46 protein-coding genes, 1 tRNA gene and 4 pseudogenes are annotated in these 46,801 nt (G+C 70.0%); 21 read left to right on the top strand and 30 right to left on the bottom strand.

The window, feature by feature from the left end; translation table 11 throughout:
• Window positions 1–225 precede the first annotated feature (225 nt).
• The 5 genes from ispD to LJ221_RS04220 all read left to right on the top strand — a co-directional run bounded on the left by ispD (window position 226) and on the right by LJ221_RS04220 (window position 5,935).
• Entirely contained in the window at window positions 226–1,011 is a 786-nt protein-coding gene (gene ispD / locus LJ221_RS04200; protein WP_241713821.1) for a 2-C-methyl-D-erythritol 4-phosphate cytidylyltransferase, read from the top strand.
• Window positions 1,001–1,504 (top strand): 2-C-methyl-D-erythritol 2,4-cyclodiphosphate synthase, encoded by a 504-nt coding sequence (gene ispF / locus LJ221_RS04205; protein ID WP_241713822.1) that lies wholly within the window; start codon window positions 1,001–1,003, stop codon window positions 1,502–1,504. The genes ispD and ispF overlap by 11 nt, the downstream gene beginning before the upstream one ends.
• 100 nt (window positions 1,505–1,604) lie before the next feature.
• Window positions 1,605–3,017 carry a cysteine--tRNA ligase gene (cysS, locus tag LJ221_RS04210; protein WP_241713823.1) on the top strand — a complete coding sequence of 471 codons (1,413 nt, stop codon included), beginning with the start codon at window positions 1,605–1,607 and terminating at the stop codon, window positions 3,015–3,017.
• 102 nt (window positions 3,018–3,119) lie between these two features.
• A complete protein-coding gene (gene rlmB / locus LJ221_RS04215; RefSeq protein ID WP_241713824.1) occupies window positions 3,120–4,073 on the top strand; it encodes a 23S rRNA (guanosine(2251)-2'-O)-methyltransferase RlmB in 954 nt (317 codons plus the stop codon).
• Between the two features lie 107 nt (window positions 4,074–4,180).
• Window positions 4,181–5,935 carry a DoxX family protein gene (locus LJ221_RS04220; RefSeq protein ID WP_241713825.1) on the top strand — a complete coding sequence of 585 codons (1,755 nt, stop codon included), beginning with the start codon at window positions 4,181–4,183 and terminating at the stop codon, window positions 5,933–5,935.
• Window positions 5,936–6,005: 70 nt separating this feature from the next.
• Here LJ221_RS04220 and LJ221_RS04225 read toward each other — a convergent pair whose 3' ends face one another.
• The 3 genes from LJ221_RS04225 to LJ221_RS04235 all read right to left on the bottom strand — a co-directional run bounded on the left by LJ221_RS04225 (window position 6,006) and on the right by LJ221_RS04235 (window position 8,674).
• Window positions 6,006–6,749, bottom strand: coding sequence for a nucleotidyltransferase family protein (locus LJ221_RS04225; protein WP_241713826.1), 744 nt, complete (start codon window positions 6,747–6,749; stop codon window positions 6,006–6,008).
• Window positions 6,750–6,897: 148 nt separating this feature from the next.
• Entirely contained in the window at window positions 6,898–7,308 is a 411-nt protein-coding gene (locus tag LJ221_RS04230; RefSeq protein ID WP_241713827.1) for a hypothetical protein, read from the bottom strand.
• 268 nt (window positions 7,309–7,576) lie between these two features.
• Window positions 7,577–8,674, bottom strand: a complete 1,098-nt coding sequence (locus LJ221_RS04235; protein WP_241713828.1) for an ABC transporter ATP-binding protein — start codon at window positions 8,672–8,674, stop codon at window positions 7,577–7,579.
• A gap of 227 nt (window positions 8,675–8,901) precedes the next feature.
• Here LJ221_RS04235 and LJ221_RS04240 point away from each other — a divergent pair.
• Window positions 8,902–8,974, top strand: a tRNA-Thr gene (locus tag LJ221_RS04240).
• 50 nt (window positions 8,975–9,024) lie between these two features.
• On the opposite strand, the gene xerC is transcribed toward LJ221_RS04240, so the two are convergent.
• The gene (xerC, locus tag LJ221_RS04245) at window positions 9,025–10,722 is read right to left on the bottom strand and encodes a tyrosine recombinase XerC (RefSeq protein WP_241713831.1); all 1,698 of its coding nucleotides are present in this window, start codon (window positions 10,720–10,722) and stop codon (window positions 9,025–9,027) included.
• Entirely contained in the window at window positions 10,719–11,399 is a 681-nt protein-coding gene (locus LJ221_RS04250; protein ID WP_241713833.1) for a helix-turn-helix domain-containing protein, read from the bottom strand. The genes xerC and LJ221_RS04250 overlap by 4 nt, the downstream gene beginning before the upstream one ends.
• Window positions 11,400–11,494: 95 nt before the next feature.
• Between LJ221_RS04250 and LJ221_RS04255 the strand changes: the two genes are divergently transcribed.
• The 6 genes from LJ221_RS04255 (at window position 11,495) to LJ221_RS04280 (ending at window position 18,264) form a co-directional block, all read left to right on the top strand.
• Window positions 11,495–11,725, top strand: a complete 231-nt coding sequence (locus LJ221_RS04255) for a hypothetical protein (protein ID WP_241713835.1) — start codon at window positions 11,495–11,497, stop codon at window positions 11,723–11,725.
• Window positions 11,726–11,961: 236 nt separating this feature from the next.
• A complete protein-coding gene (locus LJ221_RS04260; protein ID WP_241713837.1) occupies window positions 11,962–13,275 on the top strand; it encodes a DUF3631 domain-containing protein in 1,314 nt (437 codons plus the stop codon).
• A gap of 561 nt (window positions 13,276–13,836) precedes the next feature.
• Entirely contained in the window at window positions 13,837–14,721 is an 885-nt protein-coding gene (locus tag LJ221_RS04265) for a DUF2637 domain-containing protein (protein WP_241713839.1), read from the top strand.
• Between the two features lie 242 nt (window positions 14,722–14,963).
• Window positions 14,964–15,641: a MobC family plasmid mobilization relaxosome protein gene (locus tag LJ221_RS23600; protein ID WP_308314716.1), complete on the top strand. Its 678-nt coding sequence runs from the start codon at window positions 14,964–14,966 to the stop codon at window positions 15,639–15,641.
• Window positions 15,642–15,645: 4 nt separating this feature from the next.
• The gene (locus tag LJ221_RS04275) at window positions 15,646–17,313 is read left to right on the top strand and encodes a relaxase/mobilization nuclease domain-containing protein (RefSeq protein WP_241713841.1); all 1,668 of its coding nucleotides are present in this window, start codon (window positions 15,646–15,648) and stop codon (window positions 17,311–17,313) included.
• A 93-nt stretch (window positions 17,314–17,406) separates the two neighbouring features.
• Entirely contained in the window at window positions 17,407–18,264 is an 858-nt protein-coding gene (locus LJ221_RS04280; RefSeq protein ID WP_241713843.1) for a hypothetical protein, read from the top strand.
• Here LJ221_RS04280 and LJ221_RS04285 read toward each other — a convergent pair.
• The 8 genes from LJ221_RS04285 to LJ221_RS04320 form a co-directional block, all read right to left on the bottom strand.
• The gene (locus LJ221_RS04285; RefSeq protein ID WP_241713845.1) at window positions 18,252–19,112 is read right to left on the bottom strand and encodes an aldo/keto reductase; all 861 of its coding nucleotides are present in this window, start codon (window positions 19,110–19,112) and stop codon (window positions 18,252–18,254) included. The genes LJ221_RS04280 and LJ221_RS04285 overlap by 13 nt on opposite strands.
• On the bottom strand, window positions 19,052–20,257 hold the full coding sequence (locus LJ221_RS04290; RefSeq protein WP_241713847.1) for a cupin domain-containing protein: 1,206 nt from the start codon (window positions 20,255–20,257) through the stop codon (window positions 19,052–19,054). Before LJ221_RS04290 ends, LJ221_RS04285 begins: the two co-directional genes overlap by 61 nt.
• Before the next feature lie 82 nt (window positions 20,258–20,339).
• Window positions 20,340–20,501 (bottom strand): hypothetical protein, encoded by a 162-nt coding sequence (locus tag LJ221_RS04295; protein WP_155071312.1) that lies wholly within the window; start codon window positions 20,499–20,501, stop codon window positions 20,340–20,342.
• 544 nt (window positions 20,502–21,045) lie between these two features.
• Window positions 21,046–21,633, bottom strand: a complete 588-nt coding sequence (locus tag LJ221_RS04300) for a class IV adenylate cyclase (RefSeq protein ID WP_241713849.1) — start codon at window positions 21,631–21,633, stop codon at window positions 21,046–21,048.
• Complete coding sequence (locus LJ221_RS04305; RefSeq protein ID WP_241713851.1) at window positions 21,630–22,307, bottom strand: bifunctional 2-polyprenyl-6-hydroxyphenol methylase/3-demethylubiquinol 3-O-methyltransferase UbiG; 678 nt, start codon at window positions 22,305–22,307, stop codon at window positions 21,630–21,632. Before LJ221_RS04305 ends, LJ221_RS04300 begins: the two co-directional genes overlap by 4 nt.
• Window positions 22,225–22,866, bottom strand: a complete 642-nt coding sequence (locus LJ221_RS04310) for a hypothetical protein (RefSeq protein WP_241713853.1) — start codon at window positions 22,864–22,866, stop codon at window positions 22,225–22,227. Before LJ221_RS04310 ends, LJ221_RS04305 begins: the two co-directional genes overlap by 83 nt.
• Entirely contained in the window at window positions 22,859–23,761 is a 903-nt protein-coding gene (locus tag LJ221_RS04315) for a radical SAM protein (RefSeq protein ID WP_241713854.1), read from the bottom strand. Before LJ221_RS04315 ends, LJ221_RS04310 begins: the two co-directional genes overlap by 8 nt.
• Before the next feature lie 107 nt (window positions 23,762–23,868).
• Entirely contained in the window at window positions 23,869–24,561 is a 693-nt protein-coding gene (locus tag LJ221_RS04320) for an HAD family hydrolase (RefSeq protein WP_241713855.1), read from the bottom strand.
• Between the two features lie 96 nt (window positions 24,562–24,657).
• Between LJ221_RS04320 and LJ221_RS04325 the strand changes: the two genes are divergently transcribed.
• Both LJ221_RS04325 and LJ221_RS04330 read left to right on the top strand, forming a co-directional pair.
• Entirely contained in the window at window positions 24,658–25,431 is a 774-nt protein-coding gene (locus LJ221_RS04325; RefSeq protein ID WP_241713856.1) for an XRE family transcriptional regulator, read from the top strand.
• Window positions 25,418–25,885, top strand: coding sequence for an NUDIX hydrolase (locus tag LJ221_RS04330; protein ID WP_241713857.1), 468 nt, complete (start codon window positions 25,418–25,420; stop codon window positions 25,883–25,885). Before LJ221_RS04325 ends, LJ221_RS04330 begins: the two co-directional genes overlap by 14 nt.
• On the opposite strand, the gene LJ221_RS04335 is transcribed toward LJ221_RS04330, so the two are convergent.
• Window positions 25,867–26,469, bottom strand: a complete 603-nt coding sequence (locus tag LJ221_RS04335) for an HD domain-containing protein (protein WP_241713858.1) — start codon at window positions 26,467–26,469, stop codon at window positions 25,867–25,869. The two genes, LJ221_RS04330 and LJ221_RS04335, sit on opposite strands and share 19 nt — an antisense overlap.
• Before the next feature lie 129 nt (window positions 26,470–26,598).
• Between LJ221_RS04335 and LJ221_RS04340 the strand changes: the two are divergent.
• Window positions 26,599–27,302: pseudogene (locus LJ221_RS04340) on the top strand (transposase family protein); the annotation flags it as partial.
• Window positions 27,303–27,332: 30 nt separating this feature from the next.
• Here LJ221_RS04340 and LJ221_RS04345 read toward each other — a convergent pair.
• Window positions 27,333–28,181, bottom strand: coding sequence for a hypothetical protein (locus LJ221_RS04345; protein WP_241713859.1), 849 nt, complete (start codon window positions 28,179–28,181; stop codon window positions 27,333–27,335).
• Window positions 28,182–28,352: 171 nt separating this feature from the next.
• On the opposite strand from LJ221_RS04345, the gene LJ221_RS04350 reads away from it, so the two are divergent.
• Entirely contained in the window at window positions 28,353–28,502 is a 150-nt protein-coding gene (locus LJ221_RS04350) for a hypothetical protein (RefSeq protein WP_241713860.1), read from the top strand.
• Window positions 28,503–28,647: 145 nt separating this feature from the next.
• On the opposite strand, the pseudogene LJ221_RS23880 reads toward LJ221_RS04350, so the two are convergent.
• Window positions 28,648–28,925: pseudogene (locus LJ221_RS23880) on the bottom strand (hypothetical protein); the annotation flags it as partial.
• Between the two features lie 137 nt (window positions 28,926–29,062).
• Between LJ221_RS23880 and LJ221_RS04355 the strand changes: the two are divergent.
• Window positions 29,063–29,509 (top strand): hypothetical protein, encoded by a 447-nt coding sequence (locus LJ221_RS04355; RefSeq protein ID WP_241713861.1) that lies wholly within the window; start codon window positions 29,063–29,065, stop codon window positions 29,507–29,509.
• Window positions 29,510–30,630: 1,121 nt separating this feature from the next.
• On the opposite strand, the gene LJ221_RS23380 is transcribed toward LJ221_RS04355, so the two are convergent.
• The gene (locus LJ221_RS23380; RefSeq protein ID WP_302851947.1) at window positions 30,631–30,753 is read right to left on the bottom strand and encodes a hypothetical protein; all 123 of its coding nucleotides are present in this window, start codon (window positions 30,751–30,753) and stop codon (window positions 30,631–30,633) included.
• Window positions 30,754–31,474: 721 nt separating this feature from the next.
• On the opposite strand from LJ221_RS23380, the gene LJ221_RS04360 reads away from it, so the two are divergent.
• Window positions 31,475–32,248 carry a transposase gene (locus LJ221_RS04360; RefSeq protein ID WP_241713863.1) on the top strand — a complete coding sequence of 258 codons (774 nt, stop codon included), beginning with the start codon at window positions 31,475–31,477 and terminating at the stop codon, window positions 32,246–32,248.
• A 516-nt stretch (window positions 32,249–32,764) separates the two neighbouring features.
• Here the strand turns inward: LJ221_RS04360 and LJ221_RS04365 are convergent.
• From LJ221_RS04365 to LJ221_RS04405, 9 genes and pseudogenes are all read right to left on the bottom strand, one after another.
• The gene (locus tag LJ221_RS04365) at window positions 32,765–34,480 is read right to left on the bottom strand and encodes an ADP-ribosylglycohydrolase family protein (RefSeq protein WP_241713865.1); all 1,716 of its coding nucleotides are present in this window, start codon (window positions 34,478–34,480) and stop codon (window positions 32,765–32,767) included.
• A gap of 4 nt (window positions 34,481–34,484) precedes the next feature.
• Window positions 34,485–35,186: a DarT ssDNA thymidine ADP-ribosyltransferase family protein gene (locus LJ221_RS04370; RefSeq protein ID WP_241713867.1), complete on the bottom strand. Its 702-nt coding sequence runs from the start codon at window positions 35,184–35,186 to the stop codon at window positions 34,485–34,487.
• The gene (locus LJ221_RS04375) at window positions 35,183–36,586 is read right to left on the bottom strand and encodes a UvrD-helicase domain-containing protein (protein ID WP_241713869.1); all 1,404 of its coding nucleotides are present in this window, start codon (window positions 36,584–36,586) and stop codon (window positions 35,183–35,185) included. Before LJ221_RS04375 ends, LJ221_RS04370 begins: the two co-directional genes overlap by 4 nt.
• Window positions 36,587–37,037: 451 nt before the next feature.
• Window positions 37,038–37,659: pseudogene (locus tag LJ221_RS04380) on the bottom strand (site-specific integrase); the annotation flags it as partial.
• Window positions 37,646–37,807, bottom strand: coding sequence for an ANTAR domain-containing protein (locus LJ221_RS04385; protein WP_241713872.1), 162 nt, complete (start codon window positions 37,805–37,807; stop codon window positions 37,646–37,648). The pseudogene LJ221_RS04380 and the gene LJ221_RS04385, both read right to left, overlap by 14 nt.
• Entirely contained in the window at window positions 37,768–38,217 is a 450-nt protein-coding gene (locus LJ221_RS04390; protein ID WP_241713874.1) for a PAS domain-containing protein, read from the bottom strand. The genes LJ221_RS04385 and LJ221_RS04390 overlap by 40 nt, the downstream gene beginning before the upstream one ends.
• 191 nt (window positions 38,218–38,408) lie before the next feature.
• Window positions 38,409–38,570, bottom strand: a complete 162-nt coding sequence (locus LJ221_RS04395; protein WP_241713876.1) for a hypothetical protein — start codon at window positions 38,568–38,570, stop codon at window positions 38,409–38,411.
• 51 nt (window positions 38,571–38,621) lie between these two features.
• Window positions 38,622–39,119 carry a hypothetical protein gene (locus LJ221_RS04400; protein WP_241713878.1) on the bottom strand — a complete coding sequence of 166 codons (498 nt, stop codon included), beginning with the start codon at window positions 39,117–39,119 and terminating at the stop codon, window positions 38,622–38,624.
• A gap of 260 nt (window positions 39,120–39,379) precedes the next feature.
• The gene (locus tag LJ221_RS04405) at window positions 39,380–39,955 is read right to left on the bottom strand and encodes a TerD family protein (RefSeq protein WP_241713880.1); all 576 of its coding nucleotides are present in this window, start codon (window positions 39,953–39,955) and stop codon (window positions 39,380–39,382) included.
• 201 nt (window positions 39,956–40,156) lie between these two features.
• Here LJ221_RS04405 and arfB point away from each other — a divergent pair, with 201 nt between their 5' ends.
• Window positions 40,157–40,594, top strand: coding sequence for an alternative ribosome rescue aminoacyl-tRNA hydrolase ArfB (gene arfB / locus LJ221_RS04410; protein ID WP_241713889.1), 438 nt, complete (start codon window positions 40,157–40,159; stop codon window positions 40,592–40,594).
• Window positions 40,595–40,620: 26 nt separating this feature from the next.
• Here arfB and LJ221_RS04415 read toward each other — a convergent pair whose 3' ends face one another.
• The 4 genes from LJ221_RS04415 to LJ221_RS04430 form a co-directional block, all read right to left on the bottom strand.
• Window positions 40,621–41,844 carry a S8 family serine peptidase gene (locus LJ221_RS04415; RefSeq protein WP_308314717.1) on the bottom strand — a complete coding sequence of 408 codons (1,224 nt, stop codon included), beginning with the start codon at window positions 41,842–41,844 and terminating at the stop codon, window positions 40,621–40,623.
• Window positions 41,845–41,866: 22 nt separating this feature from the next.
• Entirely contained in the window at window positions 41,867–43,153 is a 1,287-nt protein-coding gene (locus tag LJ221_RS04420) for a WXG100 family type VII secretion target (RefSeq protein ID WP_241713882.1), read from the bottom strand.
• Window positions 43,154–43,163: 10 nt separating this feature from the next.
• Window positions 43,164–43,622, bottom strand: coding sequence for a hypothetical protein (locus LJ221_RS04425; protein ID WP_241713884.1), 459 nt, complete (start codon window positions 43,620–43,622; stop codon window positions 43,164–43,166).
• A 150-nt stretch (window positions 43,623–43,772) separates the two neighbouring features.
• Entirely contained in the window at window positions 43,773–44,336 is a 564-nt protein-coding gene (locus tag LJ221_RS04430) for a flavin reductase family protein (RefSeq protein WP_241713885.1), read from the bottom strand.
• Between the two features lie 339 nt (window positions 44,337–44,675).
• Between LJ221_RS04430 and cdgB the strand changes: the two genes are divergently transcribed.
• Together cdgB and LJ221_RS04440 are read left to right on the top strand one after the other, a co-directional pair.
• A complete protein-coding gene (gene cdgB / locus LJ221_RS04435) occupies window positions 44,676–46,394 on the top strand; it encodes a diguanylate cyclase CdgB (RefSeq protein WP_241713886.1) in 1,719 nt (572 codons plus the stop codon).
• Between the two features lie 125 nt (window positions 46,395–46,519).
• A pseudogene (locus LJ221_RS04440) lies at window positions 46,520–46,801 on the top strand (carbohydrate-binding protein); the annotation flags it as partial.

A 46,801-nucleotide genomic window follows, 5' to 3' on the forward strand; every position in this document is an offset into this window, starting at 1 on the left:
GCGGAGATCCGGCCGGATTCTCCGCCCGTGACTGCCGGAATGCGGTTGTAGTGGGTCGTACGGGCCACCCGAGACGCTCGCCGCCCGACTGCCCGGTACTGGAACTGCCAGGTCCGGGCGGCTGCTCGACCGGTCGTCACGGAAGGGTCCGGTCGGGGCTTCGCACCCGGCACGCTGAGTGCCATACCCACTCCCATTGAGGAAACAAACCTGAACGGGCGACCAATGCCAGACGAAACCAGGCACGCAGAAGCGACGTGCGGCGCGCCGTCCCCCCGCACCGCGGCGGTCATCCCCGCCGCGGGCCGCGGCATACGGCTCGGCCGCGGCGCCCCCAAGGCGCTGCGCCCGCTCGGCGGCGCCCCGATGCTCGTCCACGCCGTCCGCGCGGTCGCCCGCGCCCGCACGGTCTCGCTCGTGGTCGTCGTGGCGCCGCCCGACGGCGCCGCGGCCGTCCGCACGCTCCTGGACGAGCACCCCCTGCCCCAGTCCGCCGGCGACACCGAGGTGATCGTCGTCACCGGCGGCGGAACGCGTCAGGAGTCGGTCGCCCGCGGGCTGGCGGCGCTGCCCGGCGACGTCGACACCGTCCTCGTCCACGACGCCGCCCGCCCGCTGGTCCCGGTGGAGACGGTGGAGGCCGTGGTCGCCGCCGTACGGGCCGGGGCGCCCGCCGTCGTCCCCGCGCTGCCCGTGGCCGACACCGTCAAGCGGATCGCGCCCGGCACTCCGGCCGGGGAGCCCGAACCGGTCGTGGCCACCCCCGAGCGGTCCCTGCTGCGCGCCGTGCAGACCCCCCAGGGTTTCGACCGGGCCATCCTCGCCAAGGCGCACGCGGACGCCCCGCGCGAGGGCGAGGGGGCCACCGACGACGCCGGGCTGGTCGAGCGGCTGGGCGTGCCCGTGGTGCTGGTGCCCGGCCACGAGGAGGCATTCAAGATCACCCGCCCCCTGGACCTCGTGCTCGCCGAGGCCGTACTCGCCCGCAGAAGGGTCACCGATGGCTTCTGAGCCCGTCTCCTCTCCGGCCCTGCCGCTGGTCGGCATCGGCACGGACGTGCACGCCTTCGAGGAGGGCCGCGAACTGTGGTGCGCCGGCCTGCTGTGGGAGGGGGAGACGCACGGCCTGGCCGGGCACTCCGACGGCGACGTCGCCGCGCACGCCGCCTGCGACGCCCTCTTCTCGGCGGCCGGACTCGGCGATCTGGGCGCCCACTTCGGCACCGGCCGTCCCGAGTGGTCCGGAGCCGCGGGCACCGCGCTGCTCGCCGAGGCCGCCCGGATCGTCCGGGCCGGAGGCTTCGAGATCGGCAATGTGGCGATTCAGGTGATCGGCGTACGACCCAAGATCGGCAAGCGTCGCGCGGAGGCGCGGAAGGCGCTCTCGGAAGCGGTCGGCGCGCCCGTTTCCGTCTCCGGCACCACCACCGACGGCCTGGGCCTGACCGGCCGCGCCGAGGGGCTGGCGGCCGTCGCCACGGCGCTGGTCGTCCGGCGCGGCTGAATCCGCGGCCGCGGTCGCCGGTCGAGGCCCGGCCGTGACCGGCGACCGCTCCGTGCCCGGTCCGCACCGACCCTCTCGCGTTTCCGACTACCCTTGACCCGTGACTCTTCGCCTGTACGACACCAGCGCCCGGCAGATCCGTGACTTCACCCCGCTCGCCCCGGGCCGCGTCTCGATCTACCTGTGTGGCGCGACCGTTCAGGCGGCCCCGCACATCGGTCACGTCCGGTCGGGGCTGAACTTCGACATCATGCGCCGCTGGCTCATCCATCGCGGTTACGACGTGACGTTCGTCCGCAACGTCACGGACATCGACGACAAGATCATCGCCAAGTCCGCGGAGCGGGGCCGCCCCTGGTGGGCGATCGGCTACGCCAACGAGCGCGCCTTCGACGACGCCTACACCGCGCTGGGCTGCCTGCCGCCCACCTACGAGCCGCGCGCCACCGGCCACATCCCCGAGATGGTCGAGATGATGCGTGAGCTCATCGACCGCGGCCACGCCTACGCCGCCGACGGCAACGTCTACTTCGACGTGCGCTCCTTCCCCGGCTACCTCTCCCTGTCCAACCAGGACCTGGACGACCTGCGCCAGCCCTCCGGCGAGGGCGAGACCGGCAAGCGCGACCCCCGCGACTTCGCGATGTGGAAGGCCGCCAGGCCCGGCGAGCCGAGCTGGGAGACGCCCTGGGGCCCCGGCCGCCCCGGCTGGCACCTGGAGTGCTCGGCGATGGCCCACAAGTACCTGGGCCGCGCCTTCGACATCCACGGCGGCGGCGTCGACCTCGTCTTCCCGCACCACGAGAACGAGATCGCCCAGTCCAGGGCCTACGGCGACGACTTCGCCGCCTACTGGCTGCACAACGCCTGGGTGACGATGAGCGGCGAGAAGATGAGCAAGTCGCTGGGCAACTCCGTGCTGGTCTCCGAGATGGTCCGGCAGTGGCGGCCCATCGTGCTCCGCTACTACCTGGGCACCCCGCACTACCGCTCGATGATCGAGTACAGCGAGGAGGCCCTGGGCGAGGCAGAGGCCGCCTTCGGCCGGATCGAGGGCTTCGTCCAGCGGGCCGTCGAGCGGGCCGGTTCCGTGGAACCGGCCGCCGAGGTGCCCGAGGAGTTCGCGGCGGCCATGGACGACGACTTCGGCGTCCCGCAGGCGCTCGCCGTCGTCCACACCACCGTCCGGCAGGGCAACGCCGCCCTTGCGGAGGACGACAAGGACGCGGTGGCCGGCGCCCTGGCCGACGTACGGGCGATGCTGGGCGTACTCGGCCTCGACCCGCTCGACGCGCACTGGGCCGGGGGCGACTCCGCCGGGCGGGGCGAGGAACTGGCCTCGGTCGTGGACGCCCTGGTCGGACTCGTCCTGGAGCAGCGCCAGGCGGCGCGTGCCCGCAGGGACTACGCGACCGCCGACGCCATCCGTGACCAGCTCCAGCGCTCCGGTCTGGTCATCGAGGACACACCGTCCGGGCCGCGCTGGGAACTGGGCTCGCGCGACGCCCGCTGAGCCCCGCCCCTCCGAACCCCGGAGCGCGACCGTGAACCATCCCGTCCGCCCGCCCGTTCCACCGATGTTCCACCGAGCAGCGAGAAGAGATGAGTGATCCCGATGGCCGGGAACAGCCAGCGCCCCAACCGCCGCACGTCCAACAAGAAGGGCGCGCAGATCGGCAGTGGCGGCAAGCGGCGCCGCGGCCTTGAGGGCAAGGGCCCCACGCCGCCCGCCGAGATGCGCAAGGGCCACGTCAAGAACCGCGTCGCGGGCGCCAAGGCCCGCCAGTCCGCCCGCCGCTCCCCGGCCCGGCGCGGCGGCAAGGGCACCTCCGAACTGGTCGTCGGCCGCAACCCGGTGGTCGAGGCGCTGCGCGAGGGCGTGCCCGCGAGCACGCTGTACGTGCAGCAGTTCATCGACAACGACGAGCGTGTGCGCGAGGCCCTCAAGCTCGCCGCTGACCGTGGTGGCATCCACCTGATGGAGGCCCCGCGCCCCGAGCTGGACCGGATGACGAACGGCCTCAACCACCAGGGCCTGGTCCTCCAGATCCCGCCCTACGAGTACGCCCACCCCGAGGACCTGTCCGCGGCCGCGTACGACGATGGCGAGGACCCGCTGATCGTCGCGCTCGACGGCGTCACCGACCCGCGCAACCTGGGTGCGGCGGTCCGCTCCGTCGCGGCCTTCGGCGGCCACGGCGTGGTCGTCCCCGAGCGCCGCGCGGCCGGCATGACCGCGGGCGCCTGGAAGACGTCGGCCGGCACCGCCGCCCGCACTCCGGTCGCGCGGGCCACCAACCTCACCCGCGCCCTGGAGGCGTACCGGAAGGAGGGCCTGTTCGTGGTCGGCCTCGCCGCCGACGGCGAGGCCGAGATCCAGGACGTGGCCGCGCTGGACGGTCCGCTGGTGATCGTCGTCGGCAGCGAGGGCAAGGGCCTGTCCCGGCTGGTCGGCGAGACCTGCGACATGCGGGTGCGCATCCCCATGCCGGGTGGGGCCGAGTCCCTCAACGCCGGTGTCGCCGCGGGCATCGCCCTCTACGAGGCCGCCCGCCGCCGACGCGTCTGACGTCTGCGCGTCCGGTGCCGCCGGTGCCGCGTCGGCCCGAACCTTGACGGGCCCCCGACAGATCGGGGCCGTCAAGCCAGTGTCCTATGTGTCCGTCACTCGGTTAGATGAGTGTGGACACCAGAACACCCCGCGGTTTCTTCGACGACGAGCCGGTGCTGAGCACGGTCAAGGTGCCCAGCGACCCGGCCGAGGTCGTCGTCAACCACGCCAGCTTCCGGGTGCGGCTCGCCTCGCCGCCGCCCCGCGGCCGCGTGCTGACCGGAGCCGGCGTGCCGACGGCGGCGCGCGGTGCCGTCCCGGTCCGCCGCCCGGCCTCCGGGCGGCGCGCGCCCGTGGTGTGGAGCGGCCGGACGGAACCCGGCGACGTACGGGCCACCCGGCTGCTCCAGGCGGTACGCCGTGCGAGCGCCGGGATGGACGGGGCCGACGGGGAGGAGACGGGCAACGCCACCACGCAGGTGCTGCCGCGCGTGGTGCCGCGCCCCGCGACGGGTCCGGACGGCGGCCCGCGCACCACGGTGATCCCCGCCCTCGACGACATCCCCGGCGGCGGTCCCAGGATCATCGCCCCCCGCACGCCCCGGCTGCCCGAGCGCCCGCTGCCCGCGGGGGTACGCCCAGCCGGGGGCGCGTACGGCGCACCGGGCGCCCCGCTCCGCCCCTTCGAGCCGTACGAGCCCGCCGCCCACGACCGGGACGGCGAGTACGACAACGGGTACGACGGTCACGACGGAGAGCCGGACGGCTACGACGGCTACGACGGCTACGACGGCTACGAGGAGGGGAGCCCGCGCGAGGAGGCCCGCCGTGCCCGGCACGGCTTCTACCCCGACCGCCGCATCAACCTCGGCGTCGTGCTGCTGCCTCTGCGGATCCTCCTCGGCTTCGTCTCTGTCTACGCCGGGATGGGCAAGCTCTGCGACCCGGTCTACTTCGACGGCGACGATCGCGGCTCCCTGGTGGCCTGGCTGGGCTCGCTCCAGCCGTGGGCCGTCGCCGCTCCGCTGCGCGACCTCGCGGCCGCCCACCCCGTCGGCGCCGGGCTCACCGTGGCCTTCCTCCAGATCGTCATCGGTGTGCTGACCTTCATGGGACTGTGGCAACGGGCCGCCGCGGGCCTGGGCACGCTGCTGTCGGCGGCCCTGATCCTGACGGTGAGCTGGCGCACGGTCCCGGTGTACGACGCCCCGGACTTCATCTACCTGGCCGCCTGGAGCCCGCTGATCATCGCGGGGGCGCCGTACTACTCGCTGGACGCGCGCCTGGCGGGCGAGGCCTGGCGCCGGCTGGGCCCGCGTGCGGAAGTGTGGGAGCTGCGCCGGCGCGTTCTGCGGCGCGGCGCGGCCGTCGCCGCGGTGGTGCTCGGTCTGACGCTGCTGGTCGGCTCGGTGCTGGGCAGCGCGGTGCGTTCGGCGCAGTTGGCCACCGTGCCCAGGCCGGGCGATCCGCTGACCAACAACCAGCCGGGCTCGCCGCTGCCGCAGCGCTCCACCGGCGGTCCGAGCCCGTCCACCCCGGTTACGGGGACCGGGCCGCCGGAGACGGGGAGCGGCTCGTCGCCGAGCCAGTCCACCCCCGGTGCCGGGGACACCACCCCGAGCGCGGGCGGTGCCGGCGCCGGGGCAGGGCCGGGCACGCCGAGCCAGGGGCAGACGGTGGAGGCGCCGCGGCAGCCCGCCACCCCGCCCGCGCCCGAGGCGGGCACCCCGACCGGTCCCGGCGGTACGGGCGGCGACGGGGACACCGGTGCTGCGGGCGGTACGGGCGGCGGCGAGAACGACGGCGACGCGGGCGACGGCGGAGCGGGCTCCGGCGACGGCGGCAGCGGCGGCGGCGCGCTGGGGGGCCTGCTGGGCTGAACGGAACCGGCCGGCCGCGGTCGGCCGGTTCCGTGCACACCGCCGTACACCGGGCCGTGCCCGGACCGGACTACCGGGAACGGCCGTCGTCCGCGAGTTCCCTGGCGGCCTCGCTGAGGTCCTTGGCGGTGTCGATGGCACGCCAGTACGCGCCCTGCGGGATCGGGAAGCCCGCCAGGGCGCGTTCGCGTGCCAGCCGGGGGAAAGTGGTCCGCTCGTGGTCGCCGCGGTTGGGCAGCATCGCGGTGAAGGGCGCGGAGAAGACGTAGACGCCCGCGTTGATCAGGTAGGGCGAGGGCGGAGCCTCGATGAAGTCCAGGACGTGACCGAACTCGTCGGTCTCCACGACGCCCCAGGGGATGCGCGGGCGGGCCAGCGCGAGGGTGGCGGTCGCGTCGCGCTCGGCGTGGAACCCGGCCATCTCCCGCAGCGAGAAACGCGTCCAGATGTCCCCGTTGGTGGCGTACCACGGCTCGCCGGGGCGGGGGAGGGAGGCGGCGGCGTACTTCAGCCCTCCGCCGCGGCCGAGGGGCTCGGTCTCGACGACCGTCGTCACCCGCAGCGGCAGGTCGGCGCCGTCCAGCCACTCCTGGAGCACCTCGGCGAGATGACCGCAGGAGACCACGGCGTCGGTGACGCCCTCGGCGGCCAGCCAGGCGAGTTGGTGGCCGATGATCGGGGTGCCCGTGCCGGGGATCTCGACCATCGGCTTGGGACGGTCGTCCGTATACGGACGCAGCCGCGACCCCTGGCCGCCGGCCAGGACCACGGCCTGGGTCGGATACGTGTGCGCGAGCTGGTCGTCGAGTGTCATGCGGTGACGATATGCGCACCGCTCCCGCGCCCCTGCGGCACCCGTCCCGCGCGGTCACGGGCACAGGGGCGGAAGGCGCGGGGCACACGGTGAAACGGCCGGCGGAACAGACCCCTCACATCGCCCCTCACATCCGGGGCCGCACCGGTCAGCGGATATCGGCGACGCCCGCGGCGAAGGAGGTGTCGCACACCGGCCGGGAGTAGGAGTGGGCGCGCGCGGGACCGTACTTCTCGACCGCGGCCCGGCCCAGCGCGCGGGCGATGGAGGTGCAGTGCCGCGCCAGCGACGGCCGGCGGCCGATCTCCTTCTGCAGGCTCGTCAGGGCGGTGCCCGGGTCCTTCCGCTGGAGCTCGGCGATGAGCCGGTCGCGCACCACCTCGTGCGGGGCGCGGGGTCTGTCGAGGGGGGCCGCCCGCTCCGCGGAGGCGGTCAGCACCTGCGTCCCCGCCCGCGGTGCCCAGGGAACGGCGGTGACGGCGAGGGTCCCGGACAGGACCAGGACGACCGGGAGGACGAGGGCGAGAGATCGGCCGATACGGCGCGCTGCCTGGTTCACTGTGGAGTCCTCCTCGCAAGGGACGGGTGTCGGGGGCCCGCTGTGCGGGGCGTCTGCGATGGTAGCGAGGAGTCGTTGATTAACGACATTCAGTCACTCTCGCGAGTGAAGGAGAACCACGTAATCCCAGGTGCGGAGATGTCTCCGTGTTGACGCGGACCGCGAGCGGGACGCCCTCCCCCGCGGCCCGGGGGGACGGCCAGGGGCCCGTACGGTCCGCCGCGCGCGGACGTACGGGCCCCGTATCGGCCGTGTTGAGTTCGGGTGATCAGTCGGTCAGGCGCTCGCCGGTGGAGATGGAGAACACGTGTGCCTCGCCGGCGCGCGGCACCACGTGGATGGTCGCGCCCTTCTCCGGCACCTCGCGCCCGCCGACGCGGACCACCAGCTCCTTCGCCTCGCCGCCGACCTGGGCGGTGCCGTAGACGTAACCGTCGGCGCCCAGCTCCTCGACGACGTTGACGGTGACGGCCAGACCGGCGTCGCTGCCCTCGCCCACGGTGTCCAGGTGCTCGGGGCGGATGCCGACCGTGACGGTCTTGTCGCCCCTGCCAGCAGCCTCGGCGATGACCTCGCGCTCGACCGGCACGACGCTGTTGCCGAACTTCACACCGCCGTCGGCGATCGGCACCTCGACCAGGTTCATCGCCGGGGAGCCGATGAAGCCCGCGACGAAGAGGTTGGCGGGCTTGTCGTACATGTTGCGCGGCGAGTCGATCTGCTGGAGCAGGCCGTCCTTGAGCACGGCCACCCGGTCGCCCATGGTCAGGGCCTCGGTCTGGTCGTGAGTGACGTAGACCGTGGTGATGCCCAGCCGGCGCTGGAGGCTGGCGATCTGGGTGCGGGTCTGGACGCGGAGCTTGGCGTCGAGGTTCGACAGCGGTTCGTCCATGAGGAACACCTGCGGCTCGCGGACGATCGCGCGGCCCATCGCCACACGCTGCCGCTGACCGCCGGAGAGCGCCTTGGGCTTGCGGTCCAGGTAGGGCGTCAGGTCAAGGATCTTCGCGGCGTCCTCGACCTTGGCGCGGATCTGGTCCTTCGGCACACCCGCGATCTTCAGCGCGAAGCCCATGTTCTGGGCGACGGTCATGTGCGGGTAGAGCGCGTAGTTCTGGAACACCATGGCGATGTCCCGGTCCTTCGGTGGAAGGTGGGTGACATCGCGGTCACCGATGCGGATGGCGCCGCCGTTGACGTCCTCCAGGCCCGCGAGCATGCGCAGGGAGGTGGACTTGCCGCAGCCGGAGGGGCCGACGAGGACGAGGAACTCGCCGTCCTCGATCTCGATGTTCAGCTTGTCCACCGCGGGCTTGTCGGTGCCCGGGTAGATCCGGGTGGCGTTGTCGTACGTGACCGAGGCCATGGTCGGTTCTCTCCTTCACCGGCAGGAACGTGCCGGACGATCCGAGTAAAGGTCGTGTTCCACGTGTGTGAACCTGTGTGAACGTGGACTGACGGTAACCCGCCGGGGGATGTCTTGTCAGCACTTCAGCGGTCACGAGAAGGACTCCGGCCCGGTGCCGGGAAGTGGGTACACTGCACACTGCGTATGTGCCGGGGCCCCGCCGGGCCCGCGGCGCCGCCGCACACGCCGCCTTAGCTCAGCTGGTAGAGCACCGCTCTTGTAAAGCGAAGGTCGTCGGTTCGAACCCGACAGGCGGCTCAGGGAACAAACCGCAGGATCATCCGGTGAAGGCCGGGTGACCTGCGGTTTTACTGTGCCGGTGGTTCCTCGGAGGAGTCGGGTTCCGCCTTCGACTCCTCTTCCGGCTCGGGCTGCGTGAGCGCTGCGTGAGCGGACGGGAGACCACCGGCCGTTCCGCCGCCGGACGAGGCGGCACCGTCCGGACCGGTGACGGCTGCCTCACCGCCGCCCGGCTCGTCGCTCTCCTCGGCCCGGCCGGTGCCCTCCGGCATGCGGGCACGCGGCACGAGGCGGGCCGCCGCTTCGGCGATGGCCTTGTCCGTCTCCGGCAGGAGGCTGGTGTAGGTGTCGGCCGTGATCGCGATCGAGGAGTGGCCGAGCATCTCCTGGATGTCCTTCAGGTCCGCTCCGGCGGCGTGGGCCAGCGTCGCGGCACCGTGGCGCAGGTCGTGCAGGCGGATGGGCGGGAGGCCGATCTCCTCGTACAGCTCGATGAACCGGCGGGTGACGTTGGAGGGGTGGAGCCACTCGCCGTTCTCGCGGATGAAGACCCGGCCGGTCTCCACCCAGGCGTCGCCCCACTCCCCGCGCTCCTTCGCCTGGCGCGCACGGTGGAGCTCCAGGGCACGGACGGTCGCGGAGTCCAGCGCGATGGTGCGTGCGCCGGCGTCGGTCTTGGGGTCGTCCTCGTAGACCTTCCAGCCGTCGACCACGAGCTGTTTGGCCACGGTGATGAGCCCGGTCTCCAGGTGGGTGTCGGCCCACAGCTGACCGCACGCCTCGCCCCGCCGCAGACCGCGGAACGCGACGAGGTGGAACAGCGCGTAGAGCCGGTCCTTCTCGGCGTGGTCGAGGAAGGCGCCGGTCTGCTCCGGTGTCCAGACCATGACGGGGGAGGGCCTCTCACCGGTGCGCTTCCAGCGCTCGATGCGCTCCTCGGTCCACACCAGGGCCTTGGGCCGCCTGCCCGCCTCCAGCCGTACGTGGGAGGCGGGGTTGAAAGTGATCAACTGCTGCGAGATCGCCGTGTTCAGGGCGGCCCGAAGCGTGGAGCGGATGCGCTGCAGCGTAGAGGGGCTGACGACCCGGCGGAAGGGCGGCATCTCGGCGATGGCCGCCTTCAACGCCTTCCGCCGCGCCCGGTTCTCCCGTCCCTTCCAGGGGATCTCGGCGAGATCGCTGATCGCCTTGCGGCGCGCGGCGTTCGCCTCGACGATCTCCACATTGGTCTCGGCGATGGCCTCGAACATCTCCGACAGGTGGCTGACCCGCAGCCGGTCCAGCCGCAGATGACCGATCCGGGGCTTGAGGTGGACCCGGATGTTGCCCTCGTCGCGGTTGATCGCACTGCGGCGGCCCTTCTTGCCCGCCAGCCAGGTGTCGAGCCATTCGCCGACGGTGAGCCGACTGGTCAGGTCCAGGCCGTGGTTGAGCTTCCGGCGGATCTCCTCGACGTCCGGCAGGGGCGCCTTGTCGTCGGCGACCTGCTCCAGCAGCTCGGCGATCCGCTCGACGTCTTCGGGGTCGTCGGCATCGGGCAGGGCGAGGAGGGCGCGGACGTGGTCGAGGTCGGTCTGGGCGGCCTTGAGGGTGTCGTAGCCGGCGCGGCTGAAGGAGCGGCGGGCGCCGTCCTCGCGGGGTGGGAGTTCCTGGCGTATGGAGTAGGTGCCGTGCTTGCGGCCGGCGAGCTTGGGGCACTTCTTGCCGAGCGGTCTGCCGGTGTGGGGATCGCGGCAGTAGCAGCGGCGGTGGGTGGAGCCCTTCAAGCGGTGTTCCCTTCGGTGGTGTCGGCCTCGGGCGGGTCGACGTCGGAGAGTTCGGGGGGTAGGTCGGGTGGGGTGCCGCCGCCGTCACGGATGAAGGCGCGGGCCACGCGCAGCCGGTACTTGGCCTGTACGGCGCGTTCGGCGTAGTCGGCCCGGGCCTCCAGGGCTTCCTCCCGCCGCGTGGGACTGGGGGCGGTCTCCGCCTCCCACCGCTCGCGCTTCTCGCCGTCCAGGGCGGCCAGGGCGGCGCGTTGGTGGTCTGCGTGGGCGCGGAAGGTGCGGAGCATGGCGTCCTCGACGCCGAAGTCCTCGGACTGGCCGGTGAACCAGCGCATCGCGTCCCAGGTGGGGACGGTGTCCTGGTAGGGGAGTTGCTGGACCCGTGGGACGTAGCCGACCGGGTAGAGCAGGCAGACCGGGTAGGTGTTGAGGGCTTTGGCCAGGACCATGACCTCGACCAGGGGCAGGGTGCGGCGGCGGCCGGACTCCATGTTGGCGATCACATTGCGGGGAATGGGGTAGCCGACCTGCTCGCACCGGTCGGCCAGGTCCTGCGCGCTCCATCCCAGCTCCTTCCTCCGTCGGCGGACTTCGCCGGCCACGGTGGCCGTGACCTGGTCCGCCCACTCCGGGACGTCGTCCTCGTCATCTCCAGGATCGAAACCGTGCTGTGTCATGGAGACACATTAACTTGATGACACTGGATGGTGTGGCCTGGAGCCGGACGTGATGAGCGCGTTCGCCGAGGGCTCAGCCGTGAACGGAGCACCGCATGCGTGAGACCGCAGCCGCCGAGCAGTCCAAGGGGATGGCACGGGAGGAACTGCTGGCCCTGCCTGCCGCTGTTGACCTGGACACCGGCAACCGGGCGCTGGGGCTGGGGCGGAGCAAGGGCTACGAGCTGGCCAAGCGGGGCCAGTACCCGTGCAAGGTGCTGCGGCTGGGCAGGAGGTACCGGGTGGTGACCGCGGACCTGCTCAGCCTGCTGGGCCTGGCGGCGTGACCGCCCGCCCCCGTAACAGACGATTCTGCGTTGAGCTGACACAGAAGCGGTGGACTGTGGCGAGGGCTGGACGTAGTGTCCGTGTCCCCTCGCCGCAGCCGAGTGCCCGCGAGGAACAGGTGAGCCTCCGGCGGCGCAACGCCGGAGGCTCCGGCAACACCCCTGTACGGCCTGAAGCGATCGAACCCGGCGGCCAGGGCGCGCAAGCCCGCCACCGCCAGACGAGGAGCTGCCCTGTGCAACCTACGCCACCCGGCCCCGCTGCCGCACCCGGCAAGGCCACCTGGCCACCGGTCGCAGTACCTGGCCGACCCGGCGCCCGCCTTCAGGGCGCACCGGCCGAGGACACCGGTTCCTGCGCCGACCAGGACGCCGACCCCTGTGGCCCCGCCCAGGCAGAACAGCCCGACGGACCGGAGGAAGCACCGGAGCCGGAGCCGACGCACGGATCGGAGTTGCTGGGCGAACTACGGGCGCAGATAGCCCAATTCGTGATCCTGCCTTCGCAGGAAGCGCTGGACGCGGTGACGCTGTGGGTGGCGGCCACGCACCTGCAGCCCGCGTGGCAGCACGCCCCGCGCCTGGCGGTGGTGGGACCGGCCAAGCGGTGCGGCAAGTCGCGGCTGCTGGACGTGCTGACCGAGACGGTCCACGAGCCGATGCTCACCATCAACACCACGCCGGCCGCGGTCTTCCGCTCGATCACCGACGAGCCGCCCACCCTCCTGGTGGACGAGGCCGACACCATCTTCGGCACCCCGAAGCAGGCCGAGAAGAACGAGGAGATGCGCGGCCTGCTCAACGCCGGACACCAGCGCAACCGCTACGTCACCCGGGTCGTGGGCAACGACCACACACCCCACAAGTTCGCCACCTTCGCCATGGCGGCCCTCGCGGGGATCGGTGACCTGCCCGACACGATCATGGACCGCTCCGTGGTGGTCCGCATGCGCCGCCGCGCCGAGGGCGAGAGCGTCAAGCCCTTCCGCTCCCGCCGCGACATCCCGGCCCTGCACGACCTGCGTGACCGTATCGCCGCTTGGGCCCGGCCACTGCTGGACGAGGCCGCGGACCTGGAACCGGTGATGCCGGTGGAGGACCGCGCCGCCGACACCTGGGAGCCCCTGGTGATCGTCGCCGACCTCGCCGCCGGACCCTGGCCCCGCCGGGCCCGCGCGGCGTGCGCACGGATGGTCGCCACCGAGGTCGAAGCGGAGGAGGACCAGCCGGGCGGAGCCCGCATCCTGGCCGACATCCGCAGGGTGTTCGCCGCCCAGCGCGAACCCGACAGCCTGCCCACGGACGAGCTGCTCCACCAGCTCCGCCAGGACGCCGAGAGTCCCTGGGCGGAGTGGGGACGAGGCGGGCTGACCGCCCGCGACCTGGCAGCCATGCTGCGCGAGTTCGGCATCAAGCCCGGCAACGTCCGCCTCGCCGACGGAACCCAGCGCAAGGGCTACACGCGCAACAAGTTCCTCGACCCCTGGCGGCGCTACTGCCCCACCGTCCACTCAGTGGACACCGCACCAACCAGCACCACGATGGCCTGAGCCCCGCGTCCCCCGGTTGCCGTCCCTGCCGTCCCTGCCGTGACATCGCAGGTCAAACGGCATGCGGCCAAGACGGCAACCGGGCCCAAGACGGCAACGCGATCATCATCACCGCGCTGCCTCCGCCAGGACGCTGCCCAGATCCGTCTTGTGCCGTCCCGAGCGTCCCCGCCGTATCGCCGCAGGTCGTGGCACCGCTGGCCGGGGCGGCACGCTGCGACAGCGCCGTCCCGGCCGACAGGCAGCACGCAGAGAACCGCCTCTCCTGAGATGAGCCGCGGCTTCCCGGCAGCAGGACCGGCGTACGGCTCCGGCACGCCTCCGGGACGGAAGGTCGACGCGGCTGCCGTACCCGCCTGACCTGCGCTTGCAACGGCCAAGACGGCCAAGACGGATCACGCGATCACGACCCGAGCCACACCGCAGGAGCACCCCAGACCCCATGCCCTCCCTTGCGATACCCACCGCACCAGCCGCCGCCCATAGCGGCAACGACATCAGCATCTCCGGACTCCGGATCACCCCGACGGTGGCGGAGCACACCACGGCGAAGGGCGGTACGTGGTGACCCAGCAGACCGCCGAGCGATATGTACTCGTCGCGGCCGGAATCGTCATCGTCGCCCTCACCGCCGGCGGATTCTGGCTCTCCTACGCACACCTGGCCGAGGTCGCCGGACAGCACGGGCTGGGTGACTCCCCGGCCCGTCGGTGGGCCTGGCCTGCGACCCTGGACGCCTTCATCGTCGCGGGCGAACTGCTCATGCTCCGTGCGGGACTGCGCCGGGCACCGGACTGGTGGGCCATCGCCCTGACCGCCACCGGATCGATCGGCTCCATCGCCCTCAACGTGGCCGGAGTCAGCGGCACGGGCGCCGCCGACACCGTCCCCCTCCTGGACTACGTGGTCGCCGCCGTCCCTCCGACCGCCGCGCTGCTGGCCTTCGGCGTCCTGATGCGGCAGATCCACCAGCTCGTCGCCGAGCCCGCCAGCACCCCCGCCGCAACCGCTGAGGCTGTCAGGGGCGCCGGGATGGAAGCGGACCCGACCGCCGATCCGGTCACCCCTGATCCGAGCTCCAGCCCGGTGCATCAGGCTCTCGGCATGGCCAGGTCCGCCGAGGGACTGGCGGATCAGGACACCCCGACGCCCACGGACGTCGCCACGGAGACCGGCACCCCCGACACGTGGACAGCCGAGACGACCGAGGCAGATTCAAGGGGCGGAGGCAAGAGGACGGGCCGCCCTGCCGGAGCGACCATGGAACAGCTCCTCGCGGTCGCCCGCCCCGCCGTCGCCCAGCACCGCGTCTCACGATCTGTGGTCGAGCAGGCGGTCCGCTCAGCGGGGCTCCCCCTGGGCAGTACCCGCTTCACCCAGCTCATGCGCCAACTGCGCGCAGAGGAAGCACGATCCCAGGTACGCAAGCCCCCGGCCGTCGAATGACGCCTGACGCGGTCCGCTGCCCGGTGCCGGATCGGGCAGCGGACCGCACTCACTTCTGCCGACCCCAACCAGCATCGGCAGAACTCCGCTTCCTTGCAGCGCGGGCCGGTTACCAGCCCACACCCTGTGGATACCGGCCATGCCGCCGCCGCACCCACCGATTCCACCCGCCGCGGCCGTCGGTCGCCGCCGCCATCCGCCCAGACCCCTCGCCCCAACCAGCAACCATGGAGACGCTGTTCATGACCACCCACCAAAGCCCCGACGGCACCACGCCCACCACGGACGGCACTGCGGCGAGCAGGAACTCCCGCCTGACCAACGAGCCGCACCACGGACCCGTCCCCATCCAGCAGGAGGCACCCACGGCCGACCTCGGGGCAGCAAGTTGTCGGGTTAGGAGTCCTTACCCGGCCTCCGCCCCGGGGGTGGCGGAGGCGTCCGGCGCCGTGGGAGCGCCGGGGTCGGCCGGCCCGGGGGAGCCGACCGTGGGAGGAGCCGCCGAGCCGTCGCCGAGCGCGCCGCAGCCGCCCACGCCGCGTCGTCGTCTGCGCGAGCACCAGCTACGTGAGCGCCGCGTGCATCCGCGCTACAGCGACGGCGAGTTCGCCGACCTTGCGAGGGCGGCCGGGGCCAGTGGCATGCAGGTGGGCGGCTACGTTGCCGAGGCGTCGCTGGCCGCCGCCCGCGCCGACGACCCCGCGGCGGCGGTCGCCGACTACCGCGCCGCGGTCAGAGTGCTGATGGCCGCCAACGGGCAGCTGGGCAGGGTCGGCAGCAACCTCAACCAGCTCGCCCGGCACCTCAACCAGGACGGCGCCCTGCCCGAGCGGGAGGCGGTCCGCCGCCTCCTGGGCCGCGTCGAGGCGTCGATCGCCGAGCTGGACACCGCCATCGCCCAGGTGACGGCGGGGCGGTGAGGCGGTGATACCGAAGATCATCCTCGGCAGAGGCAGCACCCGCCGCCTGGTCGCCTACCTGTTCGGCACGGGCCGGGCGAACGAGCACACCGATCCGCACCTGGTGGCTTCCTGGAACGACTTCGCCCCCGACCCCGGCCGCATCCCGCACCGCGACCCGAAGACGGTGGAAAGGCAGCTCGCGGCCCAGCTCGACCAGCCGGTGGCCCTGCTGGGCGACCGGGCGCCGAAGACCACCATCTGGCACTGCCCGGTCCGTGCCGCACCGGAGGACCCGGTCCTCACCGACGCCCAGTGGGCGGACATCGCCCGCCGGATGGTGGCCGCCGCCGGCATCGCCCCCGACGGGGACGGCCAGGCGTGCCGCTGGGTGGCAGTGCGGCACGCCGAGGACCACATCCACATCGCCGCCACCCTCGTCCGCCAGGACGGCCGCCGCCCCGACCGGGGCCACGACTACCGTGCCGTCCAGAGGGAGGCACGGAGGATCGAGGCCGACTACGGGCTTCGGCGCTTGAAGCCCGGGGACGGCACCGCGGCCAAGCGCCCCACCAGCAAGGAGCACTTCAAGGCCAAACGGCAGGGCCGGGACGCCACCGCGAGGGAGGTCCTGCGCCTGCGGGTCCGCCGCGCGGTGGCCGCCGCCACCGACGAGGCCGGGTTCTTCGCGCTGCTGGCCGCCTCCGGCGTGGAGGTGCGCCCGAAGGCCGGGCCGTCCGGCGACCTGCTGGGCTACAGCGTCGCCCTGCCCGGCGACACCAACGGCCAGGGCGAGCCCGTGTGGTACTCCGGCTCCACCCTGGCCGGCGACCTCTCCCTGCCCCAGGTCCGCCAACGCCTGGGCACCCTCACCCCCGAGCCGGTACCCGCCCGCCCGGCCGATCCCTGGCACCAGGCTACCGCGGCCACCGAGCGCATCCCCCACCACCTCACCGGCAGCGATGACAGGGTGGCGCAGGGGCAGCTGGTCGCCCTCGGCGGAGCCTTGGACCTCCTGCCGGTTGCCGCACCGGCCGGTCTGCGGGACGAGCTGGAGCAGGCCGCCGTCGCCTTCGAGCGCGCCACCCGCTCCCGCATCACCGCGGACCTCGACAGTGCCCGCGCCCTGCGCCGCAGCGTTCAGGCGATCGTGCGCGACCCCGCCCCGGCGGACGGCGCCGGGCTGGCCATGCTGTTGGACGCCGCGCTCCTCGCCGTGGCCTACGCCAGGCACTGGCACCGCGCCCACCGGCACGCTCAGCAGGAAGCAGCTGCCGAGCAGACCCTGCTCCACCTCCAGACCGCCTACATACGAATCGCCGGGCCGGTCTTGGACCACTTCGCCCACCGCACCCCCAGCCTCCAGACCAAGCAACGCCTCGCCCTCCATCTCCAACGGGCGGCCCCCGAGCACGCCGAGCGCATCCTGAACGACCCCGCCTGGGACGCCCTCGCCGCCGTGCTCACCGACGCCGAGACCACAGGCCACAACGCCGCCACCCTCCTCGACCAGGCCCTGGGCCAGCGCACCCTGAACGACGCCCGCCACCCTGCCCGCACCCTGACCTGGCGCATCCACCGCCTCGGCCAACGCCACGCCCCCAGCCCACGAGCCCAAGCAGCCAGAGCACGCACCACCGCGCAGCACCCCGCCGCTCCAGACCCGCAGCCGTCCCGGACGCGGTACCGCTGACCACACCGAGCGGACCGCTGTGCCACGTCTTCCCTTCCGGAGACATGGGAGGCCGGTTCCTTGCTAGCGTCGGACGGCCGCCAAGGAGGTTCCATGCCATCTTCCGCGCCTGCCGCCGCACAGGCCGACCTGAGAATCGAGCCGGTCGACGCTGTGCTCGACGATGTCGAGCGGTCTCTCCAGACCCGGCTGGACCGGGACACGCTGGTGTGCAAGCGGCGCTCGCTGGGCGCGCGGACGGACCGGGGCACATGGGTGCGCATCGAGCGACGCCGGATGGAGAAGATCGGGAGCCAGGGCTGGAACGGCACCGAGTGCGCGGCCGTCCTGGAGACAGTCGCGCAGCCCCGGTGGCACCGGGCGGTGGTGTGGCGCCAGCCAGACGGTGCCGCGATGTGGCGGGCGGATGAGACCGATCTGCTGCCCGGCGCGCCGATCGGCACCAGCGTCCTGGCCTCCGACCCCGGGCTGCCGGATGCGTGGTGGCGGGCGCTGAACGCCTCGCTGGACGCGCTGGCCGCCCACCGCACGAGCCGCGTCGCCACTCCGGACACCGTCACGATCACCCAGCAGGGTGTCACCGAGGCGGTCCGCCGCTTCCTGCCCGATGGCATCGATACGACGGTGAGCCAGTGGCGGCCCGCGCACGCGGACCTGAACTGGGCGAACATGACCGGTCCGCAGTTCTGCCTGTTCGACTGGGAGGACTGGGGCATGGCACCCCGAGGGCTGGATGCCGCGTCCCTGTGGGGCAATTCCCTCGCCGTCCCGGCTCTGGCCGAACGCATCCGCCAGGAGCGGAGCCGCGACTTGGAGAGCCGGGACGGCAAGCTGATGACCCTGTTCGTCTGCGCGAAGATCCTGGCCCCGGACGCCCACCCCGAGGACCCCCGCCTGGAGCCGGCACACCGGACGGCGGCGCGGATCGCGGAGGAACTTCAGGCCCGCTGACGGCCCGTCCGCTCGCGGAGAAGCCGCCGGTACGTGCGCAGGCTGCCGACATCCGCCTCGTACCGCAGGGCGGTGACCAGCTCCGCCAGGTGGGACGGGTCGTCCGTGCCGACGGCGACCCTCCCCACCTGCGGCAGCCGGTAGGCGGTGCGGAACGCGGCCTGTACGGCGGAGAGACCGTCGTCAGGGTCTTGGACGAAGACCTGCGGGTCGAAGGTCTTCCACAGCGGGTCTCCGATCCCGCCTCCGAAGGGGCTCATGCCCCACAGCTGATCAGGTTCGAGGCCCCACCGTGCTGCCAGGGCTTCCGACGCTTCCAGGACGTCCACCGGAACCAGGAGCCCCGACCGGACCATGACCACGTCGGGCCTGGGCATGGTGCCGTCGACGAGGCCGGGCAGTGGGCGGGGATCCCATGAGGAGACGCCCCAGACCCCGCACAGCCCGTCCGCCGCAGCTCTCTCCAAGGCGGCGCACGCCGTACCCAGCGCTTCCTGACCAGCGGAGGAGCGTTCGGGCAGGGAGCGTTCCGGATTGTGCAGGAACACCAGGTCGGGGACGCGTCCGAGATCACGGTTGGTCTGTTCCACCGCTGCCCGGAGCCTGCCGGGGTCGAGTGAGTGCTCGGCCCCGCCGGCGGCCGGGAAGAACCCGACCTTGGTGGAGACCGTGAAGCGGGGCAGGAGGTCGCCCCCCACCCCCGCCAGGGCGGTGTGGGCCGAGAAGCCGTGGTAGTTGAAACTGGTGTCGATCGCCTCGACACCGAGTTCCAGCGCGCTGGTGAGGATCAGGCGCTCATGACGAGATCGGTGTAGCCCGAGGACAACTCGGGGGTCAGGCTCGCGCACAGTTCCTCCTCCACCAGGATCTTCGCCAGGGCTCCCACCTCGGCGCCCACGACCTGGGCGGCCTCGTCCAGCCGCACCGGGTGGCCGCTCAGGAGCAGGCGGAGTCCGGGCAGGGCCTTGGAGGCGAAGGTGAGTTTCTTGCCTGCGGCCACCACGGTGACCGTCTCCTGCTCCTCCTGGATCAGCGGCGGGAACTCGCTGACACACACCACGTCCTCAAGCGGTCCGAAGATCTCCAGGAAGGGAACGTGCCGACCGGAGGGAGCCTCGCGCTCGCGGAGCCGGAGGAACTCCGCCGGGCCGCGTGCGTCGAGGAGCCGGGAGGCCGCGTCGGTCAGCCGCCGTTCCTGGACCTGCCGCTCCTCCGGGCTGCCCCAGCGGTCGAGGTCGTGGCGGAACACCTCCTCCTGGCGGGACCAGTCGGCGAGCCAGGTCAGCCAGCTCACGGCGGTGCGCTTGGCGAACCCGAAGGTCACGTGGGTGCTGTGGCCGCCGCCCCGGCCCGCCCGGGTGGCGGCGTGCCAGTAGCCGCGGGGGATGTGCATGACGTCGCCGGCCTTCATGGTGCCGGTCCACACGATCTCCTCGCTGGGGGTGTTGTTCCGTTCGGCGTCCCGGAACATGGGCACGGGCCGTGACGTGCCACGCACCTCCCACTGCTTCTCCCCGGCGAGCTGGACGATGAGGACGTCGTGGTCGTCCCAGTGCAGGTCGAAGCCGGAGGCGTCGTTGGTGGTCAGATACACGTTCGCCTGGACGTGCTCCCGGGACCACCACTGCAGGGCGCGGCACGTCACTTCCATCGTGGGGTCGAAGACGTTCGACTGGTCCAGGACCAGCGTCGCGCCCTCGCGCAGCAGGCTGCCCACGCGGCGCATGCCGGCCATCGGTACCGCCTGGCCCCTGGGTGTGACCTGCCGGTCCAGGTACGCGTCGGGGTGCAGCTCCTCGCCGCCTTTGAAGAAGCGGAACTGGGGGTTGGCCAGGCTCCGGCGCATGACCATGTCGAGCAGGCGCGCGGGCGTGAGCAGTCGGGTGACGAGCTGGGGATCGCCGATGCTTCCCCGGGCGAAGTCCTTTCCGAGCGGGGCCGGGCCGTCCCACCCCAGTGCCTCTTCGACGGCGCGGACCAGACGGTGCTCCATGGGCTGTTCCCTTCCTTGCGTCAGATGGGAGGTGGAAGATGGAGGGGCCGCGTGCGCGGCCCCTCCACCGGAGAGCCGGCGGTTACGCCGCGTGGTTCAGGCCGTCGCCACCGGGCCAGGGGCCGTCACCGGAGCTGCCCTGTCCCGGGTCGGAGGCGCTGCTGTCGTGCCGGTCGTGGACGCTCGCGAGGACTTCCACGGCGACCAGAAGACCCTCCTCCACGGAGGGGGTGGTGTCTCCCACTTGGTGCTCCTTCCTCTACCGGTTCTCCCGCCGGGTTCGGCGGGAAGCTGTGGTGTGCGGAGGTGCTGGTGCTGCCGGGGCCGTCCCCGTGGCCGTAGGGGAGTCGTCCACGGGGACGGGGTAGGAGGGGGCGGCTCGCCGGCCCGGGCGGTGTTCAGCCGCGACGCGGGAAGCCGCCTCGTGCTCGGTGCCTTCCTCCACGCCGCCTGCCGGGCGACTCGGCTCCGGCGGGAGCGCCGGGTTGCGCGGAGCGCGTCGGTGCGTCGTTGAGGAGGACGGCTTGCCAGACCTGCTCCTGCAGCTTCCGGATGCAGGGGCCGCAGGCGTACATCGGTGCCTGGACACCGGCCACGTTCACGGGACCGATCCACAGGACGCGGGTCCACCGCCGGCCGCAGTAGAGCCAGCAGGAGCCGTCGACCCACCGGTTTCGGTCGTCGGTGGCCGCCGGGGCGGGAAGCCCGCCCCGGGCGAAGTCGGGGATGCCCGGTGCCGCCCTGTGTGGCCCGGCCGGTTCCGGAAGCACGGTGCTCCCCCCCGGGGGTCAGGTGCCCTGGGTGGGCACGGGGCGGGACTCGTCCTTCTCGGAGTCGGCGAAGAGGAGGGTGGGCTCGGAGAGGATGTCGCGGCCCGCCTCGCTCTTGTAGATCTCGTCGACGCTGCCGAACCGGGCCTCGGAGTAGTCGAGTTCGAGGAGGGCGGCGGCCTGGCGGACCGATGCCTCGTCCGGGCCCTCGATCTCGACGAAGGTGGGGAGGTCCGGCCAGGTGTCGAAGTCGAAGACGACCTCGCCCAGGCGCCACTCCTCCCGGTAGTTCTCCTGGTAGCGGACCTCGCGCAGCCCGATGCTGCGAAGGATCTCGGCCATGGCGTGCAGGTCGGCCACCTCGGTCTCGACCTCGGTGGTGCCGTCGATGGTGGTGGCGTCGGTGACCTGCTTGAGCGTGAGCGTGGACCGGGTGCCCTCGTTCCGCAGGCGGATCCAGGCGCCGACGTCGAGGGCGTCGTTCTCGAAGATCTTGCGGGTGAGGAGGGTGCGCGGGAGCACCTGGACGGTGCCGAGCCGGGTCAGCCTGGTCTGCAGGTCGGTGACGTCGACGGCGAGGAACTTCGCTTCGTACTCGTGCTTCATGAGTCCTTCTTCCCGTAACGGTGGGAGGGGCCGGGCGTACGGGCCGCGAGGATCAGACCCATGCGATGGGTGTGGTCCTGGAGCCGGCCGACGTGGGCCCGTTCGGTGAACTCGTTCGTGCGCAGCATGAGCAGCACGTTCCAGTCGCCGATGAAGTGGCGCCGGAGCCTTTCCGGGGACGTGTAGTGCTCGACCAGGTGGTGGCGGTGCTCGACGGGCATCATGAACTCCGCGCCGAAGAGGCCGCCCGGACCGACCAGGCGCTGCATGTGGTGGACGAACTCGGCGAGCGGGCGGTGGTGGTTGGCACTGTAATGCCAGGAACAGCTCGTCCAGACCGCGTCGCAGGGCGTACCCGGCGGTTCGTTCTGGAGGAAGTCGCCCTCGACGACCTGCACGCGGTCGTGGAGCTCTTCAAGTTCGAGCCGGTCGGTCAGGCCCATCGCGTGGGCGTGCTCCTCACCCGGAAGGCGGACCTCGCCGCCGTGCAGGGCCGGCGGGTCGCGTTCGATGGCGATGACGCGGTAACCGGCGGCTGCCAGCGGCAGGACGAACTTGCCGTCGCTCGCGCCGACGACCGCGACGGTGGCGTCAGCGGCGATGTGCTCCCTCAGCGCGGCGAGGAACTGGGGGAAGAAGGTGAGAGTGTGCTCCCACAGGCTCTGTGTCCGCACGGTGGTGGGCTCCTTGCGTGTCGAAGGTGAGGATCGCCCGGAGGACTTCGTCGGGGTCGAGGCCGGTGGTGTCCACACGGTGCATCGGGAACCGGGCGTAGGCGGCGGTGAGCCGGTCGACGGTGGCCTCGGCGAGGGCGTCCCAGTGGATCACCGGCTTGTCCAGCCCGGCCAGGCGCCGCCGGCGCTCGTCCTCGTCGCAGGCCAGGTGGTAGGTGACGGGCTGCGGCAGGTCGGGCGGCAGCGTGATCCCGAGGCGGGTGCCGAAAGCGTGGTGGGTGGCCAGGCAGCGGGCGAAGTAGCTCTCCACGACGACCGGGATGCCGAGGGCGAGATGGCGCCGTATCTCGTCGGCCGCGGCGAACAGCGCGGAGAGGTGGAAGCACATCCGTGCCTCGACGTTCCCCCGCGTGTCCACGTCGCGCCGCAGGCGCTGGTAGGCGGGCGGTACGGTCGGGACCAGCACCGCGCCGCGAGCCGCCGCCAGCATCGGCGCGATGGTCGACTTGCCGGTGCCGCGGAGCCCTTCGAGGCTCTCGAACAGCGGGCGGTCAGACACGGCCGTACACCACGTCCGGCACCGCGAGGGCCAGCTCGTCGGTGGCGGTGGGCCGGTGGACGATGCGGTTGGCGCGCTTGTCGTACCAGAAGGCGTGCGCGTCCCTGCCGACGGCCTTGCAGGACATGGTGAGCGCACCGCGCGGGTCGGCCTCGATCCGCTCGATCTCGGCCAGGCCGCCGGCGGGTGCGCAGACCTCCGGGGCGCCGTGCTCGGACAGGTCCTCGTCGACGACCACCTCGACGGCCGGCTTGGCCTCCCGGAGCCGCTCGCGCAGGCGGGCGTACGCGGCGGGGTCGGTGACCAGGAGTTCCGGGTGGGCGGCGGCGTTGCCGACCGGACGCAGGCAGTGCAGCTTCAACTGCCTTACCCCGAAGTGTTCCAGGACGCGGACCAGCGGCAGTACCTCGTCGAGGTTGCGGGAGGTGACCGTCATGGTCGCGCCCGTGGGGACGCCGAGTTCCCGGGCGAGGCCGAGCGCGTTCAGCGCGCTCTGGTAGCTCCCGGACCTGCGGATGTGGTCGTTGGTCGAGCCGACACCCTCCAACGAGACCCGCAGCAGGTCCAGGTGCGGGGCGATCTCGGCCAGCCGGCGCTCGATCCGGTAGCCGTTGGTGCAGATCTCGACCCGCAAGCCCAGCTCCTGCCGGGCGTGCCGGACCACCCGGGCGAGGTCCTTGTAGACGAACGGCTCGCCGCCGAGGAGGGTGACGGCCTCGGTGCCGTACCGGTTCCGCATGAGCGTGAGGAGGTTGGCGGCCTGCTCGGCGGTGAAGGCGTCGGCGTGCTGGAGCCGGGTGCCGTGGAAGCAGTGCAGGCACTCGAAGTTGCAGCGGTACAGCAGCTGCAGGTACAGCATCCGGATCCTGCGGATACCGGTGACTTCCGCGATCACGTGGGCCTCCTCCGGCCAGTCGCCTGGTTGGAGACCCGATGGTGGCGGAGCGTATGGGGACCGCGTCACCGCGTATCCGGACGCTCCGAGGACGTCCCGGGACGTTTTCAGTGCGCCGCGAAGGACTCCAGGATCCTCAGGAGGTTCGCGGTGTCCGACAGGTCGGGCAGTACGGCGGGCGCGCCGGCGGCGGCCAGCTCCTCGGCGCTGTGGATGCCCGAGGCGACCGCGACGATCCCGGAGCCCGTGGTGAGTGCGGACTCCACGTCCCGTGGCGTGTCACCCACCAGCACCACGGGCACGTCGGAACGCACACCGCGAAGGAGGCGGGCGCGCTCCCGGGCGACGGCCACGAGGTCGGGGCGCTGGAGCGCGTCGGCACCGTAGGCTCCGACCGACAGGTCGAGCAGAGGGTCGAGGTCGAAGGCCGACAGCTTCACCCGGGCGTTGGCCGCGATGTTCCCGGTCAGGATCGATGGCACCCAACCGTCCTGTACCGAGACGGCCTTGAGCGCGTCACGCACGCCCGGCAGAGCCGTCCCACGCCTGTGCAGCTCCTCAAGCCGCTCCTGGCCGGCGCGGGCGAGGGCGGCCTCGACGGCGGTCCAGTCCGGCTCGGGCAGGCCCTCGTGCAGGAACATCTCCCGCATGATCAGGCGGTCTGTGCGGCCCTCGGTCCGTGCCGGTCCGGTCGGCGGGCGGCCTGCCAGTGCCGAGAACGCGGCCGCGTAGATCTCCTTGCTCACCCCTGCGTTGTCGATGAGCGTGTGGTCGATGTCCCACAGGACGATGAGCTGCATTCCGCCAGGGTAAGCACCCGGGTGCGGCGCCGGCCTCGCAGGAACGTCCCATAACGTCCTTGCCCGATCACGCCCGCCTCGGCTCCCATGGACCCTGTGAACGAGCGACTTCACTCCGTACTCGCCCAGCGCGGCGTCCTGCCCGAGTCGCTTGCCGAAGCCTGCGGGGTGGACCCCAAGACCGTCAGCCGCTGGCTGGGCGGACGCGTACCCCATCCGCGACACCGCTTCCGTGTCGCGCAGCACCTGCGGGTGGAGGAGACGTTCCTCTGGCCAGCCCCGCAACCCCGGACCGGCCGCCCTGCCGCAGGATCAGGCGCCGAACTCGTCGGCACCTACGCCAACCGCGCCAGCGTTCCCCGCGAGATGTGGCTCTCACTGCTGCGGGAGGCCCGGAAGGAGATCGGCGTACTCGTCTTCTCCGGCACGTTCTTCGCCCAGTCCAACCCGCACGTCGCCAAGATGCTCGCCGAGCGCGCGGCCGACGGGGTACGGGTCCGTCTGTGCTTCGGCGACCCGGCGGGCCGGGCGGTCGCCGTCCGGGGCCGGGAGGAAGGCATCGGCGACACCCTCGCCGCCAAGATCCGTGCCTCCCTGACCTACTACCGCTCCCTGCTCTCCGAGGAGGGATGCGAGGTGCGGCTGCACGACACCACGCTCTACACGTCGATGTTCCGCTACGACGACCACCTGCTGGTCAACCCGCACATCTGGGGACAGCCGGCCAGCGCCAACCCCCTGCTCCACCTCCGAAGAGTCGACACCTCCGGGTGGTTCGACAACTACGCTCAGAGCTTCGACGCCGTCTGGGCCGGTGCCCGGCCCTGGACGCCCGACCAGGAGGGGATGGCCGCCCATGGGCAGGACTGAGTACTACCACGACCCCGACGCCCCCAAGGCGAACACCCTCATCCCCGCCAGCAACCTGCTCGTCGCCGACGCGGACGGCGCCATCCTCCTCCAGCGCCGCCGCGACACCGGCCAGTGGGCCCTGCCCGGCGGCGCCCAGGACATCGGGGAGACGGCCGCGCAGTGCGCGGTGCGCGAGTGCCTGGAAGAGACCGGCATCATCGCCGAGATCACCGGCTTCCTCGGCGTCTACACCAACCCCCACCACATCGTCGCCTACACCGACGGCGAGATCCGCCAGCAGTACGAGACCACCTACATCGGCCGCCCAGTCGGCGGCGAGCCCACGATCAACGACGAGGCCGACGGCGTCCGCTTCGTTCCCCCGGCCGACCTGCATACGCTCGACATCCACCCGAGCATGCGCCGGCAGATCGGCGACTACCTCGCCGGCACCTACCCCCGCCTGGACTGAGCTTCCCCCATGGCCCTTTCGGGCATGGGAGGTGCCCCCAGCGCCTCCTCCACCCGACCCACCGCGGCGAAGATCTCCGGCGCCGCCCGGCGGATGAACCGCCCCACCACGCTGTCGTCCCCGTAGCGGCCCCGAATCTCGGCCACCCGCTCCTCGGCGGTGGTCCGCTCCCCGTCGGGCGTCGTCGTCATGTCGCAGTAGACCAGCGCGTCCACCAGCAACCGGTCCTCCAGCAACGGGAACTCCGCCTCCAGCACCTCCCGCAGCCCGCGCTCCTCGGCCTCCAGCAGAGCGAACGAGTGGTTCGCCACCAACCGCACCAACCGCTCGTCCGCACCATGCTCATCCCGCAGGAACCGAGCCCCGTCCAGCGGATGGAAGCCCGTCACGGCCAGCTTCGGCGCGTACCCCACGTCATGCAGCGTGGCAGCGGCCACCAGGAGTTCTGAGCTCTCGCCCAGGATCCTCGCGAGGTCGGCCGTGCGCCTCGCCACCCCTTGGGAGTGCGCCCATCGTCGAGGAAGCACAGTAGCGAGCTCCGCTTCGCCTACGCGCCTCGCCCAGTCCACCATTGCCCTGTCCATGGCTTGGTCTATGCCCATGAGGCATAACTGACAGTCCACGGGAATCCCTTCGGGGCAGGGGGCTATGCAATGAAAGTCTCCCCTAGATGGTGCCCCGTAACTACTGGTCACGGGTGAGATGATCTTGTTGTGGCTGGTGTGGTCACGGCGTCGAAGCTGTCCTGGACAGCCCCGTTCACCGGGCTGAGCCCGCGGCGGTTCGGCAAACCGATCAACGCACTGCGGCGCGAGGGTGCCGATGCCGTGCGGCGGGGCCGACCGTGGTCGCTGCCGCTTCAAGAACCGGGTACTGCTGATGGTCGCGTACTGGCGCACCAACCTCACCCTGCGGCGGCTCGCCCCGCTCTTCGGCATCTCGAAGTCCGCGGCCGACCGGATCATCGACCACCTCGGGCCTCCGGTGGGCCCTGCAGCAACGTCGGCGGTTCCGCAAGAACACCGTGCTGATCATGGACGGCACGCTGGTGCCCACCTGCGACCGGGCCGTGGCCGCCTCCAGCAAGAACTACCGCTACCCCACCAACCACCAGTTCGTCATCGATGCCGACCCCCTCCCCCAGACTCCGTCCGGGGCCCCACGGTCGTCGCCGTCGGCAGGACCATGGTGATTACCGACGGTGGTTATCGAGGCACCGGCCTGGTCATCCCGCACCACCACCGACACAAGGCCGAGGACCTATCAGCCTGGAAGGAGGACCACAACGCCTCGCACCGCCGCACCCGAATCAAGCGCATCTTCGCCTGGATCAAGATTTTGGAAGATCCTGTGCGACTGCCCCCTGAGGGACGACGGCGTCCATCACACCGTGCTGGGCATCGCTCGCCTGCACAACTTCCGCCTCGCTGATGAGCAGACGAGCAGGTCAATCAGCGTGCCCAAGACGTTTACGGGACACCATCCAGTCACGGAACTGGCGGGCCCGCTCCATCACAGACGCCAGTTCCTCCCGCGATGGGTGCTCTGGCAAGAGGATCGTGTGGTACAGAACCAGATTGTTGAGCGCACTCTTGAGATTCGCCAGGTCTGACCGATAGGCGCGTCGATCTCGCAGTTCGTGGTCGAGCCACTCCTCCGCCATCAGCTCCTCGGCGGGGGCGAAGGGATCGATACTGAGTTCTGCATCGTGCCCGTCGAGTTCCACCCATCCCTGGTACGCCTTGTACGCAGCTTGGATGACCTCGTTGGCCAGGTTCTCAGGAGTCTTCGGCTGCACCCCTCTGCTCCCGTTCCCGAAGAACTGATCGAACAAGTCAGTGTTCGGAGCCTCAACCTGGACATGATCGTTCCCGGATGCGGCCGCCCGGGCGTTCCCTTCACCTTCCATGTCCTCGAAGAGGTCATCGACCGGGGCATCCATGGGACCTTCAACCCGGCCACGCCCGTTTTCAGGTGCGGCCCCCGAGGCCTCCCCTTCACCGTGGGCGGCATGCCACAGTGCCGCGAACCGGTTGACCTCGGCCTCGATGTCGTCGATTCGGGGACGGGCCTCCTTCGCAAGCTCCTCCACAACCAGCTCAACCACACCCCAGCTGGGTAAAGTCGGTTTGGTGAAAGCGTCATGGATCTTGGTGTGGCTGCACACCTCCTTGCCGACCATTTCCTGAAGCCTGCGGGCCGAGAGGAACCCAGCCTTCTTACGCAATGCGTGCAGAGCATCGTTCAGATCCCTCAAGGGACCTTCAGGAAGATCGGGCTTTTTCCACTCCCGCATCCCGCCTCCGTGCTGTCAGAAGTCATCAGGTCCTGTCAGGACAGAATGGCATCGAGGCGTCGCATCCCGTCCGTAGACGTAAGACTTCGTATTGATCGTCAGGATACGTTCTAGTCGGTGAAGCGGCATCAAAGCTGGTCAACGGCATCGCTTCACACACAAAGGACACCGATGAACCAGATCACCGACCGAACGCTTCTGCTGTTGCTCGTGGGAGCACTCACGGCCTACCTCGCATTCCAGACCCCCGAACTTGGAGCGGCCATCGTGGTGGCGGCAGCGGTCGTGGCGCTTCTCCACAGTCTGCTCTCCAGGGAGTAACAGGGCGGGACATCCGGTAGTGCTGCTGAAGAGACGCGGGGTGATCAGCAACGTGGTCATCCCGCGATGCCAAGCGCTCCTCAGTGGCCTCCCAGCCCATGCTGACGTCGCTCGTGGTGCCGATGCGTGCAGGACGCTGAGGTCGTCAAGGAGTGCGCCTGGCACGTTCACCAGTCCGTGAGCCGACTCCTCCCGGCTTTGGCCAGTCTCCCCCATCGACGTCATCGTCAAGGTCGACGGCGTCCAGGTCGCGCAGCGGCCGCAACCCGTCGACCGGCTTAGAGGCGAGGAAGCTGTAGCGGACCAGGCAGTTGAGGTACTTGTGCTTGAGCGGGACAACCGGGCGACGTCCTCGTCTTTGACCTCGTGTCCTTCGGCGCGGAGCTGGGCGACCGCGGCGTCGATGTAGCGTGTCATCCAGAGCGTATCTGAGGCAAACAGGTGAGCTGGTGCTGTTTGTGTAGGTAGAGCGCTCGTGGTCGCGTCCGCACGAGACACGACCGCAGCGACTTACTGTCATGCGATAATCACTCATCGCGCATGACAGCCAGGGGGGATGAATGACTGAAGTACTGATCAAGCGGGGCGTCTCTGGTCTCCCGAGCGTGCCGCGCAGCGGCACACCGGGCGCCTACCCATACGAGGCGATCAAGGTCGCGAAGCTGCTTCGGGCGGAGGGCCTCACGGTCTCGTTCGAAGACGAGAAGCTCGACCGAGAGTATGTGACCCACGATGCAGGTGAGTTCTGGCTGCCGATCCTTGCGTTCGGCGCCGGAATCACCTCGAATGTCCTCAGTGGCGTCCTGGTCGAGTTGATCAAGAGCTACCTGCCTTCTCGTTCCGGGAGCGATCAGCAGCCTGATGTCGAGCAGCCCCTGCTGCACCTGGAGGTCATCCGGGGCGATGAGCGGATCGTCCTGGACGGCTCCGTGCAGGACGTGCTCACGGCAGCCGAGCAGCTCCGCAGTGGAGGTACCGACGAGCCTGAGGGGCTTCCTCGTGCGTGAGCGGTTCCGGCAGTGCGAGGCTGAAGCCGAGGGGGCGCGGAGTGCGAGCCACCCTGACCAGCATGCCAAAGAGGATCTTCTCCGTCTCCGCGCAGAGCTGCGAGAGATTATGGACCGGTCAGAGGGAAACGATCCGGAGCTGTTCGAGCGCGCTCACAGGCTGCTGGATGAGGTGGGCGGAATCATCCGCCGTAACTATCGGGAGTCATGCGGTCTGGAGTACCGCGAAGGTGCCTACTATCGTGAGTGCCCAGTCGACCTTGCGCACCTCCGACTGGGGCTGAGCCCCGAGATACGGGTCCGCGGCTCCGAATGTTCTATCTGTGGTGCAGATCCTGACGACTGTGACCATATCCCGGGCAATGAGTACGACGGGCAAGTATGCAACAGCCTCATCACGGATTACGAGATCGAAGCGGTTGCGTTGGTTGGTCGGCCGCGGTGGCAGGTAACCAGAATCACCAGCCTCGAAGTCAGTGTTGAGGACCTCCGACAGGCATTGGGCCCAGCATTCACGCCAGGGGTCAGAGTCAGCTGTGACCATTGTCTTTCGGGCTGCCAGGGTCTTATGTCGGATTTCCAGGCGGCAAGCCACAGTTGAGCGCGAGTCATAGCCCAGTTGCCTTGGAGTGCTCCCGATCACGGGACATCCCGAGCTGCCAGGCGCTCGTTATGACTCCGCTTGATAGCTGCTCGTGGACCGGCTTGGTGTCGGCCCTCGGCCGAGGCGGCGTCGCAGTTCGAGGTTCTCGCTCTGAGCGGCTTCGAGGGCCTGTCTCAGGGCCTGGACCTCGTCGCGGTGCTGTCGTTTGAGCTCGGTGAGCTGGGCGGTGAGGATGCGCACGACGCTGCTGGGCGAGCCGTCGGGCGGCTGTGGCGGGTGGCTTCGCTGCTGGGCTCTCGGCTGGTTGCCGTTCGACATCGAACCCGCTGAGCTCGTGGTAGGTGTGGCAGGAGAGTACAGCCCGCAACCGCACCGCGATCATCGACTCCGCGAACCTGGCTGGCCCCGGATCGAGCGCGGTGAACTCCGGTCCCTCACCGGTCCGCAGCCAGGTCAGGAAGGCCCCGAAGTCCTCCAGCGCCACTGCGTCCCAGGCCAGCCCAGACATGTCGAGGTACTACCACCACAGCGCCAGCGCTCGACCGTGGGACTTGACCGTGTTCGGCGAGACCTTCTGCGTCCGCAGGTACTCCAGGTACTCCTCCGCCGGCTCCACCACGCGGTGGTCCCGGCCCAGCACCGTCCACGTCCGTTCGCCGGTGCTGAGGGTGAGGCGTTGCGTACGGAACCCGGATACACAGTCCGCGACAGCGCGCAGCGCACCCCAAGGGCTGTCCCACTACTCCGTCTCGACGGCAGGTGGGGTTGAGTGCTGGTGCGATGAGGCCGGTACCGGATGCAGCCTCCTGGCAGCCACCGGACCGTAGGGGCTGGCAGGATGTTCCTCATGTCCACGTGCCGAAAGGCCGATGCCGCGTAGGCGGCCCGGCGCGCTCAACAGGCGCCCCGTGTCGCGTGGAGCTTGCCTCCAGACCGGATTCACGGCCTCTCTGCCCGAACCAGCGTCGCGATAGATCGAGTGGAACGGTTCTCGGGCGACTACTACGTGTACTCCGGCGCCACCGACCGTGCGCTGCGCCGGTACCGAGCATTTCTGCAACTAGTGGGACGTCGGCCCCTGTATCCGCAGGATGCGGAGTGTCCGTGCCGCGGCTGTTCTTTCGACGACGTGCGGCATGCCCGCGACGTGCTCGAGGATGTCGTGCGGCAGTTGCCTTCTTGGCCCCGCACCGAAATCGAGCGCCGAGTGCGTGTCCTGGATGCCAGGTATGTCGAGCGTACCCTGCCGGATCCCTTCGCCACTCATCGTCAGTGGCATTCTGACCTCTGGTGGCGGCGCCGTCTGGCTGGCGGCCGGGAAGCTGGATGAGGAGCCCAAGCTATGGTGAAATGATCAATGCATGGCTGGTGTGATCACGGTGTCGCAGCCGTCCTGGATTGGTCTGTTCACTGGGCTGAGCCTGCGCTGCTTCGCCAAACTGGTGACCGCCCTGCGCCGTGAGGGAGCGGATGCGGTCCGCCGAGGCCGACCGTGGAGCCTGCCTCTGGAGGACCGCGTCTTGCTGGTAGCGGCATATTGGAGAATCAACTTGACGCTGAGGCAGCTCGCCCTGCTGTTCGGAATCTCCAAGTCCGCGGCCGACCGCATCATCAACCGCCTCGGACCGCAGCTCGCCCTGCGGCCGCGCCGACGGTTCCGCAAGGACGCCGTGCTCATCGTGGACGGCACCCTGGTGCCCACCCGTGACCACACGGTGGCCGAGCAGTCGAAAAACTACCGGTACTCCACCAGCCACCAGGTCATCATCGACGCCGACACCCGGCTGGTCGTCGCCGTTGGCCGGCCTCTGCCCGGCAACCGCAACGACTACAGGGCATGGGAGCTGTCCGGAACGAAGGCCGCCATCGGCGCAACCCCCACGGTGATCGCCGACGGTGGTTACCGCGGCACTGGGCTGGTGATCCCGCACCGCCGCGAACGCGGCCAGAGTGAACTCCCGGCCTGGAAGGAAGAGCATAACCGCTCACACCGCAAAGTCCGCGCCCGAGTAGAGCACACCTTCGCCCGTATGAAGAGCTGGAAGAATCTTCGCGACTGCCGCTTGAAGGGCGATGGCGTGCATCACGCCATACTCGGCATTGCCTGCCTGCACAACTTCGCCCTCGCCGGGTAGTCAGAGGCAGCGGGGGCGAGCCTGCCCCTGAGGACCTTGAGCCAGTTGATCATTACGGGACCACCTTTAGGTGATCTGCAGTCATGCTTTGCATCCTATGCCGGTGCACTGATATCCGCACTCAGAGTGGGCTTTTGTCCCCAACGTCGGATAATCGAGTACTGTGCGGTATCTCGATGCTTGGCAGCGAGGCTTCGAGCGGATGTGGTGCCTAATTATTCGCAGACTGGATGTCTCCGTACGGAGACAGGGGAGATCTTCATGAGCTACCTGATCAAGCGCTCACCGCCAGCATTTTTCTGAGGCCGCTGGTCAAGCGCTGTGGCGGTCGAAATTCTACGCGAGCCGTGTGTGAGCAGACAGGGTGAGCAGGGTGGCGTGGCAGTTGAGGTCCACAAGGGCTCCGGTTTGGGAAAGGATCTCCCGGCAGAGGTCGGCCTCAGACGGGACGCTGCTGTTGTCCTCGTAAGGTCGCGGGCTCAAGCCCCATGGGTAGTCCACTCGATGGTGGGTGTTTCATGGGGTCGGGGGTTCCGCGTTGTTGACTGCGACGATCAGGTGAGGGTCGATTCGGGCCCAAAAGGCGCTGCCGTCGCGCTGGAGAGCTCCTTCGAAGCGCAAGGTCTGGATGCGTTCCCATGCCGCCGCAGTATCGTCGATGGCCAGTCGCAGCTGTGCTTCAGGAAGACTTGGAGTGAGTTCACGGCGCTGTAGCTGCCTGATGACCAGGTTGTCGTAAGAGACCCAGTTGCTTCCGTGCCGGGTCGCGGTGAGGCCCATCGCGGCCAGAGCATCCGTGACGCGGTCGATGTCGGCCACAGGCATGTACGCGCCCTGTAGATGGGCATGGGGCCGTGAGGGAGCGGAATGGTTGTTGGTGAACGGCTCCATTTCGGTGCGGCGGGTGTTGCGGATGAGAAAAATATTCTGTCCGTCCTCAGTAACCAGTTGCGTGCGCTCTGCGTTCCACGTGCCGGACGTCACTGTGTCTTGGGCGACGGCGCGGGCCTGACGGCGGTCTGGGAGCAGGATGCTGTCACCCCTTTCGACTGTGTTGAGGGCTTGGCGGAAGTTAGTTCGGGCCTGGTCGGCTTCATCCCTGGAGGGAGGGGGCAGAGGCTTGGTGATGGGGTGCAGCAGCTTCTCGGCGAGGGCGGCCAGCAGGGACCCGTCCTGCACCGTGCGGCCGTAGGAGCCGAGCCAGTCCTGGCCTAGTCCGGCGCCCAGCAGGCTGCCCGTCATGGACGCCAGGGTGTCGGTGTCTGCACCGTCCTGGCGGGCAGGAATGACGATCCCCCGCTCGGGTCTGGCGGCGGATCGGGCTGCGAGGTAAATGGCGGCGACTGCGCACAAGGTCCCGGAGCCTCGCGTTCTCGTCCAGGTCAACCCGTGTGACTTGAGAAAGACGGAGGGGGCGCTGAGCGCACCGTCGTCGACGGTGGCGCGTGCGCTTCCGAGGAGCTCTTCCACCTCCTGCACGGTCTCATCCCAGACCCGCCCGTAGCCGCCAGGGAACACCTGGGTGGCGGCGTCGAGCCAAGAACGGTCCAGGCTCTGCCATACGGGCTCGCGCCAGTCCTTCAAGCCGTCCAGCGTCGCCTCGATCAACCACCCGTAGGCGAGCGGTGCTGGTTGACGCAGGCTGACCCACAACGCATACGCGTGTACCAGGGCGCCCAAGAGGGCGCGCGGGTGCCCATGCGTCGTCGTGGCGTCTTGGACTACGTCGGTGGCCAGGACACCGAAGGAACTCTCGTGGTGGGCGATGACATGGGGCGCGATGCGCATGGCCGCGCCGTTTGCGCCAGTGTTGAAGTATTTTTCCTGATCATCGGCCCTTTTACCCCAAGCCGTGCCCTGCTTCTCCCAGGCACGGCAAGCTCGTTTGACGCTGGCTCCTGCGCCCCGTTCGTAGTCGAGAAGGAACGGCCACTCGACACGCTTCAGCCAGGACAGCCAGTCGTTACCTGCAGTGAGACGGGCGCGGGCTACGGCGATCAGCATCTGGGTGTCGTCGCTGTACTCGCCGGGGCCGATGTCTTCAGGGAGAGGCCGAAAGCGGCTGCCGGCCAGCCGCTGCCAGGGGAAGAACCGCCCCGAGGCCTGGCTGAGTGACGGCAGCGAGCGGGTGCGGTCACGCCGTTCGTAGGGCCAGCCCATGGCGTCCCCGACGGCGGCGCCCACCATTATGCCGCGGGCCCGGTCGGCCCATGGGTGCAGCTCGACGTTCACGTGCTCACTCTGCCAGACTCGTGGGAGGGGTGTACGGCGTCTCTGGTGGCCGTTTGCCGGTGCGCGCGGAGTTGCTTAGTGCGCGCTTGTCGAAGATGACGGGGGCGACGACCAAGAGCGGCAGCAGAGCGGCCATACCGAAATGGATCGCGTGCCGGTGGTATTCCAGTTCCGCTTGATTCTCATCGCGTACGATGACCGACCGTACGGCGGATAGCGGAATTATGTCCGGTATTTGGATTTCTGCCTGGTCGTCCGTCGGCCACCACGTCGGGTGGCCACGCCCCCGCTGACGTGTCGCGTTTCCAATCACCGTGGGTGCGAACATGGCGCTGAACCCTTTGATGCCTGGATGTGCGCCAGCACTTCTATCTCGGGCAGAGTTGTAGGGACAGAACCGCGCGCCGGGACGGGCGAGGAGTTCGATGTCCAGGGTCAGGACGACCCAGTCTCGGAAATGCGGATCGCGGCTCGCGGCCTGGGAAAGATACCAGGTGTTCGGGTACTCGATGCTCAGGAACGTGTAGGCCAGTGCGCCGTCCATGCGCTGGGTATCGGCCGAGCGGTAGGCGTCGGTGCGTTCCTGAAGGGCTGTCACAGGCCGTATCTCACCGCTGGCAAGAATGTGCGCAAGGTTGGCCGACTTGGTGAGGTGGCACAGGCGCGTGATACCGCGTTCTCGGGCTAGAGCAACGATCTCGTTCATGCGCTCACCCGCACATATAGGCCCGACATCTCGCTCGGCAGGAGGTCGGTAAGTTTACTGGAGTGCATCAGCACCAAGTCCTCCCGTGCGCGAGTGATGGCCACGTATAGCTGGCGCGCCTCGCGTGCCCGGGCCTCGTCGATGCCGTGGGCCTCGATCTCGCTGGGGCTCGGCAACTCACCGCCATCGCAAAGTGGGAGGATCACCGAGTCGAACTCAAGCCCTTTCGCGGCGGAGTACGTTCCGTAGAAGACTCCGGGTTCGTGCGTCCAGCGCGTCAGGTCGCGGTGCAGGCGGTGAATGGGAGTGGCACGGCTGCGAGTCAGGAGAGACCTGAGAACATCCTCGTGCTCACGCGTCCGCATTAGTATGGCGACCTGACGGTCGGTTCCCAGCGCCAGCGCTGTGCGTGCGGCCTCGGCGAGCTGCTGCTCCATGCTCGCTGCCTGCAGAATGGTGGGTTTGGGGCCATCGGCGGCGGGCCGGGCCGGCTGGACCAAATCGACGTCATCGCGGAAGTGTGGCATGTCGGAGATGGCCTGGGCGAGCTGTGCGATCTGGCGGCTATTGCGGTAGTTATGGGCAAACTCCACGACTCCAGGGACCCGCAGCCCCAGGGAGCGCCACGACATCCGACTACCGTAGATCTGCTGCGCATAGTCCCCGAAGAAGGTCAGTGAACCGTCGTCGGGAATAGCCGCCGTGAGACTTCGGATCATCTGGGGCGTGAAGTCCTGGCCTTCGTCGACGACTACGTGTCGGTAGTGACGCTCGGTCGGGTCATCCTGAAGCATTGCCAGAGTGGTGGACGCTACATCGTCCCAGTCGTGCTCGAACCCGGCTTCGGCACGCAACTGTATGTATCGCTGGTAGACGTCGAAGACGACCTCACGGTCAGCCCCCTGCAGCGGCGTGCCCCGGCCGACTCGGCGCGTGCGATTCTCCACATACGTCTCCTGGTCGGTAACACCATGCCCAACCATCCAGTGAAGTTCATCCAAGAAGAACTTCAAGGGGCGCTGGGTCACAGCCCGGGAAGGATGGCGTGCCCGTGCCTCTTCCAGAGCCTGTTCAACCAAGAATTTCTTGAACTTGCAGATGCGTACGGGAGACCTGGTGCGATGTGTGATGTAGCCGAGCGCAAAGCGGTGGTAGTTCTCGATCTGCAGGTTCGGCGGTGCATCGACCATGCCCTTGAGGTACGTCACGAGCGCCTTGTTGAAGGTGACCAGCAAGGTGCGGCCCCCGATGCCCGGGGCCGTGGCCAGGTAGTGGGCCCGGTGCACTGCCATCGTCGTCTTGCCGCTGCCCGCCGTACCGAGAACGACGCAGTGGCCGTGGCCGTTCAGGAAGACGACGTCCCGCTGGTGACCCTTCGGATCAGGTAAGGAAAGCCCCATCGCGCCAGTATGACGCGTTCATGGTCATCTCGCACAGGTGTACACGTGGCAGGCTTCGTGCGATAAGGCGCGACGGCTTCGAAGAGCGGAGGCGAGTAGGCGAAGCTGTCCGGGCGGTCTGGTTCGCCCCCGTGCCCCCAGAGTAGTGGGGTGTCATTCAGGTGCTTCTGGTTATGCGCGGCATGCCTCCGTTACGCGTGAGCGATGCGTGAGCGGACGGCGCGGCACAGGCCGTCAGGGGCAGGACTGAGCAGGATGCCGCGTGGCGCTGATCAGGCAGAACAGCGCCACGCGGCATGGCCGAGCACTGCCCGGCAGGAGCGCGACCCCACTTGTAAAGCGAAGGTCGTCGGTTCGAACCCGACAGGCGGCTCCATGCCTGACCAGCCCGAACGCCCCCGCGATGAATGATCGCGGGGGCGTTGACGGCAGGCGTTGACGGCAGTCCCGGTTATCGGCGCCGCTTGAGCAGCCGGTCCATGTGGCTCATGGCCTCTCGCCGGTTGTCGTCGCTCACGTGGGTGTAGACGTTCATCGTCACCGCGATCTGCGACCGCGATCTGCGAGTGACCCAGGATCTCCATGACGGTGCGCGGTGCGACGCCGGCCGCGAACAGCAGGGACGCGCAGCCGTGCCGGGTGTCGTGCAGGCGCGCCTGTGGCAATCCTGCGGATGACGAGATCCGCAGGAAGGACCGGTACAGGTTCCGCGGCTCGATGGGCCGACCGCTGCGTGTGGTGAACACGTGATCGCTCTTGTGCCAGTTTTCGCCTGCCGCGGCCTGCCGTCCGGCCTGCCGCAGTCTCTGCCACCGGAGCGGGGCCACGCACATCAGGGGAATCGGGATCACCCGCGTTCGCCGGTTCTTCGTCGTGTCCAGGCACAGCTCCTTGCCCCCTCGGTGGAGCGTGGTCCGGACCGCCAGGGTGCGCCGGTCGAGGTCCACGTCCTGCCAATGCAGCCCCAGAATCTCCCCACGCCGGAGCCCCAGCGCCACGGCCGGGACGAACGCCGGATACAGCGGATCGGCCCTTGCGGCTTCCAGGAAGGCCAGGGTCTCATCCAGCGACCATGCTCACCAGGCCGGCGGCGATGTCGCGGAGCTTGGTGTTGGTGCGCTGGGAGAGGGTCACCAGGAGCTGTAAGGCGTCCCCCGGGCCGCAGCGCCGCTCCGCCTGGACTATGCCGATGGCCTGGTCGATCGTCGCGCGGCTGCGCATGGCCCGCCGGAGCTGGGACGCCTCCTCCTCCAGCTCCCGGTAGCGTCCGAGGTCGTACGTGGCCTGCTGACCGGGCTCCAGTACTTCTCCCGGAATCCGGTGGGGCTGCCGGGGAAGGGGACGTCGTACTTCAGGACGGGCAGGGCCTGGGCCTTCCCGGTGGCCAGAACACGCCGGAACAGGGCGTCCAGGTCGTGCATGCCGCCCGAGTCCGGGGGGTCGTCGGGATTGGCGGGGTAGGCGTCGAATACGTGCCGTCCGACCACCTCGTCCCGCTCGCGGAAAGTCGCCTCCTCGCAGGCGCGGTTGACCTCCATGACCGTCAGACCGGTGTCGAGCACCGGCAGGGGCGAGGTCGTGGCGCGGAATATGGCCTCGAAGTCGGCGGAGGAGGGGGTGGACGGAGCCATGTCTCCACTCATGCTCCAAGTCCGGCGTTCAATGCGTGCCGCCCCCGTGCGAGGCGTTTCCGTCTCCGCCCGCCGGGCCCGGGGCCGTCCCGTCCCGGGGCACCGCTCGCAAGGACGGCGCGGCCGAAGAGGCGGACCCGGCGGCCACTCCGAAGCTGACTGATGGCCGTACGGGTGGCCGGACACGACGCCTACGACCGGGTCACCTTCGAGTTCGACGGCGGCGCCCCGGCGCGGCGGTTCCCGTCGAGGAGGAGCACTCCATCGAGGTCGTCCTGGTCGGGGCCCTGCCGGAGGGTGAGTACGGCGGGAAGCAGCAGTCGTCCGGCGTCCGCCGGCCCGGCGGTGATCACTCTCTGACCTCAAGTGAACTTGAGGTCAAGGCCGTTGGATGAACGGCGGATTCACACCCTGGGGAAGCGGGCCTGAAGGTCCCAGACCACGGGGTTGTCGCCCAGCCCCTCGTGGATGTCGGTGAGGTCGGCAATCAGGTCGTGCAGGAAGTCGCGGGCCTCGCGGCGCAGCTCGCCGTGGTTGACGGTCAGCGGCGGCTCGTCGGCGGGCAGCCAGTCGGCGGTGACGTCCACCCAGCCGAAGCGGCGCGCGAAGCGGAGGTTGTCGGCCGACTCCACGAAGTCCAGCTCGGCGTACTGCGGCCTGGCGGCGCGGCTGCCGAGCGGGTCGCGGTCGAGGCGCTCGGCGATGTCGCACAGCGCCCAGGCGAAGTCGAGCACCGGCACGGTGCCGCGCGCGGTGGACAGCTCCCGGTCCGTCCCGGTGTCCGCGAGGTAGACATCGCCGCAGAACAGGTCGTGCCGCAGCGCCCGCGCGTCCGCCGAGCGGTAGTCGGTCCGCGACGGGTCGGGGAAGCGGCGGGAGAGGGAGTAGCCGATGTCGAGCACGGAAGCGATGGTGGCACGGCGGGGCGTGCGTACGCTCGCCGGTGGGATGGGGCGCTGCTCCCGGCCGTCGTCGGGACCGGTCGGTGGCGTGCCGTCCGGGGCAGCACTGTGCCTGCCGGGACGGCGGGGTGGCCGAGCCGCCCTGCGAGGGCACGACCATGCCGCGCTGCTCCTGCCACGCGAGAGAGCCGTGGAACGCGCGAGGCGCCCGGCACCGCACACGCATGCGGTGCCGGGCGCCCTCGTGAGGCGTCGGGCGATCAGACGTTGACGCCGAAGTCCTTGGCGATGCCGACCAGGCCGGAGGCGTAGCCCTGGCCGACCGCGCGGAACTTCCACTCCGCGCCGTGGCGGTACAGCTCGCCGAAGACCATGGCGGTCTCGGTGGCGGCGTCCTCGCTCAGGTCGTAGCGGGCGATCTCGGAGCCGCCGGCCTGGTTGAGGATGCGGATGTAGGCGTTGCGGACCTGGCCGAAGTTCTGGCTGCGGCTCTCGGCGTCGTAGATGGAGACCGGGAAGACGATCTTGTCGATGTCGGCGGGCAGCGCCGCGAGGTTGACGTTGATCTGCTCGTCGTCACCCTCGCCCTCGCCGGTGCGGTTGTCACCGGTGTGGACGATCGCCTGGTCCGGGGTGGCCTTGTTGTTGAAGAAGATGAAGTGCTGGTCCGAGTAGACCTGGCCGTTCGCGTTGACCGCGATGGCGCTGGCGTCGAGGTCGAAGTCGGTGCCGGTGGTCGTACGGACGTCCCAGCCGAGGCCGACCGTGACGGCGGTCAGGCCGGGGGCCTCCTTGGTGAGCGAGACGTTGCCGCCCTTGGACAGGCTTACAGCCATGGGGATGCCCTTCTGTGGTGTTTCCGTGCTGGCCCTTACTGGTCCATTTCCTACCCTCTCCAACGCCGACGGTAGGCGACCGGGTTCCATGTTTCTTTACTTTCTTTACCTTCCTCGCCGGTGGAGCGGGGCGTGAGGGGAGCCGGGGACGAGCCGGAGGGCGGGGAAAACGCCGTGACGACGGGTCCGGAGGGCGGGATCATGGGAGTCATGTCCGGGCCCTACCTCATCCGCGGCTCGGTCTCCCTGCCGGAGGCCGAGCTGAACTGGCGTTTCTCACGCTCCTCCGGGCCTGGCGGCCAGCACGTCAACACCAGTGACAGCCGGGTCGAGCTCCGTTTCGACCTCGCGCGCACCGAGGCACTGCCCGAGGTGTGGAAGGAGCGGGCCCTGGAGCGGCTGGCCGGCCGACTGGTGGACGGGGTCCTGGTCGTACGGGCCGCCGAGCACCGCTCCCAGTGGCGGAACCGCGAGACCGCGGCCGTACGCATGGCCGCGGTGCTGGCGGAGGCGACCGCTCCGCCGCCGCGCCCGCGCAGGAAGGGCAAGGTTCCGCGCGGGATCAACGAGCGACGGCTGCGGAACAAGAAGCACCGCTCCGACATCAAGCGCGGCCGTTCAGGCCGCGACTGGGGGTAGGCCGGCCGGACCGGGCCCCTCGCCGCTCAGTACCGGGGCTGCGCCGGTGTCCGTCGCCGGAAGGCCATGGCGGTGACGACCGCGGCGACGGCGACGAGCACTGCGGTCCCGATGCCGATGGCCGCCCACGGCGGCCCGCTGCCGCCGGTCTCCTCCCGTGCGGCCACCTGCTCCCCGTCCTGCTCCTCTCCGGGCTTGGCGGTGGGCGGTCCCTCGTTCTTGCCGACGGCCTCGCCGTCCTCGGGGGAGGAGGACTCGGAGGCTTCGAGGGAGGCGTAGTACTTGGAGAAGATGGGACTCACGTTCGCCGGCCCGGGGTCGCCGTCGCCGTCGACCAGGACCTGTGCGGGTCTGACGATGCCGTGCCCGAGGTACATGCTGGGCTCCTCGCCCCGCTGGGACATCCCCGTCGTCTCGACCATCACACGTAGGACCTGATGGTTGGTCCAGCCGGGGTGCTCGGCCCAGATGAGTGCGGCCGAGGCGGACGCGATGGCGGCCGCCACACTCGTGCCGCCGGGGTCGCCGGGAGCGGAGAGGACCAGGTAGGGGCCGTGGTTGGAGAAGTCGGCCACAGTGCCGGTCTCGTCAACTGCGCCTACAGCGACGACGCCCGGCAACGACGCGGGGTAGTGCCTCTCGGTCCGTTGACCCTCATTTCCTGCGGAGGCGAAGACGAGCTTGCCACGCTTATTGGCCTCGTCGATCGCGTCCTGCAGTTCTTCATAGGTTTCGTTGTCCAGGCTGCCGACGCTCTGTGAGATGTTGATGATCTTGGCGTCGCTCCGTGCCGCATACCGGATCGCTTTGGCGAGCGTCTTGTCCCAGCTGGTGATGAACTCGTCCTTGACGCCTGTCCGCACAGGGAGGATCTTCGCGTCAGGCGCCAGGCCGCGAAGGCCGTTTCCTGCTCCGGACCCGGCGATGACAGCGGCCATCTCCGTACCGTGGCCATCCGTGTCCTCATGGGCGTCAGGCCCCTTTGAGGTGAAGCTCTTCCCCGGTGAGAGCCGTCCTTCCAAGCCGGGGATGGGTTTTACTCCGGTATCCAGGACAGCGACCGTCACGCCCTTGCCCTTGCTGACTTTCCACAGCCCTGAGGCGTTCATGGCGTTCAGGTACCACTGTTGGTCCGGCCTGATGTCCGCGAAAGCGGGAGGCGCGAATAGCCCCAGAGACATGAACATGGCTGTGAGCAGACCGACCAGCGTCAGCGCTCGTCTCTGTTGGGGGAGGACATGGGATTGCATGGGACAGTGCACTTCCTCGGAGTCAGTCGATGACCGGCGGCACCACGTCCCGCCGTCCTGCCCAGGTCTCCTCGTCTTCAGCCAGATAGTCAGGACGATCCTGTCCACGCCGCCGGTTCTCCGACGGCGAATTCGTGCCGGTTGGCCGCCCTGCCACGCCCGGAGCGGTGTTTCTCCGGACAAGCCCGGTACCGCCCGGTGTGAAACTGGCGCTTCTGGAGGCACCTCCCGTACTACCTGGCGATGGCGTGAACGGGCGCCCGGAAGGCATGCCTCTGCCCATCGGGGCCCCGTCTCCAGTGGCACCCGGGTAACTCCCTGTGGGGCGGCCCATGGGAGCGCGGTCACCGGTGACTGTTCCGCGTGGGCTTCCGGTTCCGGGTGCGTGATTGCCCGCATGACGAGGTGTGCCGCCCATGACGCCGTCCTTTACCGGACCTCGTGGCGAAGGGCTGCCTCCACCGCTGCCGACCGATGGCCTGCCGCCGTTGGGGGCGCGACCTGTCCGCTGGATCGGTCCGGTAGGGGGCATCGGGGTCGCTGGAGGAGGGGGCGGAGCGGCGGATTGCTGAGGGAGCGTGGGCGTTACGGCCTGCGGTCGCTGCTCGGTCACGGGAAGAGGGGCGACGGAGTCGAGTTTTGTGTTCGTGGGGCGGTCGAACACGGGGGTGGAGCGTTCAGCGGTGGGTAGGTCAAGCCTGTCCGTGCCGCTCTGGCCGGTTGTCGGTCTGTCGGAGTTGGTGCCATGCTCCCGATACGCCGTTGAGTTGCTGCCTGATGCCGCCTCCGGCGCACTGTTGCCGGAGCCCTCGTGCTGTTTACCGTCCGGCAGCGGCTTGAAGTCGGGCTCCTCCGCGGCGCGGAGGCTTTCCCCAGTCGTCCTGTAGTACGAGGACAGCCGGTTGAGCTGGTTGATCGCCTCCTGGCGCTTGCTCTCCTCGCGCTCCTGGCGGGCCTTGTCCTTCTCCGGGTCGGCGTAGCACATCGACTCGGGCTCGGGGACGGCGGCCTTGGCCTCGGTGAGCGCCTGCCCCGCGTCGACCATGTGCTGCCCGAGCGTGCGGACGTACGCGGCGAACCGCATCGACTCCAGGGCGAACTGGCGCCCCCATTCGCGGAAGGCGTCGCCGCCCTCGCCGTCCCACTCCACGCGATCGATGTGGGTGCGCAGTTCGCTGCCGATGCCGTCCATGTCGGAGCCGGCCTTGCCGAGGGCCTGGCCGCGTGAGGTGAGCAGGCCTGGGTCGGCCTTCGCGACCATCGCGTTGAGTGCGGCGAGTGACTTGCTCTCGAACTCTCCCGATGCCATTCCTGCCCCCTCAGTCGAAGTCCGTGTCCGCGTCGAGGGCCTTCCTGTCGCCTTCGGAGGAGGAGTCCTTGCCGCTCTCCGAGTCACCACGCCGACTTGCCGACAGGTGTTCCTCGACCTGTGTCTGGATGGCCTGGAAGCGCTGCCGCTGGTCCGCCTCGACGTTGCCGTAGCCCTTGTCCACGATCTCGGTGGCGATCCCCAGCGCCTCCAACTGCTCGCCGAAGAGCCGGGAGAGGGCCTTCAGCCGTGTGTGCACCCTGTCATAGTGGGCTGACAGATCCTCCGCCGCACTGAAGCCCGTGCCGTACGCTTCCGGGGTGACGGCCTGTTCGCCGATCTGCTTGTGGGCCGCGGGGGACTTGCCCAGCTCACCCAGGAGTTCGTCGATGCGGCCCTTGAAGGCGGTGAGCGTTTCGGCCCGGTAGTTCAGGCCCTTGCCGCCGCCGAAGTCACGCTCGCCCGTCACGTCGTGCCCCCGCCCCCCGAATAGTCGCCACGTCGCCACGCTGTGCCAAGGCCGTGGCACGTCAGTGTAGTCAGCGGGCGGCCGGACCCGTCGGGGCTGTGGACGGCGGGCGCGTTTTCCGGCCGGGTGAGCCGGGCCGGGGAGTGGTCGTTACGCCAGGCGGCGGTAGCGTCCGCGGAAGTACGCCAGGGGCCCGCTCTCCGAGGACGGCAGCGAGGTGGCCAGCACCCGGCCGATCACCAGGGTGTGGTCACCCGCGCTCACCCGCTGTTCGGTGCGGCACTCCAGCGTCGCCAGCGCCCCGTCCACCAGGGGCGCGCCGGAGGCCTCGCCGCGGGTGCAGGGCATGTCCTGGAAGAGGAGGCGGTCGCTGACGCGACCGCGCATGGAGAAGCGGCCCGCGATGTGGCGCTGTTCCTCCGCGAGCAGGGAGGCGGCCCACAGTGGCTGCCGCTGCAGCAGCTCGTCCACGCGGGAATCCTCGCGCACGCTGACCAGTACCAGCGGCGGGTCCAAGGAGACGGAGAGGAGGGAGGTCGCGGTCATGCCCACGTCCTCGCCGCGCGGCCCGTCCTCCGGGTCGTGCGCCGTCACCAGTACCACGCCCGCGGCCAGCCGTGCCAGGGCCGCGCGGAACTCCTCCTCGCCCACCCCCTCAGGATGCGGGACACCGGGGGTGCGATGCGAGGTCGAAGTGGGGGTATTCCGGGACATCTGATGCTGTGGTGTTGGGTGCACACCTCGCACGCTAGACGTCGTTCGGGGGAGTCCGCATCGGGCCCCGGGACCAGACCGGACCTAGGTACATGGGCTGAACGATCCGCAGGTCAGGGCCGGGATTTGCGTTCGATACGGTTGCGGTCCGGGTTGGAGTGCTCTCATGCGCCGTAGTCGCGCACCCACACTCGGTTGTGACATGAGTCACACAGGGGGGCAATTGTTGACCCTGTGTACCGGTTGGGCAGCTCGCTGTGATTCAGTGACCTGAAGGCGGGAGAAAGTCCAAAACCGGATCATCTGGAGTCACCCACTCGAGTCTCAGGGGGAGGGCGGATGGAAGCCGAGCCGGAGCCGTGCGTGCGCCTCACCACCCTGCGCAGGCTCCACCAGTCCATGGCGGACCTCAACACCGCGCGCAGCCTGGCGGACACCCTGCAGATCGTCGCCGACGGCGTCGTGAAGGGCCTCGACTTCGAGCTGGCCGCGGTCAACCTCGTCCAGCCCGACGGGGATCTCGTGGTGGCGGCCGTCGCAGGCAGTGAGGGTGCCGAGGCGATGATGGCGGGCCGCACGGGCTCGCGGGCGGCCTGGGACCGGCGGCTGGCGCTGGGAGAGCGCTGGGGCGAGCTGCGCTTCATCCCGTACGCCGAGGCGTGGGTCCTGATGGACGACGACGTGCCGCAGTGGCACACCGCCGGCCCGGCCCCGCGGGATGCCGACGAGTGGCATCCGATGGATCTCCTCATGGCGCCGATGCACTCCTCCGACGGGGAGCTCCTCGGGGTCATCTCCGTCGACAAGCCGCGCGACGGGCGGCGCCCGGGCGCGTGGGGGCGCGAAGCGTTGCAGATGTACGCCTTTCAGGCGGGGATTGCGATCAGCAACACCCGGCTGCGCGCAAACATGCAGCGCGCGCTGGTCCGTCTGGAGCGCGAACAGCAGGCGCTGAGGTCGAGCGAGGAGAGCTTCCGGCAGGCGTTCGAGTACGCGCCCAGCGGCATGGCGGTCACCGAGCTGGGCGGCGACCAGCAAGGGCGACTGGTGCGGACCAACGACGCGCTGTGCCGTCTGCTGGGCCGGCCCGCGGCGACGCTGCGGCGCTGCGGTTTCTCCGACCTCGTCCACCCCGAGGACGCGGCCACCCTGATGCGCACCTCCGCGGAGGGCGGTCGGGCCGAGCTGCGGCTGGCGCGGCGCGACGGTTCCTACCTGTGGGTCTCCCTGCGCAACTCGGTGGTGGCCGACGCCACCGACGGCCCGCGCTTCCTGCTCACCCACGTCGAGGACATCGAGGAGCGCAAGCGGCACGAACTCCAGCTCGCCCACCGTGCCAGCCACGACTCGCTCACCGGCCTGCCCAACAGCGCCGAGCTGCGGGCCCGGCTCAGTGCCCGGCTGTGCGACAAGCCCGCGCCGGTGCCCGACGCGGCGCACATGGGCCCGGGTGCGGCCGGCCTCTCCGGCGGCGGCTCCGGGGCGGAGGACTTCGGCACCGGTGGCTTCGGCCGGGAGGGGTTCGGCTTCGAGGGTGTCCTCCAGGACGGTTTCGGAAGGGACGGTCACCGGGACGGCTTCGGGGAGGTCCTGCCGGGATTGCCCGGCGGCTACGACCACCACGTCCACACCGTCCCGCCCGCGAGCGACGACCCTTCCGAGAAGGGGCTGGCGGTCCTCTTCTGCGACCTCGACGGCTTCAAGTCGATCAACGACCGCTTCGGCCACCACTGCGGCGACGCCGTGCTGATCGAGGTGGCGAGACGCCTTTCGAGTGGTGTTCGCGACAACGACACCGTCGCCCGGCTGGGCGGTGACGAATTCGTTGTCCTGGCGGACGGGTTGGGCCGTCGTGATGCCGCTGACCTGGCCGTACGGCTGCGCAACGCGATCACTCCGCCCATCCGCGTGGAAGGGCGCGCAGTACGGGTGGGGGCGAGCTTCGGCATCGGCTGGGCGGGCTGCGGGATGTCCGCCGAGGAGGTCCTGCACTCCGCCGACCAGCGGATGTATGTCGAGAAGCGGTCGCGCTCCAGGGCCCACCGCCGGGCCGGATGAGGAGAGGGCCGGTCCGGGGCCGGGGCGCCGCGGGGCACGGTGCGAGAGGTCACAGGCACCGCGCTCTTTAACCCGAAAGGGGTAGGCTGCGCCGGGCAGGCACCCGTCATGGAGGAGCGCACGGAATGACCGCCGGTAACAACGGCTCGGGCACGCCGGAGAACGACGACCCGTTCGCCTACCTCTACCGTTCCGAGGGCGGTACGGGTGGCGACGCAGGCGCCGCGGCCCCGCAGCCGGGCGTGCCCCGCACCTCGTACAACCACGTACGTGCCGTGGGCGAGCGCCGCTACGGCGGGCAGCAGGGCCAGCAGCAGGGGCCCCCGCCGCACCAGCCCCAGCAGCCGCCGCACCAGCCCAGCGCGCACTACGCGGCCCCCGAGACCGTGCCCGGCGGCCGTGCCGCC

Origin of the sequence: Streptomyces sp. CNQ085, assembly GCF_022614595.1 — a bacterium.
In the GTDB taxonomy this organism is placed as follows: domain Bacteria; phylum Actinomycetota; class Actinomycetes; order Streptomycetales; family Streptomycetaceae; genus Streptomyces.

What these genes read in the sequence shown, in the direction of transcription:
- ispD (WP_241713821.1), top strand. Translation starts at nt 226, where the DNA reads ATGCCAGACGAAACCAGGCACGCAGAAGCGACGTGCGGCGCGCCGTCC.
- ispF (WP_241713822.1), top strand. Translation starts at nt 1,001, where the DNA reads ATGGCTTCTGAGCCCGTCTCCTCTCCGGCCCTGCCGCTGGTCGGCATC.
- rlmB (WP_241713824.1), top strand. Translation starts at nt 3,120, where the DNA reads ATGGCCGGGAACAGCCAGCGCCCCAACCGCCGCACGTCCAACAAGAAG.
- LJ221_RS04220 (WP_241713825.1), top strand. Translation starts at nt 4,181, where the DNA reads ATGAGTGTGGACACCAGAACACCCCGCGGTTTCTTCGACGACGAGCCG.
- LJ221_RS04225 (WP_241713826.1), bottom strand. Translation starts at nt 6,749, where the DNA reads ATGACACTCGACGACCAGCTCGCGCACACGTATCCGACCCAGGCCGTG.
- LJ221_RS04235 (WP_241713828.1), bottom strand. Translation starts at nt 8,674, where the DNA reads ATGGCCTCGGTCACGTACGACAACGCCACCCGGATCTACCCGGGCACC.
- LJ221_RS04250 (WP_241713833.1), bottom strand. Translation starts at nt 11,399, where the DNA reads ATGACACAGCACGGTTTCGATCCTGGAGATGACGAGGACGACGTCCCG.
- LJ221_RS04255 (WP_241713835.1), top strand. Translation starts at nt 11,495, where the DNA reads ATGCGTGAGACCGCAGCCGCCGAGCAGTCCAAGGGGATGGCACGGGAG.
- LJ221_RS23600 (WP_308314716.1), top strand. Translation starts at nt 14,964, where the DNA reads ATGACCACCCACCAAAGCCCCGACGGCACCACGCCCACCACGGACGGC.
- LJ221_RS04280 (WP_241713843.1), top strand. Translation starts at nt 17,407, where the DNA reads ATGCCATCTTCCGCGCCTGCCGCCGCACAGGCCGACCTGAGAATCGAG.
- LJ221_RS04290 (WP_241713847.1), bottom strand. Translation starts at nt 20,257, where the DNA reads ATGGAGCACCGTCTGGTCCGCGCCGTCGAAGAGGCACTGGGGTGGGAC.
- LJ221_RS04300 (WP_241713849.1), bottom strand. Translation starts at nt 21,633, where the DNA reads ATGAAGCACGAGTACGAAGCGAAGTTCCTCGCCGTCGACGTCACCGAC.
- LJ221_RS04320 (WP_241713855.1), bottom strand. Translation starts at nt 24,561, where the DNA reads ATGCAGCTCATCGTCCTGTGGGACATCGACCACACGCTCATCGACAAC.
- LJ221_RS04330 (WP_241713857.1), top strand. Translation starts at nt 25,418, where the DNA reads ATGGGCAGGACTGAGTACTACCACGACCCCGACGCCCCCAAGGCGAAC.
- LJ221_RS04335 (WP_241713858.1), bottom strand. Translation starts at nt 26,469, where the DNA reads ATGGACAGGGCAATGGTGGACTGGGCGAGGCGCGTAGGCGAAGCGGAG.
- LJ221_RS04345 (WP_241713859.1), bottom strand. Translation starts at nt 28,181, where the DNA reads ATGCGGGAGTGGAAAAAGCCCGATCTTCCTGAAGGTCCCTTGAGGGAT.
- LJ221_RS04350 (WP_241713860.1), top strand. Translation starts at nt 28,353, where the DNA reads ATGAACCAGATCACCGACCGAACGCTTCTGCTGTTGCTCGTGGGAGCA.
- LJ221_RS04355 (WP_241713861.1), top strand. Translation starts at nt 29,063, where the DNA reads ATGACTGAAGTACTGATCAAGCGGGGCGTCTCTGGTCTCCCGAGCGTG.
- LJ221_RS04360 (WP_241713863.1), top strand. Translation starts at nt 31,475, where the DNA reads ATGGCTGGTGTGATCACGGTGTCGCAGCCGTCCTGGATTGGTCTGTTC.
- LJ221_RS04370 (WP_241713867.1), bottom strand. Translation starts at nt 35,186, where the DNA reads ATGAACGAGATCGTTGCTCTAGCCCGAGAACGCGGTATCACGCGCCTG.
- LJ221_RS04375 (WP_241713869.1), bottom strand. Translation starts at nt 36,586, where the DNA reads ATGGGGCTTTCCTTACCTGATCCGAAGGGTCACCAGCGGGACGTCGTC.
- LJ221_RS04385 (WP_241713872.1), bottom strand. Translation starts at nt 37,807, where the DNA reads ATGCGCAGCCGCGCGACGATCGACCAGGCCATCGGCATAGTCCAGGCG.
- LJ221_RS04390 (WP_241713874.1), bottom strand. Translation starts at nt 38,217, where the DNA reads ATGGCTCCGTCCACCCCCTCCTCCGCCGACTTCGAGGCCATATTCCGC.
- LJ221_RS04405 (WP_241713880.1), bottom strand. Translation starts at nt 39,955, where the DNA reads ATGGCTGTAAGCCTGTCCAAGGGCGGCAACGTCTCGCTCACCAAGGAG.
- arfB (WP_241713889.1), top strand. Translation starts at nt 40,157, where the DNA reads ATGGGAGTCATGTCCGGGCCCTACCTCATCCGCGGCTCGGTCTCCCTG.
- LJ221_RS04415 (WP_308314717.1), bottom strand. Translation starts at nt 41,844, where the DNA reads ATGCAATCCCATGTCCTCCCCCAACAGAGACGAGCGCTGACGCTGGTC.
- LJ221_RS04420 (WP_241713882.1), bottom strand. Translation starts at nt 43,153, where the DNA reads ATGGCATCGGGAGAGTTCGAGAGCAAGTCACTCGCCGCACTCAACGCG.
- LJ221_RS04430 (WP_241713885.1), bottom strand. Translation starts at nt 44,336, where the DNA reads ATGTCCCGGAATACCCCCACTTCGACCTCGCATCGCACCCCCGGTGTC.
- cdgB (WP_241713886.1), top strand. Translation starts at nt 44,676, where the DNA reads ATGGAAGCCGAGCCGGAGCCGTGCGTGCGCCTCACCACCCTGCGCAGG.